Genomic DNA, 52,065 nt, shown 5'->3' on the forward strand with positions numbered 1-52,065 from the left:
GTAATAGAAAATGAGCTTTTCACTACAACTTTTGATCGCATCCGCTGTTTTAGCTTCGTTTATTTTGTTGCTGCTGGCAAAGGCAAAGCAGAATATTATCAACTATGTATTGCTCCCCTGCTCCATACTTTTCTTCAGTGCAGCAACTTGGTTTCTAAGCCTGGAATATTCCGGATATCAGAAAAGGAACAAGCTGGATGGGGCATGGGAAATAGACTATATGAGTCAACTTCCGGAAAAGGAGCGCTTTGATAAAGAACTAAGGAGCCTTTCATCCTTACGAAACTATCGCAATGCCTGGAAAGGTTATGAAGCCTTTTTTATGGATTTTGGTAAATATGAAGGCATGCCATTTTCCTATGAGCAGACCATGAAAGATGAAATCTTTTCCCAGATGGAAAATGAGGAATACGGAGAAAGCTACTGGACTAGGGCATTCAATCTGATTTTCAATTATAAAGACAGTATTCAAGACTATCGTAATCTGAATTATGAAGCTGTTTTTGGAATTCCCTCTAAAAATCCAAATCAAGAGATGGAGGATGATTTTGGCGATCTGACTATCCCTGAGAACTACCAGTATTTTGAAAAAGTTAGCCAACTGGAATACCTGGGCCAAAAATTAAGATTTCTGGATAGGTCTCCGAAGCATATAGCCATGCTATGGAAGCAAAACAAGACCTACTTCTATACCTATTTTTCCAAAAACAGGTATGACCACTTGTGCAAACGGGTAGTTGATGAGCTGATTTCTGTGCATAATGAGATAGTTGCAGCTCCTTTCCACCGGGAATTCTATTCGATGTATGATGTATCTGATGAGGGTTTTCTGGACTTTCCTTCCCGTTCATTTACAGAAAATTTCATGTATTCATGGCCATTTAGCTTTTGGGATAGGCGATTTGCTGAAAATAATGACCAAGAGGTATATAGAATCTTAAAAGAAATCCAAAACCATTACCAAAATTAAGATGAAGGGCGCAACTACATTCTTTATTTTAATTGGCCTTTCCTTAGTAGGACTGACATACTATTATTCCTTGCTGTCAAAAAAATTGATAGAACAGGAGAATGAGCGAGCTGATATAGAACAAGTCATTTTGGAAAACAATTTGATTTCCATGGATGATGAAATTGCCGCGCTTCAGCATAACAACTCCGACCCTTACCAGTACATGGAGCTCGATAAAACACAGCTCGAAACGGTCACATACTGCATGGAAAAATTCCAAGGGGAAGGTGAACTTTCACCAGTTTGCGCCACACCCATTTTGAATCTTATTGAAAATGAAATCGGAGAGCTGGGTTCCTTCCTAGCGGTCATAGGCTCAAGCATAGACTATGCTACTATTTCCTATAATTACAGCTTTTTAAATCACTTGTTTAGGGATGATGCCCCCTTATCAGACAGACTTTACTTGGTTCTTTTGAATCGATACAGAAATCCTGAAACACTTCAGAACTCCTTCGATAATCACCGGAAAAATCTCTTTGAAAACATTCCTGCAAGTTTATATCGGAAGGTATTTGAAAAGCAGGTTCATGAATACTTATCCGCCTATGAAGAAATCAAGGGAAAACCCGACAAGGAGGCATTTTTCGAAGACATATACTTCAAAGCAAACAGTCAGAATCTGCATGGAAAGTATAGCAAATACACGTTCTGGAAAAGAAGGGAGTTAGAGAAAAATGAAGAAACAGTGTTGTCCATTTTACAGGAAATAAAAATGCACTACAATGGACTCCAGTAATTTAAATTACATGGGAACCTTACTAAACCTAAAACCATGGAAATAATCCTTATTGTATTCTTGGTAGGCCTGCTTGGTTTCATCTTATACCTTGCCTATAGCTTTCTTAGATGGATAGTTAAGGAAAAGCTCCGGTACGTGGTTTTTCTAAGTCTTGCCATCGTTTTGGTTTTGGGCATTAGCATACACCAACTGTTCTTTGAAAAAATGGAGTTTATCCAATCCCAGGTATACCCGGAACTGTATCTGATAAAAGATCCCAGTAAGGCAAAAGGGGGATTACATCAGGCTATTCAGGAAAAAACACTTGAGCACCTCCGAAAGAATCTACCTGAGCATGAGGTCAGCACACTAGCCACTGACTATTCCATAAAATTTTATGAGTATACCAGGAGTTGGAGCATCAACCTTTTTGCCGATGCAGGAACTTCCTATTTCCTTGAAAACGAAGAAGACCTGGGTGGTTTTGTGGTAGAGGATTTAGGAATGTACAGCAAGCAACTTTTGGCTTCATTTCAATTCCTCAACTGCAACAATGACACAAACAGTCCCTGTGGAGAACTCAGTTATTTCAATGAAGGTCAATTGATGAAAACAGATACCCTACATCAAATCTTCCCTGACTCCCCATTAAGGAAAAAGCAGGACACCCATGAAAACGTAACCGAACTTCATAAGATCCGAGAATTGCAAAATGCATTTACCAATCAAGATGAACTGCAATTTTTAAAACTCTTCCCATCAAACTTTAGCGAATTCAAGGGCTTTTTTGGATGGAATGAAGACCAGGACAAACCAGAAAAACTTTACCAGCAATCCACCAACTACATCACCTATTTTTTTCAATTAATCAAAGAACCGGATTACCAAAAGTTTGACAGCAAGCTTATCGCCATTGCCAAAAACGGAAAATGGCAAGCTGATGCCGTCAATCATTTTCAGGATCAAGCTATGGACTACATCAAACAATCACAGCGATACAACTTGATCAATGAATTGGAATTCGATGAAGCAAAATCAGTCCTCTTTTTTCTCTTTGATGGGCCGCATCCACAGGTTGATTTTGAATTTACCGAAGGGCTGAACAACCACAAAATGCATATTGTCAATGATTTATTTGCCCATGAGATTCAGGATTGGGATCATAATGAACCGATGAAGGAAGACTTAAAAAATTACCTTGAAAATGAGCATTTCTTTATCCGGGATATTGATATAAATAAGGACATGATCCTGGACAAGGTAGTGAGTGCGGTCCCCTATCAGGGAGATGAACTACTGCTCTTTGTCAAGAAGAGCGGAAACTATGAATTTGCCCTAAAAACTAGCAATTTCTCGCAAGACGGGGGCAATCAAATTGTGGATATCAAGGCTCACCAAGAGGGGATTATTGTCCTCACCGCATTTCCTGACCGTGGATTCTCTCAGGCTGAATTCTATATCACATTTAAACAGGACCAGTGGATCTTATCCAAAACGGTTTATAGGGAAAGATCAGGCAATCAAGCAGATGCAGCAATACAGGTTTGCGAAGTGCTGCAGGATTTAGATTTATCGGATCCGGATTTATATATCAAACTCAAGCCGATTCCAGAGGAAGGGGAACGCAGTAATTCTTGTGTCTTTTTATGAATAAGGGAAAAAACATATCAATCAAAAGGTTAACAAAAATCCTTTTGGAATATACCCTCTGGTTCATTGCTTCGGTGACTTTAGGTATATACTACATGTATCTGATTCTGGGACCGCCACTGGAACCTGACAGCCTGATTACAATTGTAGGTAATGAAATCTACTTTTTTGCCCTTACCCGGGTAGGCTTCATCATAGGTAGTATAGTTTTCATTCTATTCCTCCTGGTTGATACTACCCTGTTAAAGTCACATCTCAAGTCATTCCTGCCTCAATTACCAGTACGGATAGTATCCTTACTAGCCCTCACGGTGATGGTGGGTATGATTCATTATCTGTTGGAAAAAACTCTGGATCTAATTTAAAGTCCAAAGAAAGTAAAAATAAGTAGCCATGAAAGTGAGAAAGCCAAATCCCTTAAAAACCAATACTAATCAAATGCAAAAGCCCGCTACTTCCATCCTTATTTTGGGTTTAATTCTGTTGATCTCCTCTTACCAAAAAAAAGAATCAGGAAACGCTGAACAACGTCCTTTGATTGAAGACGCAGCTTCTGCTATCCACACAAAAGACACCCTCTCCCGCTTTCAGCAATATATTTCAGGCCTTAAAACCAGAAACCTACCACATATAGACAGGACAAACTTTGACAGTTTTATCGATGAGGACGATCTGGTAGAAATTGATGAACACGCATTAAAACTTGAAGAAATATATCCGGAAATCCAAAATAAGAACTCGAAGTATTATGTCATTTATGCTTACAGGTTAACCTTGTCTACAAACTTTTACACAGCAGTCGTCACGGTTAGAATCGGGGCTCATGAACTGGAGACCACCCTGATCAACTACAATCTGAATGGCAAAATCATTGCCCATTTACCCATTGCTTATGACGAAATCGCTGAGGAAATAACCCAGATAGGTTCCAGAATAAGTGAAAACAAAATCACAACCCAGCTGATTACTTGGGATCTAATCAAAGAAATAGAAGAGAAAGAGTTCAGGATCCTTCCTGATGGGATGATTGAGGAAGTTAGCACAAAAAAACTAAGTGAGGTAATCGAGGAATACCCGTTGGTTTTGTCCGTATTGGAAGAACTCAAGCTTGACCCTTTGGCTGTTAAAAGCGACTTAATTAGATCAAAGGCCAATCCCCAGAAAAGCAATGAGTTAATCCTAGTGATCCCTGAAATTGTTGAGGAAGGAGAACAATATTTTTCACTCAACAGCCATATCGTATTAGCAAATCCCACTACGGGAGCTGTCACGCACCACTTTTTCGAACCTGCAACTTCCAATCAATGGGTTTCGGATGCGATTGGGCTACAGGATATAAGCCTGGATACCGCCCCGTATCGAGTCAGTGATAAGCTAAGAGCTTTTGGGATTCGGGTTTCCTACCGAGGCATGTCAAGAGTAAATCCTTACACTAATGAAACACTTTCACTCTTTATCAAATCAGGAGATCGCCTCAAAAAAATCCTTTCCAATTTCCCTGTATCGACTTTTTCCGGAGAGTGGAATGGGGACTGTACAGGAGAGTTTTTCGACACAAAAAGCATTTTCATCTTATCTAACGAACAGACCCACGGTTATTATGACCTATTGGTGAAAAGAATGCTTACCCAGACCAGAAACCAAGAAGATGAAGACGGGGAGTGTGATTCCACAGAAAAGATTTCTAACCTAACTACAACCTTAACATTCAACGGCCAGGAATACCTGCAATCCCCAGTCAAACAGTAACGACTTGTAATCTGAATCCAAAATCAAAAACCTAAAATGAACTAATAAAACCACATCATGGAAATCTACATCATCCCAGCAGTATTGCTTTTGATCCTTCTGATCGGCATACTGACCAACAACCGGATCATTGCCAAAAAAAACACGGTATCCCAAGCTTACGGCAGTATTGAAATCTACCTTAAAAAAAGGTTTGACCTACTCCCCAACTTGGCAGCGATGCTCAATAGGTATATGGCCCACGAAAAGGAAATTTTGCTTCAGGTGACCCAGCTACGAAGTCAGGTAGAAAAGGCAGAAGATCCTAAAGAAAACATTGAAGCTTCCAACCAACTGACAAAGCTAATAGGCGGGCTATCAGTGAATATGGAAAGCTATCCGGAACTGAAGGCCGACCGGCAGTTTATCAATTTGCAGTATGAGCTTTCAGATATGGAAGATCAAATTTCCGCAGCCCGAAGAGCCTTTAATGCGGCGGTAGTCCAATACAATAATCAAATCCAGATGTTTCCCGCTAACCTGATTGCCAGCATTCGAAAAGATAGTCAAGAGCCCTTGTTGGAAATTCCCAAAGCAGAACAAAAAGAAGTAAATCTTAATCAACTTTTAAATTAAAACACTATGCAACTATTTGAAAACCTGCCTTGGTACGGGTATGTAATCCTTGCCTTGGGCATTGCCTCCTATGCTTATAAATACTTTAAGATCGGTAAAGCTGAATTCGATAAACCTACCCATCAAAAAGCAAAATTCAAGAAATCATCAGATAGCCAACTTAATAAAGAGCAACTTTTCTCCCTTGCTCTATATACTCCTATTGCAGAATGGTGGGGTGCGGACACCAACACCCTCAGGTTCCTGGATGCAAAGGCTATTCAACCCTATATGAAAGGTTGGGGAATAGATACGCAAACCGATTATTGGAATCTTGCAGAGTATTTCATGAAGGAAGGTCGGCGCTTTTATTTTGATTTTATCCATCAGATGATTCAGACCGAACCGGAAGAAAACTGGGCCGAAGTCGTGAATCAAAAATTTGGTAACAATGAGCAGGCCCAACGTTATTTAAGGCTATTAAGCACGGAGGAATCTTTGGAAAAACTTAAGGAAAAAGGGATTCTCACCTTTGATTCAGAAATGGACCTTGGAGTGTCAGGATATGATGCAGCCATTTTGGTAGGTCAGGCAAGAAAAGCCTTCACTGCTAAACTAATTTCAGAGGAAGATGCTTGGAAAGTCATTGACTTTGCCAAACAATTGGCAAAGAGCAATTTCTCCTCATGGGAAGAATTCGGAAAAAGTTTCGCACTGGGATTGGAAATGGATATGAGGGATGACCATAATAATTACACAGAGGAAATTTTGCATCTCTACAAACAAGCGTTGGAATCCGAATCCAGCCCTTGGAATAACATTAATTGGTCTTAAGCAGCTTATGGAACCCCTACTCATCCGAGAGACCTTCTCCGAAGTTCAAAAATCCCTGATTGATATTCATCTGCAGCGGAAACGAACCCTATTATTTCTTAAAATCATGTGGGGCATCACCGGAATTTATTTTCTAGGGATGTTACTGATGTTGGGAGGTTATTATTTCCCAGCTCTTGCCATTCCCTTTTCACAAATTCTGCCAAGCCCATCCAAGCCTTATACCCAGATGTATTTATTCATGGGGTTGATGGTATTGATCTATGTTTCTTCCTTTTATTTTGTCAGGATATTTCAAAAACTCAAAATAGCTGAAAACAATACCATGGCCAAAATGGCCCAAAGACTATTTCCCGAATTGGAATTCACCCAGGGAGCCAATGCTCCCAAAAAGGAAATTCTAAACAGTAACCTTTTTGCCTGGGTCGATAAAGATAGCCACGTAGTCAGTTTTGGCCAGCTAAGGAGTAAATCCAAAACTTCAGAAATCAACCTAGCTGATATTGGAATACTCGAAAAAAACCTATCCAACACAGCCACAGATGTATTATTACAGATACCGCTCCTGAATATGCTGGTGGCACTTTATCAATACATAGTTAAAAACTTGCTCAGCAATGTACCCAAAGACAGTTTGAATTACTCCTTCAGGGGCATGTTTTGCTGGCTAAGGTTTCAGAAAAAACTAATTGGCCATACCGTGGTGATTCCCAGAAATCAGAATATCAAAATAGATAGATGGGCCAGTTTCAATTTTAGGGATGAAGAGCAGGTCCACTTGGAGGACCCTAGATTCACCGAAGAGTTTATTGTCTATGGTACAGACCAGGTGGAAGCCCGATATGTGATATCAACTGCCTTGATGGAAAGAATATCAGCATTGAAGTCCAAATTCAACCGCCCAATTTTCCTATCTTTTCAGGATAGGCAAATGTATTTGGCTGTAAAAAATGAAAATGGGTTGTTCTCTTTTACCTCTGAAAATTTGAATAGTTTATCAGTAGTTGAAGAGTTGACCAGTGAAATTGAGACTGCATTAAACATTGCAAAAGACCTTAGGCTTTCCGTTTAATGTAACTCAAAAATCCACGTCCTTTGGGCGTGGTCATGTTCTTGTGGGGCTTTGCCCGAAACGCATATGCGGTTGAGAAAAATTTGTGGTGCTTAGCAAAAATCGGGGTTAAAGCCACATCCTTTGGTTGTGGATAGTCCGATTTTAACAAATTTTTTACTCTCAGCTACATAGAACCATCAATTTTTCTTTCGGAGGTTTCCATAATCTTTTTTGTTTTTTGCGGAACAATGAATTACGAAACTGCTACTATTATAGGGCAGCCCACTTCTGGTTCCAATGGAAATATCAACAGCTTTACACTTCGGGGGATTTCATCATTTCCTTGAGACCGTTGCAAGGATAAAATTCTTTTATGTAGTTTATTTGTAGATATTTAGGCGTGTTTTTATCTATGTTTTTTGAATGGTTTTATGTATTTTATGGTATGAAAAACGAACAGAAACTTGGCTTTTCGGATTATTTAGTTCAAAAGAGAAAAATCAAACAGGAATTCTTCAACCAGATCAACCAGCTGATTGATTGGCGTCCGGTTTCCAATTTCATCAACAAACATTACCAAAAAGGCGAAAGCGCCACAGGCCGTCCATCTTATGAAGGGATCGTCCTTTTTAAGATGACCCTGCTGCAGACCTGGTATGGACTGAGCGACTATGAGGTCGAGGACCGGGTAAATGACAGTATTTCCTTCAGCCGTTTTGTCGGCATCAGCTAGACAATCCTGTCCCCGACCATAGCGTAATCAGCCGCTTCAGGACAGAACTCACCAAAAAAGGGGTCTATGAAAAGCTTTTCAAGGCAATGAACAAACAGCTGGAAAAGCACAGGATACTAGTAAAGACCGGTGCTATTGTGGATGCCAGCATCATAGATAACTCCTTGAAACCCAAAGGAAAAACCACCTATGAGATAGCCACTGACCGTGGGCAGGAAAGTGGCCCGGAGGAACAGGAGGAAGAACTGCAGGTACAGATGCTTGTCAAGAAGCAACATCCCGGTGTGGACAGCGAAGCCAGGTGGATAAAGAAAGCAGGGAAAACGCGGTATGGCTATAAGAAACACCACGTGACCGATACATAAGGACTGGTGCTCGGGGTACTCACCACTCCGGCAAATGTAAACGAGATAGCCAATCTGGAAGAGGTGCTGGCTACAGCGGACCTGCCGGAAAACATCCATATTTATGCGGACAAGGGTTATCGCTCAGCCAAGAACGAAGAGCTGGTGAAGAGCAAAAACTTAAAAAGCAGAATCCTTCATAAAGCCAAAAAAGGACAGCCACTGACAGAACGTGAAAAACTCAGGAACCGACTGATCGGCAAAACCAGGCTTAAGGTAGAGCGGACATTCGGGGGGGGGGGATAAACAGATGGTTTAATTCTACCTGTGCCAGATATAAGGGGATTCTGAAAATGCATACCTAGAATCTGATGGAAGCCATCGCCTACAACCTTTACAGGTCCCCTGGGATAGTTGTGTCCAGACTGATAAAAACAATAAAGTAGACAGGTAAAAAGGCTCAAAAGGAGCCTTTACAAGAAATATGATTGGTTTTTGACAACATAAAAAAACAGAAAGCGGGCGAAAAAAAACAAAAAAACGATGGTTTTTTTCAAGACTTTTCTTTTGCAACGGTCTCTAAGCAGGAAAAGGAACAACCACCCACCTGCTTCCAAGGAGATGCTCTTTGTCCAGCAGGAAACAAAAACTATCCTCCTCCCCTAGTTACTTCCGAAGAATCAAAATTTAATCTCAATGAGACGCTGGATGACCTGGATAGGAGATTACCGGGCAGGGAATTTTTCAGAGTAAACCGAAAGATTGTTATTCATTACCAGGCCTATATCCTCTTTCAGTCAAAGGCTAGACTAGATAAGGAGCACATGGCTGGATACCCTACTTCATTGACAATTAGTCAGGTTGGAAATTCAATTTTGGCTTAGGCAAATTACCTTTTTAACAAGTAATCATTTTTTGCATACTATAATATTCAAAAATCATATTATTATCCATTTTGAATAGTATACTATGCAAAATGGATAAATTTTTACAATCTAAATAAAAAGAATATTATACTATGCATTTAGCGCATATTTTACTAAAATTGCATATCTTAATATGCATTTTATACCATTATGTTTACGTTCTCATTTAACAATATTGAAGATATAAAAAAGGAAACAGGTATGCTTTTGCGCAAAATGCGTAAGTCAAAAGGCTTGTCCCAGGATGAACTTGCAGAAAAGTTGAGCCTCTCCAGAATTACAATACAAAATGTGGAGGCAGGCAAAAACTTCAATATCGATACGCTGCTGCTGATTCTCCAGCATTTTAACCAGCTGGAAAGTTTCAATAAATACATTAAAGAAAAATCGGAAGAATATGATAACCTGGACTCTTTATACTAATGCCTAAAAATGAACTCATAACCGTATACTGCTTTGGGCAGGAAATTGGCAGGTTGGGCTTTGACGAAAACCGAGGTATCTCCTATTTCCAGTACAGCGAATCCTTCCTGGAATCAGGAAAAATGAAAAATCTATTCCCTCCCCAGATGGGAATTATCCAAAGAATTTCTCCAACCCAGGTATTCAGGGGATATACAAGCAACACCTTCAGAAGCTTACCACCGATGATAGCAGATTCCCTACCTGATATGTTCGGCAACATCATTTTTAAAGAATGGCTGGAAAGTACCCGAAGTGATTTTGCAAAAATAACAGTATTGGAACAATTGGCTTATGTAGCCAATCGAGGTATGGGTGCATTGGAATTCAGGCCAAAAAAGGAAATACCGAAAAACGCCACTATCGTTATCGATGATATTGTCGAGGTGTTGAAAAAAGTAATGGATACCAAAGAAAGAACAGTAGCCATAAACCTAGATCATGAGTCCTTGCTGACCGTATTTAAAATTGGTTCCTCAGCCGGAGGTGCACGTCCAAAAATTCTGATTTCCGAACATAAGAAGGACGGAAAAATCATACCAGGAGACATTAATTATTCGGATGAATACACTCATTACCTTGTCAAACTCAACCTGGACGAAGTGCCCTACAACAGGGAGTTGATTGAATACAGCTATTATCTTTCTGCAACCAAAGCAGGGATCGAAATGATGGACTCCAAAATGATCGAAGGAAAGCATTTCGCAACCAAACGATTCGACAGGGTTAATGGAGAAAAGAAGCATGTACTTACCATAACAGGCCTGACTGGTTGGGACTATACGGATACCACCTCGCCACAGACCTCCTATGAGAACCTCTTCAGGTTACTGCCATTCCTACATATTCCTCATGCAGAATCCGTACAACTCTTCAAAAGGATGGTATTTAATATTATATTCTGCAACAAAGACGACCACTTCAAGAACCAAAGTCTTATCTATGACGACCTGCAGGACAGCTGGAATCTAGCGCCAGCCTATGACATCACCTACTCGCTTAACCCGCTGATAAATTTTAAAAAGAGTTACCGGGTCCTTTCGGTCAATGGTAAAAAAAACGACATCACCTTTGCCGATGTTCAGGCAGTCGCAAATCAATTTACGATTAAAAACTATAGACAGATTATTCTTGAAATACAATCGATAATACCTTTTTGGATCGAGAAAGCTGTCGAGCTAGGCATACCAGAACTCATTATCAATAGGATTAAAAATGATTTTACTACACTGATTCAAGAGTAATGGTGTGGGTTAAAAAACGAGCTGAACCAGCCAGGAACTACTAATAAATAAACCTATCATACTCCTTTCTTCTCACAATCATCTTAAAAGCATCATTTACTCCAGGTGGTTAGCTTCCACCAAAAAAGTGACTCCATAGCATAACCCCGCTAATTTGCTCCATTCCCGAAGAATTTGATATCACGCAATGCGAGCTATCCCCATACCCCAACTGTTTATACCAAAAACTTGCAATCTTGCAATCTTGATTTTTCTACTCCAATAAAAACCAGCTGTAAACCCTTTCAAACTATTCCCTTAAAAGGATTTAACTACTTATAAACCAATGCAAAAGCAGTAACACTCTCCAGAAAGGAAATCAACCTTATTTTTTCACTGAGAAGAAGGATCCACTCAATCAATAACTCCATTCTAAGCTGCTAACTATACCGCAATCCCGGCCATAGCTACCCAGTACATAGAGCGGCTTTTTTGACTAAACCACTATGGACTTAAAGTCCATAGGCTGAAGTTTGGCTAATTTCTAGCGTAAAACAACGCTGCTAGTGTTGGATTATCTGATTTTTTAAGGCTTTGTAATTTTTTCTGGATATTCACGAAGTCGGAGAAATTGATTTTTGCGTTGTATGCCCAGTTCATTGCTCTGAATTGATTAAGAATATCTCCTGTAGTTACTCGAACTGATTTTTGGATTTTGTACCATTTTGGTCTTGGAAGAACTTGTTTTTTGGCAGTTTGTGAAGCTAGGATTAGCAATGAATAGGTCGCTGCTACAAAGGCGGGAGCTTTGGCGCACGCTTCCTTCGTTCTCACCTGGGCTTGACCACATCCCATTATAGTTTTTTCTTCTTTGAAGTTGACTTCTATCTCCCATTTCCAAAGGTATGCTTGCAGCAGAGTAGCCAGGTCCATTTCTGGATCGGTGCAGATAATGTAGGCAGGATCTCTGTAGAGTAATCGGGAGTTTTTTGTCTTCCTATAAGCTATCGGGCGGATGATGACCAGAACCTCTTACTTCACCATTGTAAAGTTATGTCCTAAAGAGATTTAAACAATCTTCCCAAAAGCTCCAAATCCTCCTCAAAATAGTTCGACTTCTGTATCGCCAGCTCCGCCAATTCGACAGACCCTCCAATGGAATAAGAAAACTAAAATCCCAATTCGAAAAAATTAAACCGATTCATAGATCCCCTTCAAATAGCCTATTGCAAAGATTTTCCCAGTGATTTCATAACCAACCGAAGTATTCCCCCTAAAAGCCCCCTGTGTTTCACCGTACATTGCGGGAGCATGATCTGGACGTATAGGTCCATCAAAGTTATATTTTTTATAGATTTTAAACATTTCAACCATATCTGTTGGGCCATTGTCATGGAAAGTCTCTCTGAAATTATACTTGTCACCTTCCACATCTCTGATATGGAGAAATGAGATTCGTCCCTGGTCTAGCCACTTTTCGGCTAGTCTAGAAATATCCTCCCCCATCATAAGAAAGGAAGCTTGACAAAAGGTGATTTTATTACTTTCTATTGGAAAGCGTTTCCATACTTTTTCAAAAGAGGCAGCACTCGTCAAAATTCTACAAACTCCTTTCAGGGGACTTATCGGCGGATCATCTGGGTGCAAGGCCATATTCACACCCGCGGCTTTTGCTTCCGGCAAAACGGCTTCAAGAAAGTAAAACAAATTATCCCAAAGTTGGACTTCACTAACACGAAGTTCTTCGGACACCAATTGATTTAGGACATCTTCGTGATAAAAACCGCTTACCTGTGCTCCTCCCCTTTCGGATACATCCACTCGTGTTCTAAACCAACCAATCGTTGCCATGAAGTTGTAACAAAGCAGTTGAATCTCCAATTTTCCCATATTTCGAAGCAACTGAATATATTTCTCTATAGTTTGATCTCTTTCAGGCAAGCCAAGTTTGATCGGTTGCATATCAAATTGATCACCCTCTAAGCCTATTAAAGAAAACCCCTTCTGCTTAAACTGTTCTGTAATTTTCCTTAGCGAATCAAAATCAGAAGGATCAGACAGTCCCGAAAGGTCTGAAACTGCTTTGGTAATGGCATGATTGACGCCTATCTGCTTTGCCAAGGCCCACTTTCTCTCATCATATTTGGCTGGTAATAGCATGGAGAATATCATTCTAAAAGTATCCTCCTTTATCCGAAATAGACTTGGCGCTCTGACCTTCTTTCACCCATCCAAAAATCTTCTTTTCGTTTTCTTTTATTTCTTCAGCTCTCAGTAGTACTTCATAAGCTACTTCTCGAGGCACAGCCAAAACCCCGTCTACATCACCCATAATGACGTCTCCTGGTTTGATAAAACATTTGTCTATCTGAATAGGAACCTGATAATCGGTAATCAAGCATCGTCCCAAACTTCCATTAGAAGATTTATACTTATAAAAAACAGGAAAATCCGCCTCCAAAATCTGATGTGTATCGCGGATTCCACCGTCGACACAAGCAGCTTTTACTCCCTTTCCTTTGGCAGTAGCAGTCATTACACCGCCCCAGGATGTGGACTCCTCATCACCACTGGTATCATAGATCACAAAAGCATTGGGCTGCATTTCATCCAGCATTTTTGTTCTAAACTCCATTTCCCCACTGACTCTGGTACTACTGGAGCTTTTGACTGTAAAAGCAAAGCCAGCAATCGTATGATATTCACGTAGAGCTTTGATACGAATAGGTAACGCTTGATTTAAATAGGTAAACTCCCTTAGCACATCATTTATTGCTCCTGTATAGATCTTCTCAAAGCGGCTCAAAAGTTTCTCATCCGAAATAGGGAAACTGACTTTTGAAACAACCTCCCTTGCTTCAATCAATTTCTCGAGATTCATCATCCCGACCTCTTTTTTATAGTTTTCTACACTCATATTAGCTTAATTTTTTAAAATTTCATTTACTGTTTGATCGGGAATAGACTTTTGTCTGCTATCAAAATAGGCCCATCATAGATAGGTATGTTACGGATGATAAACTGCTCGCCTTCTTTAGTCCATTGGTTGCGGGAATATCAAAAACTTCGCCTGTGATCATATCAACATATACAGGTTTATCAAATTTCGCATTGCCAAAAGTTAAAGTTGACAGTCGCTTTTCTGTGGAATTATTGGGAACAGACTTGTTTTCCCAAATGGTAAATACTTGCTGGCCTGTTTGCCGATGTTTGTATCCGTAAGCAGCAAAATTTCTGTCTGGACTATGGTTAAAAACCACCTTCACCGCATCTTCAGAAATATATTTTGAGTTAAGTGAATCTTTTGCATCTATGACAAGCTCTAGGGAATTGTCAAAAACGGCCGTAATATTCTGAACCGCATAATAAGCCATTTTTGGGCGGATTACCTTTTTGGTAGAATCAGACATGAGTAGACCTTTCACGTTCAGTCTCTTTATAGGGCCACTGTTATAGGCCATATCAATAATGGAAAAAACACTGCTTTCAATACCATGACCCAAATCTCCCAGCATCCGCCGGGTATCCAATTTAGCTTGGGAAAGCTCTGTCCAGTCATGATCACCAATTGCTCCCCTCCCTGTCCCACCGAAAGAAGGATCTCCATTTTCTCCTTGTCTCAGTGTAATCTTGGTAGAATATTGTTCCAAAATCTTCTTCATTTCCATCACTTTGGGATAGTTGGAATAATGACTATAGATATAGTTATTATATGTGATGTTATCCATCACTCCAAGCATTCCTGACTCATGCACTACTTTGAAAAAAATACCCGCATACTCCAAATCAATATGCCCCAAAGCCAATCCCGAGGCCTTCGCGTCAGGTTGAATTCGCTTTACGATCTTGATGGTTCGAATATTTGAAGCAGCGGCTATCCCTACTGTGTTTTCAAGATTATCCCCAAAATTTGGCTCGTTCCAAATTTCCCAGTTTATCACTTTGTCTTTGTACCTAATCACCATAGCAGCAACCCAACGATCCCATGCGGCAAGCACATCTTCAGAATGTGGAACACCCGCTGCTAAATTGATTCCTCCACCGCCTTCATATATTTCATTTCCGTAGGAAAACTGTATCCAAGGTTCTAGACCACGAGATGTCACATCATTGACAATATGATCTAGCCATTCCCAATTGTATTGACCTTTGACTTTCTCAGTTTTCGCCCATCTTCCCTGAAGTCGTAATCTTTTGATACCTAATGGATTCAAATATTCTTTGTATGTATCATAATCAGCGAAGTCTCTATCCATTGTTTCACAGCCCAAAAGCCAATTGGAAGCTTCAATTTCATCTGCATTTCTAGGCCTGATTTCACCAATTTTAGTAAATCCATAAGGACTTGTCGTCTGAGCAAAGGAGTGAAATCCGAAGAGGAAAACAAAACAGGGAATTAATGTAATTATTAAGCTTTTCATTAAACATTCTTTAAATACCTGAATCCGCCTGAAAGCCTCCATCGATAGGAATAACCGTACCAGTCACAAAACCTGCATTCTCCTCGCTAATAAGCCAGTTCATACAACCCAGCAGTTCACTTGCCTGTCCAAATCGATAAATCGGTGTTTGCCGAAGGATATTCTTCCCCCTTTGACTTGTCGTTCCATCGGCATTAAATAAGATTTTCTTACTTCTTTCATTGACAAAGAATCCCGGGGCAATGGCATTTACACGAATATTTGCCGGTGCCAAGTAGGTTGCAAGCCATTGAGTGAAATTGGCAACTCCGGCCTTAGCCATCCCATAAGCCCCTACCCGTGAAAGCGGTTTGAATGAATTCATCGATGCGATATTAATAATTGTGCCTCCTCCATTCTTAGCCATATCCTTTCCGAAAATCTGACAGGGAATTACTGTCCCCATGGTATTTGTCTCAAGAACAGACTGAAAAGAACCTAGATTAAGGTTGAAAAAACCTCGTGTACCTTCCTGAACTTCCTGAAGTTCATCCGGTTGATACTTCACATAATTAGTCACTGCATCAGCCTGATTTCCTCCTGCACCATTAATCAGAATAGTACATAGACCCAATTGCTCAAAAACCTGCAATCTAGCCTTTTCAACTTGAGCAGCAGATGTAACGTCAGTACTGATAGCAATAGCAGTTCCTCCTGCCGCTTCTATCTCTTGACGTACCACTTCCAATTTCTGAACACTCCTTCCCAGAAGTGCCACAGCAATCCCCTGGGATGCCAATGATCTGGACATTTCCGAGCAAAGCGTACCCCCTGCCCCTGTTACTACCGCGACCCGCTTAGTTTTATTAGTTATTGACATACGCCCTGTCTTTTTTGAATCTTAGTTTTGATGTTGTTATATGAAATATTTGAGATCAATTCTGAAAGCATGTCCATATCATTGGGGATTTTTCCTTTTTCTGCCCAAGCTCCAATTTGATCGCATAGAATTCTCCTAAAATATTCATGTCTTGATAAGGAAAGGATACTTCTGGAATCGGTCGTCATTCCAATAAATGAACTCAAAACCCCGTAGGAGGCTAGATCACTGAGATGATTTCGGATACCTGTCTCATAATCATTATACCACCAAGCAGGTCCAAACTGAATTTTTCCATTAATCCCGTCCTCAACATAGGAGCCCGTTAAACTTGCAAAAGATGTGTTGTCAGATGGATTTAGGGTGTATAAGATGGTTTCAGGTAAAACCTCACTTCTTTCCAACCCATCCAAGAACACTGTCAAAGAATTAATGTCACAAGCATTCCCAATACTTGCGAATCCACCAGTCGACCCTGCCAGCTTTCGCAATCTGGTACTGGTTTTACGCTGGGCACCAATATGAAGCTGCATGATCCAGTTTCTCTTTCCATATTCGGTTCCCAAAAAATGAAGTAAAAATGATTTTAGTCTGATCAGGTCAATTTCCACTGGAAAATCTCCAGCTATCAATTGTTCAAAAATATTTGATGCATCGCCCTCGTCAGTTGGTATATACGAAAAACCTGCATCTAATGCATGGTCTGCAAAAAAACATCCCCTGGCTCTAAAATAATCCAGACGGATTTTGACTGCCTCCTGAAAATCTTGAAGGTTGCTGATTTTCATTCCAGTAACGCTTCCCAACTCTATTATCCAGTTTCTGGAATTGGTTTTGGAAAAACTAACCAGGCTATCCGCGCGAAGTGAAGGAAGTACTTGAGTTTCCAATTGAGATAAACGCAGAGATTGGTGTGGTTCCAAATCATCCAAAATATCATCTGAGGTTATCAGAATTTCACTTCCAAACCTGCTTATTAGGGACCTACAACTGAATTCCTTTTGTTGAAGCATATCATTACAGGAATTCCAAATCTCCATGGCATTGGAAGTGTTCAATAAATTATCGATCCCAAATATTTTTTGCAACTCCAATGCACTCCAATGAAATAAAGGATTCCCAACTGTTTTTGGCAGTATACCTGCCCAGTTTAAGAACTTTTGAAGATCACTGGCAGATCCCGTAATCCCCTCTTCACCAATTCCACAGATACGCATGGCACGGTGCTTATAAGGATCTTCGTTGACCCAGAGCTGAGCGAGGTTTTCAAACCCTTTATTTTCGGCCAAATTATGGGCATTGATATGATTATGAAAGTCTATAATTGGCAAGGAAGAAGCTACCTCATGAAATAAAGATATCCCTGTTTTATTGCCTATCAACCAATTATCGTCAATAAAGTTTTTCATAAAGCTCAAAAGGTTTTAGGTTTGGTTTTTTTGGAATAGAAAAACAAAATAGCCGAAAGCAGCACAAGAAATAAAGCTCCATAGATAGCTATGGTACTTCCCAGTGTTCCTATGGAAAACATTGCCATCCCGAAAATGAGTATGCCACTTATTGCAAGTGCAACTATAAATACGATGAATAGCATATGCTGGAAAGCTCTGGATATTTCAGGGATTTCATCTTTTCGCAATGGTGTATTTAGCTGTTTGAAAAATTCCTCAACCCGATTTTTGTAATCCATACTTTTGGAAACAAACCATCCTGAACCAAAAAATATTAGAAAGCAAACCACGATTTCAATCAAAGTTGCCAATTCCCAACTTAGGTCTGATATTCCATTCAAAACCAGTCCTAAAACAATCCCAACGATCACAGTGGCAATTGCTCCAAGGGGTCTAGGTTTTTTAAATATTATCCCAAAAATCAAAGGAACAGCCAGGGGAATAGAGAAGATGCCTGTGAGCAATTTGTTCGCTTCAAAAGCTCCGCCCAACTGCCCGACGAATAAGGCGCCGATGGTTGCAACGATTCCCACGAGAATAATATTGAGCCTTGCTACCCAGATATAGTGTATATCAGAAGCATTTGAATTGAATAGCCGCTTGTAGATATCATTGGTTAACACCCCGGACATGACATTAAATTCGGAATTAAGCGATGACATGGTGGCCGAGAAAATTGCTGCCAGCATCAACCCCATTAATCCAGTTGGCAATAATTTAACCGCCACTCCAACATAAGCCATTTCAGGGTTACTTAAATCAGGCAAAATCTCCTGAGCAGCTATTGCTGGCATTAGAAAGAAAATGGGAAAGACAAAAAATAAAGCGGCCGTAAAATAACCCAGTTTACTAGCTGATTTTTCATCCTTTACACTGTAAAATCGCTGGATAAAAACCCAATTCGCATTGTATTTCAAACTAATCAAAAGATAATAGACCAAAATCCAAAGCGGAGTTGCATTCGGTCCATTGAATAAATTAAAATGAGCAGGATGGGCAGTCATCAGGTTTGACAAGCCACCCGAAGCCTCCAATGACAAGGGAACCAAAATCAAAGAGGCAAAGATCAAAATCACAAACTGCAGCGTATCCATCACTACAACTGCCCAAACCCCACCGACGATTGTAAAGGCTGTGATTACGAAACCTGAGATCAGGATACTTTCAAAAAAGGAAAAGGAAGTTGCCGTTGTAATAAAAATGCCAATTGCATAAAGTCTTACCATATTATCCAAAAAGCGGATAACTAGACCAATCCAACTAAACGTCTGTCGCACACCTGGATTGAAACGGGTCTCCATATATTCTACTGGTGTAATTATGCCTGACCTTCGCCATCTTTTGCCCAGATATTTAGCAGCAACTAAGCATGGAAATATAGTGCTCCAGAGAATAATTACCCCAAACAACCCATACTGATATGCTATCCCTGCGTGTGCGACAAATACGAAAGAGCTGAACAACCCCATGTAATTACTAATGGCTCCTATTAACCAGGGAATGGTATTTCCTCCTTTAAAATACTGTTTTATGTCCTTTACAAACCATCCGAAAAAAGCTCCTACTCCAGCCATCAACAGCATATAAAGTATGAATGCATAATAATCCAGCTGTTCAAGTTTTTCCATTATAGATTAAGGTTTGGAGAATATCAAAAATGGCAGTAAGCCTTATTGTGTTAAAAAACAAACTAACAAAGTGGGTGATTTTTTATTGAAAGATCCATTATTGACGCTATCCAAATGACTAGCATAGTTGATTCCACTTCACTTGAATAAGGAAATTGGATTAAAAATCCCTTCCTTGAATTTTGGAAAGTTAGAATTAGGAAAATAAAATAATTGTGCAAATAAAAGAGATATGGTGTCTGCATATGATTCTGGGTTTATTGAGTTTCATCTATAATATCAATGATAAATTAAATGAAGCATTTATAATCACTAAAGTAGCAGCTCTTAGACTATATGGGTTTCATGAATTTTGCCAGCTATAATACTATTTTACCAATTTTTTAAAGCATTTTCTTTTTTTTGGCAAAAATTCAACATATTCAAACAGTTACATAAACCCAAAATTTAAATCACCATGCTACCACTGTTTTTAAAGAAAAACACGAGATCTTTTGAATCTTCATTTTATAGCGCAAAGTTCTCTGTGAATCATACCTATGATAGTTGGCATCATCATGAGGAATTGGAATTCCTTCACATTATCAAAGGAAGTGGCACAAGATTTATCGGAGACAGCATCGAACCCTATTCAGATGGCGACATTGTATTGGTTGGGCCAAATTTACCCCATGTTTGGCGATCAGATAAAATTTACTATGAAGGCATTCCCGAACTGCGCTGCGATTTAATTTTGACACAATTTGCGGCTGATTTCCTGGGTTTGGATTTTTTAAAGTTACCTGAAATGATAGGTCTCAATGAATTGATCAAAGATTCCTATCAGGGATTACAAATCATAGGATCAACCCGTAAACAGATTTCCAGCAGGTTAATGAAACTTACTGAGATGGAAGGAAGTGATAAATTATTAGAGTTTATTCAAATATTATTAATGATCTCAAAAAGTAAAGAATATAGAAAGCTTTCCAGTTCCGGGTTTGTGGACACTTATCATTCCAAGGGAGGAAAAAGAATCAATAAAGTTCATGACTTTATTATGAACAACTTCATGGAAGAAATCTCCCTAAAAGAAGCAGCAGATATTGCTTATATGAATGAAACTGCATTTTGCCGCTTTTTCAAAACCACTACCCTCAAGACCTTTACTCAATATCTAAATGAGGTTAGAATCGGATATGCATGCAAACTTTTGCTCAATGAGGATTTAAATATTGCCGGTGTAGGGTATGAGTGCGGCTTTAAGAATATATCTTATTTCAACAGGGTTTTTAAAAATTCATTGGGAGTAACGCCTCAGCAATACCAGAAAAAACACATTGCCTAATCGATCACTCCCAATATTAAATACTTGTCACTGAAGTTCTATCCAGTTTTTTTCGAGAATCAAAAGAGGCCAGTCTCCAGCCGGCATATTTTTATAATCCCAACCGTTTGCACCCTTTCCAATGCTATCCGCTGGTATTTCATACACTTTCCCTGTAAATGGATTTACTAAAACAGGATTCTTAAATTTGGGCATATTTGAAAGCGTGACTTTTGTAAATGACAACTCATCCGTTGGTTTTTTTTCTGCATCCCAATAGGCCACAGAATTCGCCTTAGTTTGTTTGGATTGAAAAGCGTAAACCAGTACTTCATTCACATTAGTTTTAATATTCACTTTAACTGCGACACTTATGTCTCCTGAAAAAATGGTCGCCATATTCTGATAGGCATAGTAGGATAGTTTTGCTTTTACAATGCTATTATCAGAGTTGGCCTGAAGCAACCCCTTAGAATTTAATCCACTCATATGATCACCTGCTTTGTAGTTCATGTCTGATATTTGAAAAACACTGGTAACATCGATTTCATTTCCCATATCTCCAGCCATTCTTCTCAAAACATATTTGGCTTGGCTAATCTCAGACCAGCCTTCTTTAGACATGGCTCCTACAGCAGTTCCCACGGCGGTAGAAGGAGCTCCGTTTTCCCCTTGCCATAACTCAATGTCCTCCCTATAAGATTTCACCAATGTGCGAAGGTTTTCAACTTGCCCATAGATTGCTTCTGGCCTTGCAGTATACCCATGAAATGTCAATATATCAAATTGATCCAGTCTGTCCTCTTTTTCAAGTATATCCAAGATTGACCTAACATATTCTACATTGCGTAAACCTGCCAGTCCTAACGCAATTATACGTGAATCCGGTTGGATTTTTCTTATAATATCGGCAGTACGGACATGAAAAATGGCAAAATCATCTGAAGTAAAGCGTTTACTGATATCAGGCTCATTCCAGATCTCCCATTCAGTTACACGGTCCTTATATCGTGAAACTATTGCCTCTACCCACTTATCCCATGCTAAAAGAGCCTCGTCAGAAGTAGGAATTCCACCTGCTAATGCAGGTTCTCCTCCCCCTTCATAAATTGGATTCCCATAAGAAGTCTGTATCCATGGATGGACACCTTGTGCCAATGCATCATCTACAATGCTATCCATCCAGGAAAAATCGTATACACCTTTCACTTTCTCACACTTTGCCCATCCCCCTTGCAGCCTAATTCTCTTTGCCCCCAATGGGCCTAAATATTCCTTATAGGAATCATAATCTGCATAATCCCTATCTAATGTCTCTCCTCCAATTGACCATCGGGAGGATTTTATCTCATTTGCGGACTTAGTGTCCAATTGTCCAATTTCTTTAAATGGAAATTCTTCCTGGCCAAAGGAATTATTGATGTTTGCCAATATTAAAAGCATTGACAAAAAGAAGTAACTAAAACATCTCATAGCTTTATTTTTAAACGTAGTTTATTGTTGAATTCTGCTTATTAAAAATTCCTTGGTTTCCTGCATTGTCTGTCTGACCAAACTTAAATTCATTTTTTTGTCCCCTCTGTACCAATTCTTCCATTTACCCTGGCTTTTGATCATTTTTGCCTTCTCCAAATCACTAAAATCAATTTCAGCCATTATCAAAAACTCATATTTCTGCCCAAACTTATTCTCTTCCAGAGATTCCCTTGCTCTTAAAATATCGGAAAGCCAGCCTGCCAACCCATGGATAATTAAATAATCAGGCATAAACTCAGTTCCAAACCGCAAATAGGTCTCGTTGTTGAGTTTAATTTGAAGATTCTCTGCCATATCTCCTACATTCAAGTACAGAGGATGGTTTATAAATGATCCTTAGCTGATAGTGGACTACAATAACTATAGATGAGTATAACTAAAACTATTTTAAATGGAATGACATTGGGTTTATTTAGTCAGAAATTGGAATTACAAATTGATTTAATCTATTGCACTAAAGCAATTCAATACCCAGGATTCTGAGTTAGGCTTCCATTAACATTGGCTTCAATTTCACTGGCAGGAATTGGCCAAAGCGCATGATGTTCCTGGATCTCATCTCCGTTATGTGGATTGTATTTCTGCACACGCTCAACCAATTTACCCAAACGAAGCAGCAGAATCCTCCTATCCTCTTCCATTGTCAATTCGCGAGCTCTTTCATCTAAAATATAATCAATAGTTACTTCACCGGGCTGCACAACAGTGGCATTTGAACGCGTACGAACCTGATTTATATCCGATGCGGCACGAGCTAAATCACCCTTAGCTAAATAGGCCTCTGCTCTTAAAAGCAAAGTCTCCGGCAATCTGAGGTAGTATTGATCAGCATATGTAGAACCTCCACCCGAATTTATAAGGCCAAGTGCTGGATCGGACAAAATTCCTGAAGGATGTTGTCCTGGAGTTGTCACTTTGGAAAAAAAGGGGTAAAATCTCCAGCGTTGAGCAATTAGATTAGCTCCTGGATATTTAACCGCGCTGGAATCGAAATAAGCCGATGCAGGATTATCATAAATAAAGTCTCTGACATAATTAAATTCCGAATTCCTGATATCAATATTAAAATCATTTTCCCATAGTTGATTTTCGACATAGTCAGTTGGCATCATAAAGCCAACTCCCCTGCCACCGGAATTTAGGGTAGAACGATGACCAAGTGAACCTGGATTTCCATCGGGGTCTATCAATGTAAAGCTAGCTGGAACCAAGATCCTTTCCATAGGATTTCCTCCCAATCCGCTAGAAATCAAAAATCCCCCTGGCAGATCAACTTCAATCTGCTCTACCCAAATTGCTTCTGTGTTTCCAGAAGATCTGTTTTGATTACCTACGCGGAATAAATCATAGTAAGTGTCTCCTGGGCTACTCGCCAAAGACCCAAATCTCCCAGTCATCAATTCAGTGGCAGGGTCATCAATTACTTTTGAAGTATATTTTATAGCCTGATCTAAATCACCCAAAACAAGATACATTTCTGCCAATAAATGAAAAGCAACCAGGTTTGAAAGCTTGCCATCTTGAGTTGAAGAAATAGAGGGGAGATTTTCTGACGCATAAATCAAATCTATTATAATTTGATCATATACCTCTTGGCGGGGTTGTCTTGTAAAATCAGCTTGCGGTGTCGTAACTTCCTTGAGTAATAAAGGAACATCGCCAAACAAATGGACTAAATTCCTGTAAGCATGAGCTCTGAAATAACTTGCCTGTGCTACAATCAAAGCCTTATCTGAATCAGCAATAGTGTTGTTCTCTGCAATTCGCTCAATTATACTGTTTGCACTAGATATTATTTTATATAACCTACTCCAGTGCCAATAAGGAAGCTGGCTGGTGGGGTTTAAAGAAACGTTATAATCTCCAAAGCGATTATTAGTTGTTGAAAGTCGAGCATCAAACATAACGTCTGTGCCATAGATAAGAGCCATGGAATTATTACTCGAATTAAACCTTAAACTTCTAAATTGAGCATATAGATCCACAACTGCTCCTTGAAAATTCTCAAGTGTTACAAATGAATTGACTGAGCTATAAAAATCTAAAGGCTCTTCTTTAAGAAAGTCATCTTCTACGCATGATACTAGCAGAGTAAATGATGCAAATACAATTATATATTTTAAGGAAATTAATTTCATAATTTTATCGGTTTATTATTAGAATGATATATCAAGACCAACAGTATATCCTTTCATTATAGGCAATGCTGTTCCCTGAGATGCCCCAAGCCCTTGACCGGTTTCGGGATCCCAACCTTCCCAATCAGTTAAGGTCAAGAGATTTTTACCGCTGACAAATATTTTGAAATTCTGCATCCTCCATCTATCCAGCATTTTTGTTTTCAAACTATACGCTAGAGAAATGTCCTGAATTCGAACAAAGCTTCGATCAAAGAAACGTCTTCCCCCAATTGCCGCATCAGCACCGGGTCTTCTATAGGTTGCGCCAGGGTTAGCGGGTGTCCAATAATCAATCTCTTCATACCAATTGCTGCTTTGTGCAGTTCCTGGCGTACCATAGCCACCAGACCATGGATTGTTTTCTCCCAGATATGAATTTTTTCCTCCCTGAATTGAATTGATAAAAAACCGTAGGGTAAAATCTTTATAGTGAAGGGTGTTCTGTATTCCGAAACGATAGGCAGGCTCTCTCCTTCCTATTATTTTCCTATCATCTTGAGGGGTAATCATCCCATCACCATCAAGATCTTTTAGTTTATAAAGACCGGGCTGAAAACCATTGGGAATATCTTCACCATCAGCTATCTGCCAAATACCATCTATTTCGTAAGAGTAAATTGAACCTATGGATTCACCAATAAAGAGGCTATTTGCAATTAAATTATCTTCCTTGCCATCACCGTCAGTGTCTATTTCAAGGAGCTTTTCAATTTTATTTGTATTACGGGAAATATTAAAACTCAAATCCCATGAAAAATCAGAATTGCTAATAAGATTTGCATTCAATACTGCCTCAATTCCTTTATTGTTAATTTGTCCCACATTGGATATAATGCTTGAAAAACCGGTGATATTTGGCAGGATATAATTCCAGAGCAAATCACGTGTGGTAGAATTATAATAATCAATTGAACCTGATATCCTTGAACCAATTACCTCGAAATCAAGACCGAAATTTACTCCCGCAGTTTTTTCCCATGTTAAATCGGGATTGGAAAGTGAAGAAATCTGCTGACCATTTTCAGTTGTCGATCCATCCCCAAATATATATTGGTTCGAAGGGTCTGTCGAGACTACTGCAAGTGAGCTATATCTGCTTGTGAGATTGCCATTTAACCCATAAGTTCCTCTGAATTTTAAATAATCAATAAACCGGGAATCACTCAAAAAGCGCTCTTCAGACAAAATCCAACCCATACCCAAAGAAGGGAAAAGAGCTGTTTTGTTGTTCTCTGCAAACCCGCTGAACCCATCTCTCCTCAAAGTTCCCGTTAATACATATTTGTCTTTAAAATCATAGTTTATTCTAACCATTTGGTAAAGACTTTTTTCCTCCCATGCTGAGGAATTAATCCTTTGAATCAGTGCTTGCTCTAGGCTATTATAGGAAAGTAAAAGATTTTGAAAGTTAGTGCCCTCAGCTTGTGTGTCCTCATACTTTACTTTATTAAACCCATATAAAAGAGTGGTATTAATACTATGATTATCACCAAAATCACGGGAATAAGTAATAATATTATCAAGCAACAAATCATACGTCGACCTGTTTATTTTAATAGCTCTGCCAGTCAATCCGGCATCATATGGACTTGAATTCCCAAGTACGTCCCATCTGTAGTTATTACTAAAGTTCACCCGATAGCTTAATCCTTCAATTTGTGGAATTCTTACATTAGCATAAAATATTCCCGAAATATTATTTCTTAAATCACTATCATCTGATGAACTCTGTAAATAGGGGTTAAGTCTATTGTCTCCCAAAGGATTCACTATTAGCTCGCCGTTTTGATTTCTGGGGTTTGCCAACGGACTCATTTGTGGTAGTTGTGAAAAGTCTGGGCTTTCCCCAGAGTAGTTAGAGAATGACCCAAAGGTATTGGCACCGATAGTCAGCCAATCAGTGATATCGGTATCTAGATTAATCCTTGCTGTTACGCGCTTGTATTTATCATTTAGAATCCATCCCCGTTGATCAGTAAAGCCCCCTGAAATAAAATAAGATGTCTTTTCTGAACTTCCACGAATACTAACCTGATGATCTTGGATATATCCAGGATTTGTCACTTCATCATACCAATTGTAGTCAGTTCCATTTTTCAGTCCTTCTATCAATTGGGGAAAATAACCTGTATTATTTTCTAATGTCCAATCAGGATTCTCTTGAATATAATCGGGCGCCAAAAATGCGTTCTGCCAATCCACATCTCTTGCACTTCTCAAATAAGCATCCCTGCCTAAGGAGGTAAGCTCATTTGCCGGACTTTGGGTAGAAAAAAATCCGGAATAACTGATGATCGGTTTTTGGGTTAGACTTCCTGTTTTGGTAGTAATTATTACCACACCGTTCGCCGCCTGTGCACCATAGATGGCCTTACTGCTTGCATCTTTTAATACATTGATTGATTCTATATCCTTTGGGTTCAGATCGGATATCCTACCCCTGTAATATACACCGTCTAAGACGATCAGTGGTTCCTGATTACCGTTTATACTTGATTGCCCCCTAATTTGAATATTAGGCTCTTGACCAGCCTGAGAAACCTGACCCACCGAAACCCCCGGAGTTGAACCATTTAAAGATTGTAGAATATTTGTGTTGGGTGACTCTTTAAATGCGTCTAATGGAACAGATGAAACGGCACCAGTTAGGTCATTTTTTTTTGCTGTTCCATAACCTATTACCACAACTTCTTCCAAATTGGAAATATCTGTGGCCATTGAAACATTAATTTGACTTTGGTTTGCGATTTCTTTCCTTTGGGTTGAATACCCGATAAAAGAAAACACCAAAATTTCCCCATTATCCGGAACTGTAATACTATAGCTACCTTTAAGATCAGTTACTACAGCTGTTGAAGATCCATCCAAAATTACTGTGACTCCCGGCAGCCCCTCTCCATTTTCATCCAATACCTTCCCTGTTATCGTTTTTTCAAATTCAATGGCCCGAATTGAGGTGCCATGTCCAATTTCTAATATTACTTTGGATAAAGCCGTCTGATTGGATAGAATCGGAATTGAAATCAAATAGAGAATCCAGATTCTAAAAAATCTCTTGGTAAAATTTGACATATGATTTTGGGTTAAATTGTTATTTTGTATCAGATGGAGGTTTAGTCAACTTTTCTGCTGTACTGTAACACGTCATTTTCACTGAAATAAAAGTAGAAGGATCGTCGTCTATAGTCTTTCATTTATTTTGCAGGAAATAGGATAATATTTGCATTATATGATTCTTAGCCATATGACATTGCAAGAATTAGGTAAATATGAGTGACTTTACTATCAAAGAATTACCAAAAAAATAAATTCAGATGAACTTATACTATCCAAAAACAAAATCACTCTTTAGTGAATACTTAGTGGAAATAAGACTTGGATCGACTTTAACGATTTCCGCAGTACTGCTACTTTTTATACTTTTCACATTTCAATCCTATTCGTTTTCCCAACAGTCGAAAGAGCTATTCTATGTCGGCACCTTTTCAGGCCAGCCAGATGAAGGAGTAAACGTTTATGAATTTGATAGAGCAAATTCAAAATTGAAACTAATTCAATCAGTATTTGACCGAGTTAACCCATCCTATTTAGAACTGAACCCAAATGGAAATTATTTATATACTGTAAACCGACAGGGATTGAGTGAATCTTCAAATGAAGGTTCTGTAAGTGTATTCAAAATCAATCAACTTAACGGTACACTTAGACTGATGAAAACTGTCGGCTCAAAGGGGATTTCCCCTTGCCATGTCTCGGTAGATCCAAAAGGGCGTTTCTTAACTATATCCCATTATATGAGTTCTCACCTATCTATTTTTAAAATCAAAAAAAATGGCAATGTGGGTAAATTGATTGAACAAATAAAATTGAAAGGATCTGGACCAAACCTTCCTAGACAGGCAGAGTCACACTTACATTCTGCAATTATAAACAAAACAGGCACTGCTTTATATGCATCGGACTTAGGTGCTAATCGAATTTATCAGATTGACATCAAGGAAATAAGATCCAAATTAAGGTTTACCGTTTCCGACACAATTTTTACTTCCCCCGGATCAGGGCCGAGACATTTGACAATATCACCAAATTCAAATTATGCATTCTCCATAGAAGAGCTTTCTTCTTCGGTAAGCATGTATTCTATAGATTTAACTAGCTTAAACTTACAATTGCTAGATAGGAAGTTAATGATAGATTCAGCAAGTAATGATTCTATTATGAATACAGCGTCAGATCTTGTCACATCTCAAGATGGTGAATTTCTTTATGCATCGAATCGCGGCTTTGACAACGTTGTTGTATATAAAATTGACCAAAGTGCAGATTCATTGATACAGATGAGAAGTGTTTCGAGCAGAGGAAAAAAGGCCAAGAGGAATTTATATGGATCAGTTCGGATCTTTTTTGATTGTTGCCAATCGTGACTCTAATCAACTTAACTTTTTAAAAATAGATCTGGATAGCGGCTTATTACAACCTACTTCAATAGCTGCAGACATCCCTAGCCCTGTGGTTATAAGACAGTTACAGCTACCTTTTTCCACAAAATAGAAGTATCCCTCCCTATAAATAGGGTCTAAGGTCCAATATAATAGAACACTAAACGCAGTCCATTCCTGTTTTTTATAGGGGTCTTATAGGTACTTGATTAGCCTAGCCAAAAGCTCCAAATCCTCCTCAAAATAGTTCGACTTCTGTATCGCCAGCTCCGCCTGACGGCACAAATCCGATTTTGAAGGATTTGTGCCTTTATTTTTATCAGGCAATCCGCTGTTTATCAGCTAGATGAGCTTATTAACTTCAGGAGTTCGAACTTTTTCAGCCTGAAAAGTTTTTTTTTGAAAAAGTCGAACTCAGTATAATTTTCTTTTCTTCTACACTTGCATTTTCGTATAACTCACCAAGCCTATACATCACATTCAATCACCTGTAAATCAATACATTAAAATCCTTTTTAGGCCTTAATTTTAAGACTGAAATCTGGTCTTCACTGTAGCCCTCCTTTTTTTTCTAAAAACAAAATCACGACTAAATCCCTCCTGAGCCCTTGCCATTAGCCATTTCCCACCAGTTTCAGTGGGCTATTCATCCAGCCGCTCTTGCACAGTCTCAAACTCAACAACTTTTTCTGAAATAATTGGATTCCTGCCAGCATAGGTTCTGGTGAAAGTTGCTTTTACTCTTTCTGACTTTAGGAAATAGGGAATCCAAATGAAAAGCCCGATTACCCCTTTAAAAATACCCCGAGCTGATGATTCATCATTTAACTCATTAAAGAATTGATCTGCTACATAAGCCTCCAGCAAAAGCGAAACAAAGTTGATACAAATCAATAGGATAAACATCTGAGGTGCTCCCGTCCGCAAATTGAAAAAGAAAATGGCTGTGAGAATAGAATAGGAAAACAACACAATCATGAAAACAAAACTCACTGCAATGAATACTGGCAACCCTTTTCCATAAATCTCAGCACCAGTCCAGACTGAACTATAAAAAAACGAACCGTCTATTAGATTATAAATGATCATTAATGGGGTTGAGAATAATATAATAGAAGGAATGATGAGCCAGCCACCAATACTTTTGTACAAGCTAGCGGATTGGCACTCCGGATTGAATTCTTTGTAAATCTTCTTACCCAAAAAGAAAAATCCTATCAGAATGCCCCCACAAATCAGTATGGATAGCATACTCAGAGAATTTACCCCATTGTTAGGACTGTAAGTCAAATAAAAATTGAGTTCGTCGGTAACGAGATTCTTATTTGCAATCAACTGAGAAACTTCGTCCCCTGGAATACTAGCCTGCAGTAATTCATACTGATGGCTAATATCTATTACATTGTTTTCCCCTTTTACGTCATTTTCATAAATAAATGCTCCAGCATCAATACGCTTGTGATAGGACTCTACAGGCCAAAATTCAGGCATTATCAACCTGGTATTTATCGTTAAAGATTCAGGAACCCCCAAGTAATAGTCCATTTTGCGGCTTGCGGTCTGAGGGAAATTAAGTTTGGCGTTCAATTCAAGAGGGTACATTTCTGCCAATTGTTGGCTTTCATCAGTATCAGATTTCTGCCAAAAATTTTTGATGTCATAGCTTTCAACCGTAGTGAACACATTGGAGACATTCCGGTCAGAATCTGAGAATTCTATTGCTCCATTGGCTTCAATATTCGAATAAAGTGTTGAGTAAAAGTTTAAGTAGTTTTTAGAAATCTCATCTATTGTACTATTTGCAAAATTTGATCGCATTTCATCTGCTTTTCTTCCCCGATATTCTGTCTTTATCCTCATGGTGGCGTTACCCTCCAGATCTTTGACAATGATCAATTCATCTACTTTCTGGACGGATTTCTCAGAAGCAAGAAAAGTGGTTAAAGCTGAATTCCCGGGCTTTAGGATTAGCCCTTTACTATAATCAGGAAAATGTATTCCTGTCAGGTTGCCACCTTGGTCAGAAATGGTGGGATCTACAAAATAATCTTTGCCATCCCACTTGTAAGTGACCACACAATGGTCAAAAGCAGAAGCATTTGCTGGAAAAGCTTCGATATTATCTTTCCATTCTGTATTTACCAATACCGGGAAAGCCTCCACACCCTCACTCCTGAGTAGCGCCACGAGTAGTAAAGATTTGTCCTTACAATCTCCAAATTTTTGTTTGAACACTTTCTGAGGAGAATTTGGTCTATAGGCACTCATCCCTGACTCCAAACCTAAATATCGAATCTCATCTTGGACATATCGGATGATGTCGGTTATCTTGATGTTGCGTTGTGGATTTTCAGGCAATTGCTTTGTAATGATATCCAATTCACTCTCTGAATAAGTATAAAAAGGGATTGCCCAATCAACTACTGATTTCCAATCTGAAAACGTTGAATAAGAGGTAATGGGATAAATGGGTGCCCAGTAAGGGACATTATTGTCAGCGCTTATTGGCTCCAAACCATCGTGACTCCACTGATAAATATCCATTCCGGCTTGACTCACCTTTTGAGGCTTCTGATGATGTCCATTGCCATGAATCTGCAATGATTGTCCCTTCGGTACTATTAATCTATAATTAAAGTTTTCAACCTTGACAAAAAATTGATGGTATAAGAAACCTGAATACTGATTTCCATAAACCGGGTTGAACCCTTTCAGGGAATAACTGAAGTCAATTATGTCATTTTTCTGAACATCACTCAAGTGCAAAATCGCGCTCAGCGCTCCATCATAAATATACCTGTCTGCACTAGCTTCTTTCTGGATGGTCTTAAAATCATTGGGGATAAGCTTATTGATTTTTTCTCCGTTACGGTAAATACTCACTTCATGGACTTCCAATTTTTGAAACGAAGGATCGTAATCTATCTGTATGTCAGAGTTTTGCTGTATCCCATCCACTGTTAGTACCTGAACGCTATTCCTATGAAAAGATTCTCGTGCCACAAGATTAACCTGTTTATCAAAGAGTAAGTATCTATATCCTTCCCCTACCTGAACTTCCCTTTTGCTTTTCAAGTCCAGTAATGGAGTATCTACCCAATTGGGCATGGAAGAAACGTTGATTTTTTGTGCATTGGATGAAATAGTCACTACAAAAAGTAACATTCCAACAAGTAGATTTCTAAGCATAAATATAGTTGAAACTAAAAAACTTTGGAATATACTGATTTTTCCCAACCCTTTGATGCAGGTTAAATTAAGTTTTGGCATCCAGCTCAATACTTAGTTTTGGAGCTGAGGAATGAGCTGCACGAGGACGTAAATTTTGGAAAGAGCTTGGGTGAAACATTTCTAGAACATCGGGTTTGAATTGCTTGTGAATTACATGGTTTGGGGATTGGAAAGTGGGAAGGTTGCTGGTTGTTTGTCTATCTGTCAATCCCCAAACCATTCCATTTTCAAAAAATTCTTACCTAAAATTTTATCACTGCTGGATAAAGCTAATCCTGCCCACAGATTTGAGTTTATCATTGCTTAGGTGCTCTATCAATTATTTTATATTCCGTTATAGTTTTGCTAAAATTGAGCATAAAGAAATTTCTATAAGGACGGACGGATATCACCCATCACATCGAATTGCAAACCACTTGATTCAGATGACTTACCCAAGCGTTTTTCACGCGCTAGCCAAGTGACAATAGATCCATCTACCCACCGGGCACGGCGCCAGTATGTTTTCAAAGTAATCCCTGTAGCAGGAATTTCTTCCTCCTGAATATCAAGTTTTCTTGACTCACCCATTGGATTATTATTCCTGATAATGGAGGTACGAGGCCGAATGCGTGTGGCCTCTTCCACTCCCTCAAAGATCCGCGGCATGGCTGCCCTTCGTAAGGCCATTTCAGGTTTGTTCTCAACTGGACGAAAAGGAATAAATGGAATCCAATGTGGTGGTACTGTGTTGCCGATAAGATAGGCATAATCTGCGGGTACACTCAACTCGGGTAAAGATGCTGCGACAGGCGTTCCCGCTAAAGAACGTAACCAACCTTCCAGTCCTTTAGCTGAACTACTCCCTTCCACAGAACCTCCGATTCCGTCTGAAACGGTCTGTTCTACCGCCCAAACCATATTGGCCATTTCGTCTCGAATAAACTTGATCTCTTCTAATGCTTCACTTTGCACCCGCCCAAAACTGGTAGGTGGCAGCCACATCCAATCTGCTAATTGGGTTTGAGATAACTGGAATAAACGCCAGTCGGCCCGGCTAGGGTTTTGTTTCATAAAAGTCTGTACACCAAATACATCAATCACCCTCAAGCTTTGGATTTTTGATAATGAGCCCAAAGGCAAGGAAAGTGGCATCATTAACCAGTCGTTGCTGAATAATAGACTGAATTCAGCTAGAAGTAAAAGCCCTGTATCAGTTTTTTGAGCTTTAATATTGCTCAAATCAATGGTGCTGTCTTCCATTTCCCACCAACGTGCATTTGGCATTCCCGGAAAACTGACAGAGGTAGGTATAGCAGTTTTTCTATGTATTTGAATTCTCTGAGGGTCAAGTTCCTGATTCAAGTCCACTCTTTCTTTACCATTCTCCCAATCATACCATCCCATTTGTTGCCCGTTGTATTCGGGAGCATCCAAATATGCCAATTCTTTATTGCTGACAGGTGCAGCAATTTTTGTAACATATTCCATTCGCGATTCATTCCAACTGCTTAGAAAATCCGGGTTATTTACTCTGAGGCGATCAGTTACCCAGTTTTTCCATTGCACGCCTATGGAATCAACAATGGGGTCATTGGTGCTTAAAAAATCGGAAGCATTTCGGGTTTGAAGTTCTTTGAAAAATTTCTGACCATCTATCATCCTGGCATTGCCAAGAGCAGAAAGTAGCTGCTCATAAGGTTCATGGTACATCGCCCTTAGTTCTGGGTGGTCGGGATCAAATACTACAGCGGGCATTTTAAATTGCAGTAATGGCATTTGACGAAACTGAATCCAAAGCTTTTGTTTGTTGGCCTCGAATAACATTTGTCTCCACTTTCTGCCAGTTTCCATCCGCATCTCAAGATCAAATTCAGGTAAAATACTTTCTACAATAGTATCCAAAGGCTTGTCCACTGTCAGTGACGCAGCAGACAAACCATTTGCAGAAAACAATTGAGGGCTTGTTGTACGCGCAATTACGTGCGCATTGGCGGCCATTCCGGCATCTTCTGCCTGAAATTCACCTAACTGCCATTGACGTGCGAGCAACCAAAGTGGGTCACGTACCTCACAACGCAATGCGTCAGCAACATCCTCGCTATCAGGTGTAGGGAGTAAACGTTCCCAAAGTAAAAGTGCGTTTTTATTAGCCATTTTATAGTTTGATTGCAGGTTAGTCCTTGGGTTTTATCAATTCTGTTTCCGGTATATTGGCGTTGTTGTTTAAAAACGGCAACACCACAGCTGGCAAGATTTCCTCAAAAATTTTGTTTTGGCCTTTCAATTTGTCAAGGGTAACCAATCTTGATTTAGACATTTGAAGAGCATCTTCCACTGCTCCCATCAGGAATTCCCATTGCCAATTCCCGCCCTCCTGAGGACTTACTGCCAAAAGCATAACTTGAGGAGGCTCAGTATTCGGTTGATCATACTGGAATGCCAGTCCGGTATCAGTTGTAGATGAGGGTATGAATTCAGACCATTCATCCAATAATATTCCTGAAAAAGATTCGGTCACAGTAAAATCTTCAGGTGTTTCCAATAAAATCGACGTGTTGGGCCGTAATTCGGGTTCAATGCTTTCTAAATCAAACTCCTTTAATGAATTACCAATCCAAGGTACCTGAGGCAAAAATGGCAACTGTGTTACTATTGGCTCTCTAAAGGCATCTGTCACCGTTGGAAATAATTCGCGAAGAAGGGACAGCTGTCTCCAATGTTTCAAAGGTTTTCGAACTAAAGCAGCTTCCCGTATCCAGTTGTCTACAGTCTCAGATTCGGTGTTCAGTATTTTTTTTCTCTCATCAATGGCTGTTTGCAAAGGACCGGAACTAGTTAATACTAGTTCCGGATAAACAAATGTTTCCTTCCCCAAAAATTCCGTGGCAGCCTTTTGCAATTGCTGAAAGCGTTGATTCTCATCAGGTGACAATTCGGTTAAAATTTGCTTCAAACCAGTTAGTCTCTTCTCTAATGTGATGGCAATTAATTCCGCCTTTTCCACCAAAAAAACAAATCTCTCCTGATCCATTGAAATACTTCCTTCTGAGCCTGCCTCTTCTATTCCGAATAGAGATGCCTCAATTAATGGCAAGCATAAAGCGACAGCTGCATTTCTTTGCGATGCCACTGGTTCGTTATTGGAAATGGAAGTCCACAGTTGTTGTGCAGTTTTTCGCAGAGTTTGAGATAACAAAGCTGCGGAACTTGAATTTTCGATGTGGGACTTCAACGCATCCTCCAGTAATTCTAAATTTAATTTACCATTGTCACTGCCTAATAGACTTAGGTCAGTTGGCAGAATCGGGCGACTTAACTCCAAAATCTTCTTTAAATTAAGTATCAAGGCATTGACTTCGTGGATACTAACTTCGTCTTGGTCAAAATCTGCCCGGTCTTTAAAGTCAATATTTATGGAAGTCTCTGGGATTTCATCTTTAAACTGAGGTAAACTTAACACCTTCGTTTGTACCCATAAATGCAAAGCACTTATTGCTCCCTGACGAAATGAAACAGGGAGGAGGTTTATTAAATCAATTGGTTCGATTCCAATTTCTGACAGTTTTAAACGTATTTTATTACCATCAGGAAGTGTTACCGAAATCAGTATTATAGAGGGGTCGGGCAGCTGCCTGGCCAACCATTTGTTCATTGATGGAGCAAGAGCGCTGCGTGGACTTGGTTTAGATGTCCAAATATTCCCTTTGTCAGTTTTTGCAAGTGTTGGAAAAATAATACCAACCTTATGAGTCAGACCATGTCCTTTTTGTGGCACTTGTATAAAATCCGGCATTATAGACTGCCCTCCGGTATTGAGACTTCGCAGAGCCGCCGCAGCCTTATCCGTATTGCCTTTTGTGGTCTGAAATACACTTTCAGTCAGGAGCAAATCCCCTGTTGAGTCTAAATAATCGGCTTCCAGCGATTTCGCAATTGCAGTGAGACGCTCTTTATCGGAAGGAGAAATCGTCAATAATTGCCCTTGATCATTTTTTAAAGCTTTTAACCAGGAAGAAGGATTGGACTGGTATGCTTTCAAAAGCGCTAAACCGTCGAGGCTCGCCATTAGGGTTGATTTTCCATCTTCTTTTCCCTCCTCTTTTAATGGAAATGCTTTTCTAAACTCAAACCTGAATCCATCTAGCAACTGATCATGTAAAGAGCGTTCGAATAAATGTCCCAAGAGTTCTGCCAAGGATATGCCAGCCTGCATTCCATCTATCATTTGCATTGCATTTCGCACCCGAGGAGCTGTCAAGTTGATAGACATTGTTTCTGTATGTGTATCTGCAACATGAGCCAAGTAACCAGCTCTCATGATGGCCGCCGTCGTAGCGTGGGTTAACGAAGGCATGTGAATAAAACCGTCGCTGTGGTGTTTATTTATTAGAGAATCAGCCTCAACTTTGTTTGCAGCAAGATTTAGCCAGATGCGAGGGTTTGCATTTTCTCCGATATAGAAAAATGCCTGTTCTGTACTAGATGTCAGTTCGATTCCTTTATCCAGAGCCGCCTTTGTATTGACAACAGGTATTGCCGCTTTTTCAAAATTTGCACTGTTAGCGGCAATGAAATTTGGTTCGACGTTCAAAACGACAATATCCCTAGGTTTTTTAGATTTTAATCCCTGCAAATAACCGAATGATCCCAGTTGAATGCCTTGAGGTCTTGTACCGCGTTGTTTGTCCAATCGCTGATATATAAGACCTGACATCCAAGCATCTAATCGATATGTGCATAAGTCCAGGTGCTCTGTAAAAAGTCTTTTCAGACGGGCGGTTGGGATATCTTTGAAGATTTGAAAAGCTTTTTCCAAATCTTTCAGAGGATTCAGGTTTGGATTATCTCCAGAATTTTGAAGCCATTCCTGAAAATTAAAAGTATCTAAATCGCCCAAGTATTCCTGGCGATTGGTTTTCAAAGTTATGGGATCCGTTAATTCCGGTTTGAATGCAGCTACAATTTGTTCGTACTGTTGATGCAAGATATTTTTTGGGTTGAGTGCCTGCGGATTAAATTGAATTTCCTCAGATGATTCAAGATGTTCCAATTCAAAATCCTTCGCTTTTAACAACCAAAGTCCAGGATTGCTTTCTGTGGTTTTTAAATGGTTTTCCAGCAAAGCCCGGAGCAAGGATTGACGAGTTAATAAAGCGAAAAGTGATTTATCTGCCTGACTTTCCTCATCACCCTCCCCTTCAGGTGCGGAATTTATTTGGTTGTTCCAGATATCGGAGAGTTTGGCTTTCAACAGCCATTCTAAGTAATTCCAGGATTTTCCGGCAATCTTTTCTGCTGATCGGTCTTCTGACAAAGGCAAACTATCAATCAGGCAATTAGGTAATTGCAATTGCTGGCCTATTGTTACATTTTCAAAAGCCTGTGAAGGAAGGGCTTTGAATTTTGAATGGACATTGGTTATGCTTATCCCATTCAGGCTTTGAATTGCGGCTGTCAATTGGGTCCGGCTGTTTAACAGCGAATTCTTTTTGGAAAGTGCACTGTTAATAGCGGACTGAAGGGTAGTCCTTCGGGATTTCAATGAGTTTGCTTTTGAGTTCAATACCGTATTTTTCTTCATCAGGGCTGTCCTTTCCTTAGCCTTCTGTGGAAATTTCCCTTTCAAAAACGGGGTATTTACAAATACGTTTAAACTGGTAATCAGCAAGTTATTTTCTTGTATTTCACCTTCTTTTTGGGTTATCTCAGCATTCACATTTGCCAGTTGGCTTTCCTGTCGGCTTTCCATATTCAGGATAGGTGTCAATTCACCATTGACTTCATCCAGTAACTTTTGAAGAATTGATTTAAACCCCGCCCCGGTAAGAATCTGCCCCTGAAATTGGCCCGAAGATGCTGTTTGGCTGAGCATATCAAGAAATCCCTCATCTAAATTTCCACCGGATGTTTTGGAATTGGATACAGCATTTACATCTGCAGAGGCAGTATTCCAGTGAGTTTTTAATTTGGAAAGAAAATCAGACCAAACTTTACTGAGAAAATCCTCTTCTTCATTACCGTTTTTGTATTGCCATAAAGACCAATTTGTAGTGGGAACAATACCGTAAGGTTGATGATTGATACGAAAAACTGGAAGTAAACCACGTCCTGTTACGTATTGGTTAAAAAACTTCCTTAACATTTCCCGTTTACTTTCGAGAATGGCCGGGGTGAAAAACTGTAATAAATAATAACCCCATGTGGAATGCCACAACATATTGTTCAGGGTTTTGGCTTCATGAATGTCTGTTTGATCGCCATTCGGAAATCGAAAATTTTCTTCCAATCCTAAAAATCGGCGCAGATACGATTCATCATTTTCCCATCCTTTTGGATGTTGTCTCGGTGCTTTAAAAGTTGAATTGAAATATGCCAAGGAAGCAATCTCTTTGATATTAAAGCCTGATTTTTGGTCTTCGAAATTATTGGTTGGTGTCCCCTGGGACAAGATTGCCATGCCATTTTCTTTATAGAGGCAATTTTCAAAATGGTCGTTAAGTAATTGAGAGCTTTCTGTTTCGGTGGCAGATAGTTTTAGGCCAAGTACAAATATTTTGGCTACACCATCCTTAAACTCGGGGTTTTGTTTTAAATCTATCCGAATAGCCAACCCCTGTTTTTCAGCAACTTCTAAACTTTGTATCCATTCCAGGTATTCAGGCGATTTTAAAGTCCCTTTTTCTTCAGAAAATTCAGAAGTATCCGAATGGTCATCAAAAGGGTCATCAGTGGGGTCAAGTCCAAGGCGGATTGGCTCCGGAATAGCTTCCCCGGTAAATTCTTTAAACTCACCGGAATCGGTATATAAACGAACCACCATCCGCTCCGGCAATAAATGAGTAGTTGGGGGGAGCGTATATGCGCCATCTTTGAGCAGAGGATTTTCCGGAAACTTAGGTTGGGCAGGCAAAGGTTGCCCGAAAGAATAGTTCATGGGCTGTGACATCCTCACTATCCAGGCTGCTCTGGCGGGTGACATCACGGCGGAAAAGTTTAGCCATGTTCTTTCTTGCGGTTCTGAGTTTGTAAAAATTTGCTCCCAAAATGCTTTCCCTGCTTCCCATTCCGCTGGCATGAGGCTCGGTTCATGGGCATATTTAAATATTTCATCAGGATAGAAACGAATACATAGTACCTCTTCATCAGGCTTGAGTTCAATATATCGATTGCTTTTGGGTTTGATTTGTTGGTTTTTAACCTGACTTGCAAGTGTATTGAAAAGACCTCCATTTAGTTGAGGTACCTGGTATGTCCAATTGCCTTCTTCCTCTTGTTCAAATCCGCTATTGAGTTGGGAGTTATCAATCCAATCATCCGGATTCAGGTTCCTTACTACATGCCTGAAAGTGACATAACGTGCCTCCAATCGCAGCGGGAGTAAAAGGAATGGAATATCAGCGTCAATTTGAGTAAGTAATTTTTGTTGCGTATCGGTTTCAGTCAACAGGTTTATCGCTGCATGAAGGTTTAGTCGGGCATCTTCCCGTATCTGCCGCTTTTGGGAAATATTGGTTTGAAGATCAGAATCGCCAATCTTTTGCGACAAAGCAACCTGCTGAAGTGCCTGATAATATACATCATCAGCAACCTTAAACTCCTGTCGTCGCCGGTGTATATTCTCCTGTATTTTTTTTAGGTCTGCCATAGGTGTCAACTTTGATTCGATTCATGGAAAGATTTGAGTTTATGGTCTGATAATTTTATCAAGGAATTACCCTGCTAGCATGTACAAACAACATAAATGGTTTTTGATAAAGCATGGAAGCCACTTGGTCAGCCCGTTTCCCTGCTCGGGGCAATTCGTTGAACCTGGCAGAATCAACCTGTATACATTGATTTTCCTCAACTTCTGCTAATTGTTCCCACGATGGATCCTCTTTGTCGGCCTCCATAAGCAGGTCCAGCCCAAAATGAGTATCTCCTGCGCGTTCCTTCAAAACAAAAAACCATCCGGAACTCTCATCATTCCCCTTTACCTCCTGTAAACCAAGGTTAAAGCCAAGGAAAGTGTAATCGGGATCAATTCGCGCAGAAAAAAGAGGTCGTTGTAAATTTGGAGACTCCTTTATCCATTGCGACTGATTATTGACATCGAGTACCAATTTATGGCTCCCCGCGTTTTTGTTTTCCCAGCCTGCTTTTACCATGAAAATTTCAGTGTTTGGGTATTTTCGGATTAAATCTCCCCGCATCACTACTACAATGGGATCTTCCGTACTTGCCTGTCCGGGTTGGTTTCCATGTGCACCGATTTTTGAATTGGGTTTCCATTGAAGAATTGGCTGAATATCCACCTTGGGAATGTGGGAATTACGCACATCCCAAAACTGACTGAAATAGGTTGCATTTAAAGGTGCCGGAAATTCACGCCAAAGAAATTCACGAGCCATTTCATGGTTTAGTCCCACCAGATAGGATTCAATGAATTTTGAGTTGGCCTGAAGGATTGCTACCCGATTAGAAGGTATTTTTTCCAATCCGGGTAAAATGAAATCTGTATTTCGCTCTGCCAGTTGAGCATAGGTTGGGTTTCTGAAAATTGGAGCCGGGGGCAAATTGTCCGTTGAAGAATTTCCATCTGTAGATATAGTGATGCCCACCATAGACTCAAAACGGGACATGATGGTATTTACAGGAGCGATCTGTGCCCATAGTCCAGCCATCGCACTTATATGAATGTCAGTTCTTCGGTTAATTTTTTCGCCCTGTTGGCCTACATAAGGTAACCAGGAACTTAAGGCTGTTTTCAAAGGATCGATACCGACCAAACCCGCATTTTTCAAATTTTTTGAAGAATTCGGATTACTATTAAGCCAGGATAAAATGGTGTTTACAGCTTTTTGGACAGGAGTAGTCGGGATTTGAGCCAAAATAAATGGCGCTTTCTTTTCTGCAAAGAAAACTCCGGTTGGCTTGTCCGACAATCGTTTCATCAATGGGCCACCTGAGCGTGTCAGTTTTAAAAAGGCCGGGGANCTGCAAAGAAAACTCCGGTTGGCTTGTCCGACAATCGTTTCATCAATGGGCCACCTGAGCGTGTCAGTTTTAAAAAGGCCGGGGAGAAGGTGGAAGATTTGGCTGCATTTGTTGTAGCCAATCTTCCTACAATCTGATTTGTAGTACCTCCCTTTTTGAGCATCGGAATGAAAGGAGAAAAGAAGCTTATAGACCGGTATTGTGATTCAGAACTGGACACATCTGTCATGGGTTTCACCCGTTTCACACTCATAATTTGACTTATCTGTTCCGAAAATATCCAGCGATTACGCATTTTTAAGGTATCTGCATACTTACCCCATTGTTCCCATGCGCTATCCATCAATTCCTCCTGATCCTGCTGTACAACACCAGTGCCTTGAGCTGCTGCAATTCGATACACCGGATTAAGATTTAATTGCTCATACCAACTTTGGGAATTTTCGGCATTTAGCATTTCGCCGGGACGGTAGAAGCTCCCATATATTGGTGGAGTTATAATAGGGTCATCGTCAAGATTTGATTGTTTGTCTAGATCCTTTTCATCTTTGAAATACGGGTGTACGGTGTTTTTGGCCTGTTTGCTATTGAGTGGCGAGATACCAAGGTTCAGTACAGGGGCAATTTTTTCACTTAACGTATTTTTGTCATCGGTTTCACCAGATGATTCAGTTTCTAAACCGGGTAATTTCAAGGCGCTTTCCATTCGAATCGTTCCGGTCGCGCCTTTGATTCCCCAACCTGGATTTCGAACGTCTAAATGTTTGGTAGCCTCATTCAGCTCATTTTGTTCTTCAGGAGTGAGCGGGGATAATTTCCGGGCTAAATCTTCAAAGTCACCTACGGAAGATGTTGAAAAAGGCCATTCAAAATAGACTGGGAATTGATGGGGATTTGAATTTGCCTCAGTATTTGACCAAGAAGGTTTTGAATTAGGAATATTCGCAATTTCATCCTGAGATCGTCCCAATCCCGCAAGGCGTCCTTTTTCAAAAGCCGGTATAACAAATCCTCTGTAGCGAGTATTCGGACTCAAGCGGCGTGGGCAGACCAGTCGGGAACAACCAAGGTTGGGGTCTTCATCGAGCTTTTGTTGTATGCTGGCACCAAGAGCCTTTGCAGTAGAACCTTCCGGTTTAAAATTGAGTTGAACGTGAGCCCAAGAAGCGATGGTTTCAGGAGCAGGAAGTGCAGACTGCATTGCTTCTGGCAAAATATCGATAATGGGTAAGCTGTTTTTTCCAGCCGAAATCCGTTTAAACTCATTTTCAGTTAAAACAACCAACCAAAGCCAGGGATTAAGTTTTCTTTCTTGGTCTGGCAAAACCGGAGAATACCTCCATAAAAAATCTTCATCATAAAACTCGATTGCTGCAAGAAAATTGGCTTCAAAATCATTTACACCTGCTCTGGGCACGGTTCGGATGATTGCCTGATAATTTATACCGGTAATATCTCCCGGTCCATAAAGTTGCACCTGGATTTCAACAGGAGGGGGTTGATTTTCATTTTCAACCTTTACTTGCAAGCTCAATGGAACATTTAACCTGTCCGATGAAGCATTAGCATTTGTCAGACCGATTATTCCACGGCGTAAAAATGGTAGAAAGGTGTAGTTTACCATATCTGTAAAAGGTTTGTTTCTAAAAATGGAGCAATTCAGAAGAGTTGAATTTAGAATTCATCCCTGACTTAATCCCTTAATCATTCAGTAATACCATTAATTGGCCCTTTTTCCTTGGAAAAGATTTTTCAATTTCCATCAATTTCTGTAACGCCTCAGTTTCACTGAAAGCATGAGTATTTTTAAAGGTTGTAAGACCAGCTTTATCTACAACTGTAAAATGTTCTCTTAGCGGAGCAGATTCAGGTATGACAGATTTGGTCTTTCTGCCGAAAGTTGAATTCGCTATAGCATTGTTTTTCAATCCAAATGCAAAATTCTCGGCATGCTCTTTTATTCTAAAAGGCTTTTGAATAGGTGCAACAGTGGGCACATCAACAATTTTTGTCTCGTATTCCAACTCGGAGGTACTCATCATTTCGCTGCACACTATTTCATCAAGGCCTTCGAAGCTCAACCCGGAATCAAATAATTCATAAGAGGATGAGCTTAGTTTTTGCTCGTCCCGCATGTTTACAAACTGGGCAGGGGCAAAATGATTTTTGACAGTTTGGGCATTTAATAATTTGCCTTCCGGATCCTGGAACTGAATATTGAATTTTTTGCCCCCCTCCGGTACTCGTTCACCGAACTTGTCAATGTTTAAGGATAAAGGCACAGTGTTTTGCCTCACAACCAATAATTCATTGGGGTGTAGTAATAATCGGCCTTCTTGTTTTCGGACCGTTGTCAATACTCTGGTACTTCCGCTTTTTGCCTCCCAGTTGTTCTGGTTTTGTAAATCAGCAGTCAATAATGGGAGGATGCGTATAGATTCAAGACGGGTTGCGTCTTCATCACCCCATGATTCATCCAAGTGAACGGTTTTTGAGAATATCCATACTTTGAGCCGCAGACTTCCCTCCACATGCCAAGGTGAAGGTCCGGCAAATAGCCCGTTGAGCTCGATGGCTGCGAATTCATATCCTTTCCAGGAAGCCGATAGTAAGAAATGTACACTGACCTCAAAGCAGAAAGGGCTAAACTGGAAGAGCGCATCAAAGGATAATTCCCCAAGAATTTTGACTCCCCATTTTTCAAATTTCAATACTCCGGCTACTCCAAACTGGAAAGTATTGGAAGTCACAGCAACATAAGCGGAAACTATTACACTGGGGTTTCCCGAACGCAAAATGATTTGCAGACGCTTAATTTCTGCGGGCAAGTCAAGCGATGGCGGCTGAAAGTTAGGGTGAAACCCTCCTACTGATAGCACAAAATCCGGATTGGAATTGTAGCGAATTCGAAGCGCCAAATCCCCGTCCAGTTTCAAGCCACAAAGGGTTGAATTGAACAAGACTGCGTCCAAACGGATAAATTGTTTTTCAAAATCAAAAATGCCCAAGAAGTTGCATTGCAGATTCAAGGCGGTGATTTCTTTTCCCTTTACTTTTTTTTGAACCAGAGCTTTCAAAACACCAATAATCGTCAGGCGTACAGGTTCAGGAAACTCAACAATAAATCCAGCCTCAATGCTGATCAGGCCTTTCGGCCCCCAAGCTATTTGTAACAACAAACCAATCACAAATTGCCCTTCCTCGGCAGGGAAAACCGTATTGATGGCGTTCAACAGGCCATAAGGGTTTTCCATAGGGTTTTTAGGAAATAGAATATCGTCGTACAGGTTTGAACGCATTCCTTCCTGAAGCTTGGAAATTTCTACACGTCGATTGATCCCAACTAGTCCGCCTACTCCTGTAAGTTGAAAACCTAATCCCAGCTGGAATGATGTCTCAACAGTGAGCATCAAGACAAAAGAAAATCCATTTTTACCATTGGGTAATTTGGTGAGGATAATCCCAAAGGCTTTGATGTTGTATTTGCTCTTGAAAGAAAGCTGCGCTATGCCCATATACTCGCCACGGTCGGCATCAATATAGAGGAACCCGCCTCCTGAGAGGTATTTACCTTTCAACAGAAATCCGACTCCTGATGGTGGTTTGAGGTCGAGGTTGAGATCGGCACCCATGAGGTTGCCATCAGCTTTTTCCGGGAAGGTAAGTTTCGCTAAGAGTCCAAGCCGGTCAGCCGAAATATCCAGAGGACCAAAACCCAGGCGTAAACCTATTGACGCTTCCAGTTCCAAACCACGGACAATTTCTTTACTGTCGACTTTTTCGACGAGAGGGCTTAGTCCAAAATAAAGAGCAGGAATTTCAATTCTTAAGGTTTTGCTTTTCTTAAAACCTACTTTTCCAATTTTGAACATAAAAAACAGACCGTCTCTCCCGTCCAATCCATCAAGTGACCAAGAATTGGTGCGGGGAGAGTAAGCAAGGGAAAAACTGGCTCTCAATTGGGCTTCATCCGGGAGGATTTTTTGAAGAAATCCATCGCGATCTTCTCCTGAAACGGCAAGAACAAAATCGCGCATTTCCAGTCTGAATTCGAGGTCAGCTTTTTCTTCGCCTTTAATAAATACTTTTTTAGGAGCGATTTTGAGCGAAATTTCTCCCCTGTCAAATAAATCGATTTCTTCAGGCTCATTGGAATTAACAGTGGGTTTTTTATGAGGAGCAGGTAAAACCAACTCGAGAAAGGATTCCACTCCCAGTAAATCACTACTAAATCCATCGAATTCTATATCATGCCCCCAAATAAAGCTCCTGCTCACATTAGCCGGGATGCGAAATTGAAAATCACCTAAATCGATCCCAGAGTCCGGATCATCCGTATTTTCCGGATTGTCGAAACCAATTTCAGTTGCAGATAATTCAACCTTCATCAAGTATTGGTAGCCAGCCGGCTCTGAATTTGGTTGTGCGATATCAGAAGGTATAGGGATGGTGCCAAATGAAATAATGGAATCTGTCAATTCACTTAAAGCACCATCCGGTCCGAACTTTTCGCCCGGCAAAAATTGAAGCTGCAAGACTCTATCTGCGAGTTCTGCTGAACGGGGAAAATCCAAATCAGGTAATCCTTCATGTCCAAAATTGACTAAAAATTCTCCGTATTTTATTGCTTTTCCATTTAGCCATACCGTCAGAAGAACACTCAAATCCAGAAAAATTCCCTTTAGAATATGTTGATGAAAATCAACTTCGGGATCACCTACAATTTGACCAGCTTTGGTAATTGAAGGGTTTTGTAGATAGGTGTCCTTGCCTGAAATATCACTTAATGAATCAACCTGAGTTATATTATAAACCAACCTAACAAGGTCAAAGACTAATGCAAGATCGAGGGCCCGTTTCGTCTCATTGTATTCATCCGAGAAAATGCCCAAGGCTTCACCAAATGCAGCTATTTCAGGGGCTTTATTTCGGAAAAGCACAAATGAAAAATACTTTGAAATAGCTCTAATTGCATTGACAATCGCTATTTCTTTTGTTTCATTATCATTTTCATCAACTCCCTGATAGGAACATTCCTCAAGCATTTCGGACATAGTCTTTGAAACGACATACATTTCTGCAATCAACTTCCCGAAAGCTACCAGGTTGCCAACCTCTATTTCGTCAACATCAAACTTGTCTTTCAAGGCCTGAAGCAATCCCATTAGTTTGCCTCTTTTTTCTTCAAAACGTGCTTTTTTTGAAGCGTCTGTAGGTTCTTTGGCTCCTACAGATGCAAACAATTCGCCACGGAAGTTTTCATCTTTGCAAAACTCCTCAAAAGGTGCAAACCAATCATTAATATGGTTTATTAACCTGGATAACTTTCCCATATCTATACCGGGTTTGATTCTTTTGGAAATAAAGGTTGCTCTGATGCCAGTTTCTGGCCCAGCGAAACTTCCTGTTGAAAAAACGGATCCTCAAAATTGCCGGGATTGTCATTGAAAGGTGACGACAAATAAATGGGATAGAAAAACATGGAATGTTTTGCCACTAACTCGCCAGTTTCTTTTTTAGAAAAATGGACAATCGCTGCGTTGCTAAACCAATTGACTGCACGACTGAAATGCATTCTGGTAAAAAATGCATTCCGTTTTAGCATTTGATCAAGACTGGATTTATAATTGGAGGCAGTGATATCCAATGGCACATCGGTTTCAGGTTCCACTTTAAATCCAGCGCCCAAAGCACGAAATCGTTCCTTATCTGTTCTTTTGTCCTTCAGGATGTTTAGCTGCCATAAATGAGTTGGTGGTGGTGCATCGGCATTTATGACGACTCGTGGCAATATATTGGGTTCTCCATCTTCTGTAGTAGGGGGAAATTCCGCCAAGGGCCAGTCTCGTAAGGGAAGAAAGACGGGTTTTTTATTTAATGCATATCCGATGCGCAAGGGGAATTCACCGGGCCGGGCATCACGGAATTTCCCGGCTTCAAACTGGCGCCTGATCTTTAACTTATCAGTGTCTTTTTCCCAGCCAACAAGTGTCAGATTGTCCATTTCGCGATTCAGGCCTTTTGTCAATGAGACTTGTGTGAGAGGGGCTGGCAACAACCCCACTAAAGTGCCTTCCGGCTTCATATTTTTGAGTGAGCTGGATACCATTTGTACAAAACGTGACGCTTTTGGCTTGTCTTTTTGCCAATAATCCATTTCACTGGTGATGCCATAATGCACATCTCCAGACAAACAAACGACCTTGGAAAATATCGCCAGTCTTTTTAGTAAGGCTTCGTATCCCTCCAAATGCAGGGTCCAATGTTCCACATCCAGGCTTTCTTCGCCTTTTTTTGGAACCTCTCGCAAAGACTTAAATAATTCTGTCTTGAAAACTTTAATAACGTTTAAAACACGGGGGATAATCGTCTGGCCAATAGATTCAATAGTGGCCAAACCTAATATAGGTGCACCAGAAATTATTATGGCCAACTCTGTACCTTGAGGGAGGGGAGTGGTTGGAATCTGTTCCGCAAGTGCTTTTTTTCGGATTAGATTTGGTGGAAAATCCATTCCTGCGGAAAAATCGCGACGTGTACGCGTGTCGAGGGCGAAAACACGGGCAGACCCCATTTGAAAAGAAAAGTGCCATGTAATCTTCGGCTTATCCAAATCATCAAATCCTAAATTGGCATCAATTCTCAAGGAGCGTAAAGCCGCCCAATCCTGTAATGGAGTTCCAACTTTTTCATCCTCAATTAAGGTTTTATGGGCTTCTGAATAAGCTTTCATCCCCGAAACGAAAAAAGGAATTTCTTCCAACAGGTCCTTCTTTTTACTTAAACCCCGGGGAATATTGGTGATAATTTCAGACAAAAGTGATGTGATGAGATTTTGAACCAGTTGATCTTTATCACTACCCGTAAAATTGAGACTGGAAGCAGTTAAATTACTTTCAAGTATTGACTTTACTGCCTCAATAAGTTTATCTTCTTCAATGCTTTCAATTTCTATTTTTTCCTGAATTTTACTCCGTACCAGTTCCTTTTTATCCGCGGGAAAACTTTGAGGCAACATGTTTTGGAGAAGTAGTGCCAGCGCATTTCCAGACCATCCGATGGGGTCATTGCCCCATCCCTGAAATAAAGCAAACGCCAATAAGCCATTACTGATAATGGTTTTGCCCAGCCTCGTCCCAAGTGCCCGTTTGGTCCAGCGTCCGGTTAAATACCAGTCGTCCGTCACGTCATGGTCATCAAATGTCATATAATTCGGCATGTTGGCCATTGCACGCCTTGCGGCAGGAAGGTCTTTCCGAAATTCTTCAACTCGCTTGATTTCTTTTTCTTTATCCTCCCAAAAATCTACCAAGCCTCCATACCCCAAATTTTCCTCTATAAATGTTTCTTTCCTTTTTTTATTTAAATCAGCCGGTATGACCAACTTCTTTTCCCATGCTTTTTTAAAATTTTGTTTAATTAAATGATTTAGCCGCTCTTTTCTCTTCATAGTTTCCCAACCAGCGGGGGGTATAAATTCCGTTTCCCATAATTTTAAAGGGAACAAGTAATCCGACGAGTTAACTTTATTATTGGCTTTTACTTCATGACTTTTTTTACTGGTGAAAATTTCCTGAACAGTCTGTAATTTTTCAGGCCAAAGCACATCAGACCACTGCATCAAATAAGCTGCACAGAATTCGGCAAACGAATAGAGATGATTGGATTGGGCACCTGTAAAACCAGTGTAGAAATTAGTTGCTCTGCGGTTGGGTGGCAATGAGTCGGTCACTGCTTCTATCCAAACGAATTTCTTACTATCGCCATTCTGCTTCTCGAAATAGTCATCAGGATTTGATGGATAAGGAAGTTGTTCAACTCGTTGAAGCAAAAAATTACCGATATCAGTGTAATGTTCAATTAAAAAATTGGAATTGTCATCGGCATAAATCTGATCCCCGGTATGAAAAAAACAGTGCGGCCTGACTTTCGGAGCATTGGCACGTTCGATTTCTAAAAAGTCAGGCTCCATTACTTTTGCTAATGCAGCCAATCCGTCGCGGCCTTTCCCATGAGGTTTCCGGCAAGACCCATGCGCTATCCTTAAATCCTCCAATTTCTCAGGTACAAAAACAAAGGACGGAAGCTGGTTTTCTTTAAAACCAAGAAGAACGGGACTTTTAAGCAAACCGAGTTCCCCCAAGGAAGTCACCCTTGTTTCTGTTCCCGGTGTATAGAAGTGGAGATCGTAAGAATAAATTCCACCATTTTTGAGTAACCCTTTTGTTGGCACAAAAGCAATTGCGATATGAAGATGCTCTCCAACAGGTAAAGTTTCTATAAAACCTGAAGAGAAATCAGGGCTTTTAGTTACATCACTTTCTGAATAGCCCAGGTACAAATGTAGCTTGATACGCTGTGGCTTTATTAATGCAACCCAAACACTAGCAATTTGAGAATCCACTCTGCGAATAATAGGGCCGCAGAGAATTAATGGGATTTGTTCAAAACGGTCTTTTAAAGAGTGGGCGAGAGCCATGGCTTCAAGGTTTGATTTGGTAGTAAAAAAACTTCCATATCAGACATGGAAGGAACCTTATTTAACTAAACAAGTCCATTAAAATTCCCGCACGAATTTATCGCTGCGTCAATTTCTTAATAAAGAATTAACTAGCTATTTCTTGATACCTACAATAGTTATTGGATAGTTTAAAAACATCCGCTAGTAATTTGCATTTAAATATTTTGGATCATGAAATATTAGGTGCAAAAGTCCAATATCAACTCATGAAGAAATAAAAATTCCTTACTATTAAATTGGGGCTAATGCTTTGTAAAAGTTAATTAAAATTAAGCTATTTTTTCAAATTTCAAAATAGAATTTGAGAAGATTTTAGGATTTAAGGCAGTAGTTGTTGGAAATGAAAACCCTAATTATTAAATACTTATAAGGTAATTGATGGTTTCTTGTTTTTGGAGTGAATCATCTTTCAAACACACATCGGTTTCATTGTTCGTGCTGCGCACGCAACAAAAACCTAGTTGTTAGCTGTAATTTTTATTCATTGCGACAACTATCCTTTGATTACTATTTTTAAAAGCATCTGTACGGTTTCAGATTTTCCTAATGGCTCCAATAAAAATATAAAAAGGTTTACTCCTAAAGCAAGATATGTAGCGGTGTGTTTCAGCTTGCCGTATTTCCATGCCCCCAATAGCAACATACCTATAATTAAAATTTGTGTAAAATAAATAGGGAGCATAATATCTATGGCAGGCCACGCCTCTATATGCATATCTACATATGTATTTTGTAGTCCTCGGGCAAGAGCCGGCATCATAATGATGAACACAGTTGAAATTAACCACCAAGCATGATTTTCGATATCTTTTCTATGTAAGATGCTTTTTATTACCGCATATCCAAAAGCAATCATCATTACAATTTCAACTGCAGCCACACCAAAAAAGAACCATGATTGGAAAGGTCCAAATTGTTCAGGAGCAGCCAAACTTCTTTCAGTTGTTACGATGTCCCTGTGCATCATACTAAAAGCAGTAAAACAAACACCTCCTGCCAAGAACATACCAATTATTCCATTGGTTCTATGTCTGGACATCTGGCCATGGGTAGCAAAATAGGGTTGAATGATTAAATAAATATACCAAACCGTCCCTGTCCAGTAATGGATATGTACAGACCATGCGTTATCAGAAAAATCACCCCAATAATCCTCGAAGATGCCAAATTGCATTAAAATCATTGGAATGACCATCCATATGTACAGGCTTTTATATTTGTTAAATCCCATAGTGTTCATTTTATGTCAAAATTACCACCAATCGGGTCAGGTTAGGGAATTTCACTCTCACCATCCCACAGAACTCCCGTAAAACCGGACAGGCAGATAGGTATGTACATCTCTTTGTACTAAAAGTACTTAAGGCGGAACCAATTTACAATGGCCAAACAAGCTAAATGAATATAAAGGGGTACTCTGGTTTCGTTTGACAGCTGTTTCATTGTTCCCCGCAACGCGGGGTAGGCAGTGCTTCGCACCCAATAAATACCTAGTTGTTAGCTGCTGCCCTATTCTATTTTATCTCTGCAAATTTAGTTTCAAGTTCACTTAGCCATTTTCCCCTTTTGTCTACCGATACTGCTTTCACTTGATTGTAACTTATCCATTTACGGTTTTTAAATCCAATTTTCCAAAATGTTCCCATTATCATCGCTTTCTTAATTGCATTGCCAAACAATAACCAATACAACCAATTTGGTGTATTCATTGTGGTTATCATTGTAACTCCTTTAAGATTGTCCCACAAAGGTTTCATTCTTGTATTACTTGCATTTGTATAGTCGTATGCAACACCTGGGAAAATTACTTTGTCCAAAAAACCCTTTGTCAATGCTGGCATTAGTTCCCACCAAATAGGGAAAATAAATACTAAATGGTCAGCATTTTTTATTTTGTCGCTATATTCAATAACTTTTGAGTCAATAGGTTTTTTGTCACGAAAACCTTTCAAATCGCCTGCTGTCATTACTGGATTAAACTTGTCTTTGTCCAAATGGATAAGGTCAATTTGGTGATAGCCTTTTGCAAGTCCATTTGTTACCGATTGTAAAATTGCGTTGCAAAAACTCCCGTCATAAGGGTGATTAAATACTATTACTACTTTCATTTTATGATGTTTTAAATGTATCGCTCCGAGCATCCCATATGTTTTGGATTAGGAATTTCAGAGAATCGGTTTAGGTCTGTGCTGCTTCCAGTTTGAGGGAAGAAGTTGGTACAGGTCTTTTTGTT

35 protein-coding genes are annotated in these 52,065 nt (G+C 39.8%); 16 read left to right on the plus strand and 19 right to left on the minus strand.

Going from position 1 to position 52,065, the window contains the following annotated elements; genetic code table 11:
* Positions 1-10 precede the first annotated feature (10 nt).
* From SYJ56_RS18800 to SYJ56_RS18850, 13 genes are all read left to right on the plus strand, one after another.
* Entirely contained in the window at positions 11-970 is a 960-nt protein-coding gene (locus SYJ56_RS18800) for a hypothetical protein (protein ID WP_323836823.1), read from the plus strand.
* A gap of 1 nt (position 971) precedes the next feature.
* Positions 972-1,751 carry a hypothetical protein gene (locus SYJ56_RS18805; protein ID WP_323836825.1) on the plus strand — a complete coding sequence of 260 codons (780 nt, stop codon included), beginning with the start codon at positions 972-974 and terminating at the stop codon, positions 1,749-1,751.
* A gap of 36 nt (positions 1,752-1,787) precedes the next feature.
* The gene (locus SYJ56_RS18810; RefSeq protein ID WP_323836827.1) at positions 1,788-3,383 is read left to right on the plus strand and encodes a hypothetical protein; all 1,596 of its coding nucleotides are present in this window, start codon (positions 1,788-1,790) and stop codon (positions 3,381-3,383) included.
* Positions 3,384-3,427: 44 nt separating this feature from the next.
* The gene (locus SYJ56_RS18815) at positions 3,428-3,748 is read left to right on the plus strand and encodes a hypothetical protein (RefSeq protein WP_323836829.1); all 321 of its coding nucleotides are present in this window, start codon (positions 3,428-3,430) and stop codon (positions 3,746-3,748) included.
* A gap of 28 nt (positions 3,749-3,776) precedes the next feature.
* A complete protein-coding gene (locus tag SYJ56_RS18820) occupies positions 3,777-5,132 on the plus strand; it encodes a PA3715 family protein (protein ID WP_323836831.1) in 1,356 nt (451 codons plus the stop codon).
* Positions 5,133-5,189: 57 nt separating this feature from the next.
* Positions 5,190-5,747 (plus strand): LemA family protein, encoded by a 558-nt coding sequence (locus SYJ56_RS18825; protein ID WP_323836833.1) that lies wholly within the window; start codon positions 5,190-5,192, stop codon positions 5,745-5,747.
* Positions 5,748-5,753: 6 nt separating this feature from the next.
* The gene (locus SYJ56_RS18830) at positions 5,754-6,560 is read left to right on the plus strand and encodes a DUF1266 domain-containing protein (RefSeq protein WP_323836835.1); all 807 of its coding nucleotides are present in this window, start codon (positions 5,754-5,756) and stop codon (positions 6,558-6,560) included.
* Between the two features lie 7 nt (positions 6,561-6,567).
* Complete coding sequence (locus SYJ56_RS18835) at positions 6,568-7,632, plus strand: DUF3137 domain-containing protein (RefSeq protein WP_323836837.1); 1,065 nt, start codon at positions 6,568-6,570, stop codon at positions 7,630-7,632.
* A gap of 427 nt (positions 7,633-8,059) precedes the next feature.
* A complete protein-coding gene (locus SYJ56_RS26075) occupies positions 8,060-8,347 on the plus strand; it encodes a transposase (RefSeq protein WP_465038396.1) in 288 nt (95 codons plus the stop codon).
* An 86-nt stretch (positions 8,348-8,433) separates the two neighbouring features.
* Positions 8,434-8,712: a hypothetical protein gene (locus tag SYJ56_RS25960; protein ID WP_416377817.1), complete on the plus strand. Its 279-nt coding sequence runs from the start codon at positions 8,434-8,436 to the stop codon at positions 8,710-8,712.
* A gap of 6 nt (positions 8,713-8,718) precedes the next feature.
* The gene (locus SYJ56_RS25965) at positions 8,719-8,997 is read left to right on the plus strand and encodes a transposase (protein WP_416377815.1); all 279 of its coding nucleotides are present in this window, start codon (positions 8,719-8,721) and stop codon (positions 8,995-8,997) included.
* Positions 8,998-9,818: 821 nt separating this feature from the next.
* Positions 9,819-10,040: a helix-turn-helix transcriptional regulator gene (locus SYJ56_RS18845; RefSeq protein ID WP_323836839.1), complete on the plus strand. Its 222-nt coding sequence runs from the start codon at positions 9,819-9,821 to the stop codon at positions 10,038-10,040.
* Positions 10,040-11,323: a type II toxin-antitoxin system HipA family toxin gene (locus tag SYJ56_RS18850; RefSeq protein WP_323836841.1), complete on the plus strand. Its 1,284-nt coding sequence runs from the start codon at positions 10,040-10,042 to the stop codon at positions 11,321-11,323. The genes SYJ56_RS18845 and SYJ56_RS18850 overlap by 1 nt, the downstream gene beginning before the upstream one ends.
* A gap of 516 nt (positions 11,324-11,839) precedes the next feature.
* Here SYJ56_RS18850 and SYJ56_RS18855 read toward each other — a convergent pair.
* The 7 genes from SYJ56_RS18855 to SYJ56_RS18885 all read right to left on the minus strand — a co-directional run bounded on the left by SYJ56_RS18855 (position 11,840) and on the right by SYJ56_RS18885 (position 19,661).
* Positions 11,840-12,235, minus strand: a complete 396-nt coding sequence (locus SYJ56_RS18855) for a hypothetical protein (RefSeq protein WP_323836843.1) — start codon at positions 12,233-12,235, stop codon at positions 11,840-11,842.
* A gap of 258 nt (positions 12,236-12,493) precedes the next feature.
* A complete protein-coding gene (locus SYJ56_RS18860) occupies positions 12,494-13,462 on the minus strand; it encodes a mannonate dehydratase (RefSeq protein WP_323836845.1) in 969 nt (322 codons plus the stop codon).
* A gap of 13 nt (positions 13,463-13,475) precedes the next feature.
* Positions 13,476-14,219: an RraA family protein gene (locus SYJ56_RS18865; protein ID WP_323836847.1), complete on the minus strand. Its 744-nt coding sequence runs from the start codon at positions 14,217-14,219 to the stop codon at positions 13,476-13,478.
* A 61-nt stretch (positions 14,220-14,280) separates the two neighbouring features.
* Positions 14,281-15,723 carry a hypothetical protein gene (locus SYJ56_RS18870; RefSeq protein WP_323836849.1) on the minus strand — a complete coding sequence of 481 codons (1,443 nt, stop codon included), beginning with the start codon at positions 15,721-15,723 and terminating at the stop codon, positions 14,281-14,283.
* Positions 15,724-15,733: 10 nt separating this feature from the next.
* A complete protein-coding gene (locus tag SYJ56_RS18875) occupies positions 15,734-16,582 on the minus strand; it encodes an SDR family NAD(P)-dependent oxidoreductase (RefSeq protein ID WP_323836851.1) in 849 nt (282 codons plus the stop codon).
* The gene (gene uxaC / locus SYJ56_RS18880; protein ID WP_323836853.1) at positions 16,573-17,991 is read right to left on the minus strand and encodes a glucuronate isomerase; all 1,419 of its coding nucleotides are present in this window, start codon (positions 17,989-17,991) and stop codon (positions 16,573-16,575) included. The genes SYJ56_RS18875 and uxaC overlap by 10 nt, the downstream gene beginning before the upstream one ends.
* A gap of 5 nt (positions 17,992-17,996) precedes the next feature.
* The gene (locus tag SYJ56_RS18885; protein WP_323836855.1) at positions 17,997-19,661 is read right to left on the minus strand and encodes a sodium:solute symporter family transporter; all 1,665 of its coding nucleotides are present in this window, start codon (positions 19,659-19,661) and stop codon (positions 17,997-17,999) included.
* Positions 19,662-20,118: 457 nt separating this feature from the next.
* Between SYJ56_RS18885 and SYJ56_RS18890 the strand changes: the two genes are divergently transcribed.
* Positions 20,119-20,988, plus strand: a complete 870-nt coding sequence (locus SYJ56_RS18890) for an AraC family transcriptional regulator (protein WP_323836857.1) — start codon at positions 20,119-20,121, stop codon at positions 20,986-20,988.
* Positions 20,989-21,015: 27 nt separating this feature from the next.
* On the opposite strand, the gene SYJ56_RS18895 is transcribed toward SYJ56_RS18890, so the two are convergent.
* The 4 genes from SYJ56_RS18895 to SYJ56_RS18910 form a co-directional block, all read right to left on the minus strand.
* Positions 21,016-22,410 carry a GH39 family glycosyl hydrolase gene (locus SYJ56_RS18895; protein ID WP_323836859.1) on the minus strand — a complete coding sequence of 465 codons (1,395 nt, stop codon included), beginning with the start codon at positions 22,408-22,410 and terminating at the stop codon, positions 21,016-21,018.
* A 51-nt stretch (positions 22,411-22,461) separates the two neighbouring features.
* The gene (locus SYJ56_RS18900) at positions 22,462-22,812 is read right to left on the minus strand and encodes a hypothetical protein (protein WP_323836861.1); all 351 of its coding nucleotides are present in this window, start codon (positions 22,810-22,812) and stop codon (positions 22,462-22,464) included.
* Between the two features lie 155 nt (positions 22,813-22,967).
* The gene (locus tag SYJ56_RS18905) at positions 22,968-24,641 is read right to left on the minus strand and encodes a RagB/SusD family nutrient uptake outer membrane protein (protein ID WP_323836863.1); all 1,674 of its coding nucleotides are present in this window, start codon (positions 24,639-24,641) and stop codon (positions 22,968-22,970) included.
* A gap of 18 nt (positions 24,642-24,659) precedes the next feature.
* On the minus strand, positions 24,660-27,755 hold the full coding sequence (locus tag SYJ56_RS18910) for a SusC/RagA family TonB-linked outer membrane protein (RefSeq protein WP_323836865.1): 3,096 nt from the start codon (positions 27,753-27,755) through the stop codon (positions 24,660-24,662).
* Between the two features lie 242 nt (positions 27,756-27,997).
* Between SYJ56_RS18910 and SYJ56_RS18915 the strand changes: the two genes are divergently transcribed.
* Positions 27,998-29,107, plus strand: coding sequence for a lactonase family protein (locus SYJ56_RS18915; protein WP_323836866.1), 1,110 nt, complete (start codon positions 27,998-28,000; stop codon positions 29,105-29,107).
* Entirely contained in the window at positions 29,067-29,234 is a 168-nt protein-coding gene (locus SYJ56_RS25970) for a beta-propeller fold lactonase family protein (protein ID WP_416377816.1), read from the plus strand. The genes SYJ56_RS18915 and SYJ56_RS25970 overlap by 41 nt, the downstream gene beginning before the upstream one ends.
* 530 nt (positions 29,235-29,764) lie before the next feature.
* Here SYJ56_RS25970 and SYJ56_RS18920 read toward each other — a convergent pair.
* The 8 genes from SYJ56_RS18920 to SYJ56_RS18955 all read right to left on the minus strand — a co-directional run bounded on the left by SYJ56_RS18920 (position 29,765) and on the right by SYJ56_RS18955 (position 51,940).
* Positions 29,765-32,311, minus strand: coding sequence for a DUF3857 domain-containing protein (locus tag SYJ56_RS18920; protein ID WP_323836869.1), 2,547 nt, complete (start codon positions 32,309-32,311; stop codon positions 29,765-29,767).
* Positions 32,312-32,722: 411 nt separating this feature from the next.
* Positions 32,723-34,489 carry a hypothetical protein gene (locus SYJ56_RS18925; RefSeq protein ID WP_323836871.1) on the minus strand — a complete coding sequence of 589 codons (1,767 nt, stop codon included), beginning with the start codon at positions 34,487-34,489 and terminating at the stop codon, positions 32,723-32,725.
* Positions 34,490-34,508: 19 nt separating this feature from the next.
* Complete coding sequence (locus tag SYJ56_RS18930) at positions 34,509-39,980, minus strand: hypothetical protein (RefSeq protein ID WP_323836873.1); 5,472 nt, start codon at positions 39,978-39,980, stop codon at positions 34,509-34,511.
* Between the two features lie 58 nt (positions 39,981-40,038).
* Positions 40,039-41,268 (minus strand): hypothetical protein, encoded by a 1,230-nt coding sequence (locus SYJ56_RS18935; protein WP_323836875.1) that lies wholly within the window; start codon positions 41,266-41,268, stop codon positions 40,039-40,041.
* Positions 41,269-43,011: 1,743 nt separating this feature from the next.
* On the minus strand, positions 43,012-46,644 hold the full coding sequence (locus SYJ56_RS18940; protein ID WP_323836877.1) for a DUF6603 domain-containing protein: 3,633 nt from the start codon (positions 46,642-46,644) through the stop codon (positions 43,012-43,014).
* A gap of 2 nt (positions 46,645-46,646) precedes the next feature.
* Positions 46,647-49,715, minus strand: coding sequence for a metallophosphoesterase family protein (locus tag SYJ56_RS18945; protein ID WP_323836878.1), 3,069 nt, complete (start codon positions 49,713-49,715; stop codon positions 46,647-46,649).
* A 610-nt stretch (positions 49,716-50,325) separates the two neighbouring features.
* Positions 50,326-51,063: a hypothetical protein gene (locus tag SYJ56_RS18950; protein ID WP_323836880.1), complete on the minus strand. Its 738-nt coding sequence runs from the start codon at positions 51,061-51,063 to the stop codon at positions 50,326-50,328.
* A gap of 283 nt (positions 51,064-51,346) precedes the next feature.
* Positions 51,347-51,940: an NAD(P)H-dependent oxidoreductase gene (locus SYJ56_RS18955; protein ID WP_323836882.1), complete on the minus strand. Its 594-nt coding sequence runs from the start codon at positions 51,938-51,940 to the stop codon at positions 51,347-51,349.
* Between the last annotated feature and the right edge of the window lie 125 nt (positions 51,941-52,065).

Origin of the sequence: Algoriphagus aurantiacus, assembly GCF_035156405.1 — a bacterium.
In the GTDB taxonomy this organism is placed as follows: Bacteria; Bacteroidota; Bacteroidia; order Cytophagales; family Cyclobacteriaceae; genus Algoriphagus; species Algoriphagus aurantiacus.

Excerpts from the sequence above, each read along its gene's own strand:
- SYJ56_RS18950 (WP_323836880.1), bottom strand. The coding sequence starts at position 51,063 with ATGGGATTTAACAAATATAAAAGCCTGTACATATGGATGGTCATTCCA.
- SYJ56_RS18800 (WP_323836823.1), top strand. The coding sequence starts at position 11 with ATGAGCTTTTCACTACAACTTTTGATCGCATCCGCTGTTTTAGCTTCG.
- SYJ56_RS18910 (WP_323836865.1), bottom strand. The coding sequence starts at position 27,755 with ATGTCAAATTTTACCAAGAGATTTTTTAGAATCTGGATTCTCTATTTG.
- SYJ56_RS18915 (WP_323836866.1), top strand. The coding sequence starts at position 27,998 with ATGAACTTATACTATCCAAAAACAAAATCACTCTTTAGTGAATACTTA.
- SYJ56_RS18845 (WP_323836839.1), top strand. The coding sequence starts at position 9,819 with ATGCTTTTGCGCAAAATGCGTAAGTCAAAAGGCTTGTCCCAGGATGAA.
- SYJ56_RS25970 (WP_416377816.1), top strand. The coding sequence starts at position 29,067 with ATGGATCAGTTCGGATCTTTTTTGATTGTTGCCAATCGTGACTCTAAT.
- SYJ56_RS18905 (WP_323836863.1), bottom strand. The coding sequence starts at position 24,641 with ATGAAATTAATTTCCTTAAAATATATAATTGTATTTGCATCATTTACT.
- SYJ56_RS18920 (WP_323836869.1), bottom strand. The coding sequence starts at position 32,311 with ATGCTTAGAAATCTACTTGTTGGAATGTTACTTTTTGTAGTGACTATT.
- SYJ56_RS18850 (WP_323836841.1), top strand. The coding sequence starts at position 10,040 with ATGCCTAAAAATGAACTCATAACCGTATACTGCTTTGGGCAGGAAATT.
- SYJ56_RS18825 (WP_323836833.1), top strand. The coding sequence starts at position 5,190 with ATGGAAATCTACATCATCCCAGCAGTATTGCTTTTGATCCTTCTGATC.
- SYJ56_RS18930 (WP_323836873.1), bottom strand. The coding sequence starts at position 39,980 with ATGGCAGACCTAAAAAAAATACAGGAGAATATACACCGGCGACGACAG.
- SYJ56_RS18935 (WP_323836875.1), bottom strand. The coding sequence starts at position 41,268 with ATGAAACGATTGTCGGACAAGCCAACCGGAGTTTTCTTTGCAGAAAAG.
- SYJ56_RS18885 (WP_323836855.1), bottom strand. The coding sequence starts at position 19,661 with ATGGAAAAACTTGAACAGCTGGATTATTATGCATTCATACTTTATATG.
- SYJ56_RS18860 (WP_323836845.1), bottom strand. The coding sequence starts at position 13,462 with ATGCTATTACCAGCCAAATATGATGAGAGAAAGTGGGCCTTGGCAAAG.
- SYJ56_RS18925 (WP_323836871.1), bottom strand. The coding sequence starts at position 34,489 with ATGGCTAATAAAAACGCACTTTTACTTTGGGAACGTTTACTCCCTACA.
- SYJ56_RS18855 (WP_323836843.1), bottom strand. The coding sequence starts at position 12,235 with ATGGACCTGGCTACTCTGCTGCAAGCATACCTTTGGAAATGGGAGATA.
- SYJ56_RS18955 (WP_323836882.1), bottom strand. The coding sequence starts at position 51,940 with ATGAAAGTAGTAATAGTATTTAATCACCCTTATGACGGGAGTTTTTGC.
- SYJ56_RS18830 (WP_323836835.1), top strand. The coding sequence starts at position 5,754 with ATGCAACTATTTGAAAACCTGCCTTGGTACGGGTATGTAATCCTTGCC.
- SYJ56_RS18895 (WP_323836859.1), bottom strand. The coding sequence starts at position 22,410 with ATGCTTTTAATATTGGCAAACATCAATAATTCCTTTGGCCAGGAAGAA.
- SYJ56_RS18835 (WP_323836837.1), top strand. The coding sequence starts at position 6,568 with ATGGAACCCCTACTCATCCGAGAGACCTTCTCCGAAGTTCAAAAATCC.
- SYJ56_RS18870 (WP_323836849.1), bottom strand. The coding sequence starts at position 15,723 with ATGAAAAGCTTAATAATTACATTAATTCCCTGTTTTGTTTTCCTCTTC.
- SYJ56_RS25960 (WP_416377817.1), top strand. The coding sequence starts at position 8,434 with ATGAACAAACAGCTGGAAAAGCACAGGATACTAGTAAAGACCGGTGCT.
- uxaC (WP_323836853.1), bottom strand. The coding sequence starts at position 17,991 with ATGAAAAACTTTATTGACGATAATTGGTTGATAGGCAATAAAACAGGG.
- SYJ56_RS18865 (WP_323836847.1), bottom strand. The coding sequence starts at position 14,219 with ATGAGTGTAGAAAACTATAAAAAAGAGGTCGGGATGATGAATCTCGAG.
- SYJ56_RS18805 (WP_323836825.1), top strand. The coding sequence starts at position 972 with ATGAAGGGCGCAACTACATTCTTTATTTTAATTGGCCTTTCCTTAGTA.
- SYJ56_RS18890 (WP_323836857.1), top strand. The coding sequence starts at position 20,119 with ATGCTACCACTGTTTTTAAAGAAAAACACGAGATCTTTTGAATCTTCA.
- SYJ56_RS18820 (WP_323836831.1), top strand. The coding sequence starts at position 3,777 with ATGAAAGTGAGAAAGCCAAATCCCTTAAAAACCAATACTAATCAAATG.
- SYJ56_RS26075 (WP_465038396.1), top strand. The coding sequence starts at position 8,060 with ATGAAAAACGAACAGAAACTTGGCTTTTCGGATTATTTAGTTCAAAAG.
- SYJ56_RS18940 (WP_323836877.1), bottom strand. The coding sequence starts at position 46,644 with ATGGGAAAGTTATCCAGGTTAATAAACCATATTAATGATTGGTTTGCA.
- SYJ56_RS18810 (WP_323836827.1), top strand. The coding sequence starts at position 1,788 with ATGGAAATAATCCTTATTGTATTCTTGGTAGGCCTGCTTGGTTTCATC.
- SYJ56_RS18875 (WP_323836851.1), bottom strand. The coding sequence starts at position 16,582 with ATGTCAATAACTAATAAAACTAAGCGGGTCGCGGTAGTAACAGGGGCA.